This is a genomic window from Allorhizobium borbori (genome assembly GCF_014196535.1).
GTDB lineage: Bacteria > Pseudomonadota > Alphaproteobacteria > Rhizobiales > Rhizobiaceae > Ectorhizobium > Ectorhizobium borbori.
In genome coordinates this window covers 57,672-106,904 of sequence record NZ_JACIDU010000018.1, presented here as the reverse complement: position 1 = coordinate 106,904, position 49,233 = coordinate 57,672, and the positions used below count along the sequence as shown (strand labels likewise).

General features: G+C 60.5%; 38 protein-coding genes and 1 pseudogene (1 of these 39 cut by a window edge). 21 read left to right on the top strand and 18 right to left on the bottom strand.

Annotation, left to right across the window (positions count from 1 at the left end; translation table 11 throughout):
• Positions 1–221: pseudogene (locus GGQ66_RS19035) on the bottom strand (Re/Si-specific NAD(P)(+) transhydrogenase subunit alpha); the annotation flags it as partial.
• A 520-nt stretch (positions 222–741) separates the two neighbouring features.
• On the opposite strand from GGQ66_RS19035, the gene GGQ66_RS19030 reads away from it, so the two are divergent.
• From GGQ66_RS19030 to GGQ66_RS19020, 3 genes are read left to right on the top strand one after another with little or no spacing between them, the layout of a single operon-like run.
• Positions 742–2,082, top strand: a complete 1,341-nt coding sequence (locus tag GGQ66_RS19030) for an MFS transporter (protein ID WP_183794599.1) — start codon at positions 742–744, stop codon at positions 2,080–2,082.
• 13 nt (positions 2,083–2,095) lie between these two features.
• Entirely contained in the window at positions 2,096–3,817 is a 1,722-nt protein-coding gene (locus GGQ66_RS19025) for an FAD-dependent oxidoreductase (RefSeq protein WP_183794597.1), read from the top strand.
• Positions 3,818–3,827: 10 nt separating this feature from the next.
• A complete protein-coding gene (locus tag GGQ66_RS19020; RefSeq protein ID WP_183794595.1) occupies positions 3,828–4,166 on the top strand; it encodes an NIPSNAP family protein in 339 nt (112 codons plus the stop codon).
• On the opposite strand, the gene GGQ66_RS19015 is transcribed toward GGQ66_RS19020, so the two are convergent.
• A complete protein-coding gene (locus tag GGQ66_RS19015; protein WP_183794593.1) occupies positions 4,118–4,627 on the bottom strand; it encodes a MarR family winged helix-turn-helix transcriptional regulator in 510 nt (169 codons plus the stop codon). The genes GGQ66_RS19020 and GGQ66_RS19015 overlap by 49 nt on opposite strands.
• A gap of 140 nt (positions 4,628–4,767) precedes the next feature.
• A complete protein-coding gene (locus GGQ66_RS19010) occupies positions 4,768–5,613 on the bottom strand; it encodes a helix-turn-helix domain-containing protein (protein WP_183794591.1) in 846 nt (281 codons plus the stop codon).
• 95 nt (positions 5,614–5,708) lie between these two features.
• Here GGQ66_RS19010 and pobA point away from each other — a divergent pair, with 95 nt between their 5' ends.
• A complete protein-coding gene (gene pobA / locus GGQ66_RS19005; protein WP_183794589.1) occupies positions 5,709–6,878 on the top strand; it encodes a 4-hydroxybenzoate 3-monooxygenase in 1,170 nt (389 codons plus the stop codon).
• A 467-nt stretch (positions 6,879–7,345) separates the two neighbouring features.
• Positions 7,346–9,805 carry a membrane-bound PQQ-dependent dehydrogenase, glucose/quinate/shikimate family gene (locus GGQ66_RS19000; protein ID WP_183794587.1) on the top strand — a complete coding sequence of 820 codons (2,460 nt, stop codon included), beginning with the start codon at positions 7,346–7,348 and terminating at the stop codon, positions 9,803–9,805.
• 84 nt (positions 9,806–9,889) lie between these two features.
• Here GGQ66_RS19000 and GGQ66_RS18995 read toward each other — a convergent pair whose 3' ends face one another.
• The gene (locus GGQ66_RS18995; protein ID WP_183794585.1) at positions 9,890–11,092 is read right to left on the bottom strand and encodes an MFS transporter; all 1,203 of its coding nucleotides are present in this window, start codon (positions 11,090–11,092) and stop codon (positions 9,890–9,892) included.
• A 175-nt stretch (positions 11,093–11,267) separates the two neighbouring features.
• Between GGQ66_RS18995 and GGQ66_RS18990 the strand changes: the two genes are divergently transcribed.
• The 3 genes from GGQ66_RS18990 to GGQ66_RS18980 all read left to right on the top strand — a co-directional run bounded on the left by GGQ66_RS18990 (position 11,268) and on the right by GGQ66_RS18980 (position 16,564).
• Positions 11,268–11,906 (top strand): TetR/AcrR family transcriptional regulator, encoded by a 639-nt coding sequence (locus GGQ66_RS18990; RefSeq protein WP_183794583.1) that lies wholly within the window; start codon positions 11,268–11,270, stop codon positions 11,904–11,906.
• A 262-nt stretch (positions 11,907–12,168) separates the two neighbouring features.
• Positions 12,169–13,425: an efflux RND transporter periplasmic adaptor subunit gene (locus GGQ66_RS18985; protein WP_183794581.1), complete on the top strand. Its 1,257-nt coding sequence runs from the start codon at positions 12,169–12,171 to the stop codon at positions 13,423–13,425.
• A gap of 7 nt (positions 13,426–13,432) precedes the next feature.
• Complete coding sequence (locus tag GGQ66_RS18980) at positions 13,433–16,564, top strand: efflux RND transporter permease subunit (protein WP_183794579.1); 3,132 nt, start codon at positions 13,433–13,435, stop codon at positions 16,562–16,564.
• A 110-nt stretch (positions 16,565–16,674) separates the two neighbouring features.
• On the opposite strand, the gene GGQ66_RS18975 is transcribed toward GGQ66_RS18980, so the two are convergent.
• Positions 16,675–17,451: a siderophore-interacting protein gene (locus GGQ66_RS18975; RefSeq protein WP_183794577.1), complete on the bottom strand. Its 777-nt coding sequence runs from the start codon at positions 17,449–17,451 to the stop codon at positions 16,675–16,677.
• Entirely contained in the window at positions 17,448–17,954 is a 507-nt protein-coding gene (locus GGQ66_RS18970) for a PadR family transcriptional regulator (RefSeq protein WP_237358991.1), read from the bottom strand. Before GGQ66_RS18970 ends, GGQ66_RS18975 begins: the two co-directional genes overlap by 4 nt.
• Before the next feature lie 284 nt (positions 17,955–18,238).
• On the opposite strand from GGQ66_RS18970, the gene GGQ66_RS18965 reads away from it, so the two are divergent.
• From GGQ66_RS18965 to GGQ66_RS18945, 5 genes are all read left to right on the top strand, one after another.
• A complete protein-coding gene (locus tag GGQ66_RS18965) occupies positions 18,239–18,850 on the top strand; it encodes a LysE family translocator (protein ID WP_183794573.1) in 612 nt (203 codons plus the stop codon).
• A 212-nt stretch (positions 18,851–19,062) separates the two neighbouring features.
• Positions 19,063–20,037, top strand: a complete 975-nt coding sequence (locus tag GGQ66_RS18960) for a Bug family tripartite tricarboxylate transporter substrate binding protein (RefSeq protein ID WP_237358990.1) — start codon at positions 19,063–19,065, stop codon at positions 20,035–20,037.
• 169 nt (positions 20,038–20,206) lie between these two features.
• Entirely contained in the window at positions 20,207–20,680 is a 474-nt protein-coding gene (locus GGQ66_RS18955) for a tripartite tricarboxylate transporter TctB family protein (protein ID WP_183794569.1), read from the top strand.
• 28 nt (positions 20,681–20,708) lie between these two features.
• On the top strand, positions 20,709–22,232 hold the full coding sequence (locus GGQ66_RS18950) for a tripartite tricarboxylate transporter permease (protein ID WP_183794567.1): 1,524 nt from the start codon (positions 20,709–20,711) through the stop codon (positions 22,230–22,232).
• A gap of 300 nt (positions 22,233–22,532) precedes the next feature.
• Positions 22,533–25,319 (top strand): bifunctional aconitate hydratase 2/2-methylisocitrate dehydratase, encoded by a 2,787-nt coding sequence (locus GGQ66_RS18945; protein WP_183794565.1) that lies wholly within the window; start codon positions 22,533–22,535, stop codon positions 25,317–25,319.
• Between the two features lie 226 nt (positions 25,320–25,545).
• Here GGQ66_RS18945 and GGQ66_RS18940 read toward each other — a convergent pair whose 3' ends face one another.
• The 3 genes from GGQ66_RS18940 to GGQ66_RS18930 form a co-directional block, all read right to left on the bottom strand.
• Positions 25,546–27,231: an ABC transporter permease gene (locus tag GGQ66_RS18940; RefSeq protein WP_183794563.1), complete on the bottom strand. Its 1,686-nt coding sequence runs from the start codon at positions 27,229–27,231 to the stop codon at positions 25,546–25,548.
• 53 nt (positions 27,232–27,284) lie between these two features.
• The gene (locus GGQ66_RS18935; RefSeq protein ID WP_183794561.1) at positions 27,285–28,304 is read right to left on the bottom strand and encodes a Fe(3+) ABC transporter substrate-binding protein; all 1,020 of its coding nucleotides are present in this window, start codon (positions 28,302–28,304) and stop codon (positions 27,285–27,287) included.
• A gap of 94 nt (positions 28,305–28,398) precedes the next feature.
• Positions 28,399–29,475, bottom strand: a complete 1,077-nt coding sequence (locus GGQ66_RS18930; RefSeq protein ID WP_183794559.1) for an ABC transporter ATP-binding protein — start codon at positions 29,473–29,475, stop codon at positions 28,399–28,401.
• 206 nt (positions 29,476–29,681) lie between these two features.
• Between GGQ66_RS18930 and GGQ66_RS18925 the strand changes: the two genes are divergently transcribed.
• From GGQ66_RS18925 to GGQ66_RS18910, 4 genes are all read left to right on the top strand, one after another.
• Positions 29,682–30,413 (top strand): helix-turn-helix transcriptional regulator, encoded by a 732-nt coding sequence (locus GGQ66_RS18925; protein WP_183794557.1) that lies wholly within the window; start codon positions 29,682–29,684, stop codon positions 30,411–30,413.
• Between the two features lie 192 nt (positions 30,414–30,605).
• Complete coding sequence (locus tag GGQ66_RS18920) at positions 30,606–32,156, top strand: putative bifunctional diguanylate cyclase/phosphodiesterase (protein WP_183794556.1); 1,551 nt, start codon at positions 30,606–30,608, stop codon at positions 32,154–32,156.
• 243 nt (positions 32,157–32,399) lie between these two features.
• Entirely contained in the window at positions 32,400–32,579 is a 180-nt protein-coding gene (locus tag GGQ66_RS18915) for a hypothetical protein (RefSeq protein ID WP_183794554.1), read from the top strand.
• Positions 32,580–32,747: 168 nt separating this feature from the next.
• Positions 32,748–33,452: an SDR family oxidoreductase gene (locus tag GGQ66_RS18910; RefSeq protein ID WP_183794552.1), complete on the top strand. Its 705-nt coding sequence runs from the start codon at positions 32,748–32,750 to the stop codon at positions 33,450–33,452.
• Between the two features lie 3 nt (positions 33,453–33,455).
• Here the strand turns inward: GGQ66_RS18910 and GGQ66_RS18905 are convergent, their stop codons facing one another.
• On the bottom strand, positions 33,456–33,947 hold the full coding sequence (locus tag GGQ66_RS18905; protein ID WP_183794550.1) for a DUF4405 domain-containing protein: 492 nt from the start codon (positions 33,945–33,947) through the stop codon (positions 33,456–33,458).
• 384 nt (positions 33,948–34,331) lie between these two features.
• On the opposite strand from GGQ66_RS18905, the gene GGQ66_RS18900 reads away from it, so the two are divergent.
• The gene (locus GGQ66_RS18900) at positions 34,332–36,194 is read left to right on the top strand and encodes a methyl-accepting chemotaxis protein (RefSeq protein ID WP_183794548.1); all 1,863 of its coding nucleotides are present in this window, start codon (positions 34,332–34,334) and stop codon (positions 36,192–36,194) included.
• A 218-nt stretch (positions 36,195–36,412) separates the two neighbouring features.
• Positions 36,413–37,207 carry a restriction endonuclease gene (locus tag GGQ66_RS18895; RefSeq protein ID WP_183794546.1) on the top strand — a complete coding sequence of 265 codons (795 nt, stop codon included), beginning with the start codon at positions 36,413–36,415 and terminating at the stop codon, positions 37,205–37,207.
• Between the two features lie 24 nt (positions 37,208–37,231).
• Here GGQ66_RS18895 and GGQ66_RS18890 read toward each other — a convergent pair whose 3' ends face one another.
• The 5 genes from GGQ66_RS18890 to GGQ66_RS18870 all read right to left on the bottom strand — a co-directional run bounded on the left by GGQ66_RS18890 (position 37,232) and on the right by GGQ66_RS18870 (position 42,927).
• Complete coding sequence (locus tag GGQ66_RS18890; protein WP_183794544.1) at positions 37,232–38,227, bottom strand: magnesium transporter CorA family protein; 996 nt, start codon at positions 38,225–38,227, stop codon at positions 37,232–37,234.
• 268 nt (positions 38,228–38,495) lie between these two features.
• Positions 38,496–39,614: a TRAP transporter substrate-binding protein gene (locus GGQ66_RS18885; RefSeq protein ID WP_183794542.1), complete on the bottom strand. Its 1,119-nt coding sequence runs from the start codon at positions 39,612–39,614 to the stop codon at positions 38,496–38,498.
• 85 nt (positions 39,615–39,699) lie between these two features.
• Positions 39,700–41,286, bottom strand: a complete 1,587-nt coding sequence (locus tag GGQ66_RS18880) for a TRAP transporter large permease (RefSeq protein ID WP_183794540.1) — start codon at positions 41,284–41,286, stop codon at positions 39,700–39,702.
• Between the two features lie 13 nt (positions 41,287–41,299).
• Positions 41,300–41,848 carry a TRAP transporter small permease subunit gene (locus GGQ66_RS18875; RefSeq protein WP_183794538.1) on the bottom strand — a complete coding sequence of 183 codons (549 nt, stop codon included), beginning with the start codon at positions 41,846–41,848 and terminating at the stop codon, positions 41,300–41,302.
• Positions 41,849–42,039: 191 nt separating this feature from the next.
• Complete coding sequence (locus GGQ66_RS18870; RefSeq protein ID WP_183794536.1) at positions 42,040–42,927, bottom strand: LysR family transcriptional regulator; 888 nt, start codon at positions 42,925–42,927, stop codon at positions 42,040–42,042.
• A gap of 124 nt (positions 42,928–43,051) precedes the next feature.
• Between GGQ66_RS18870 and GGQ66_RS18865 the strand changes: the two genes are divergently transcribed.
• Together GGQ66_RS18865 and GGQ66_RS18860 are read left to right on the top strand one after the other, a co-directional pair.
• Positions 43,052–43,408 (top strand): antibiotic biosynthesis monooxygenase, encoded by a 357-nt coding sequence (locus GGQ66_RS18865; RefSeq protein WP_183794534.1) that lies wholly within the window; start codon positions 43,052–43,054, stop codon positions 43,406–43,408.
• A complete protein-coding gene (locus GGQ66_RS18860; protein ID WP_237358989.1) occupies positions 43,405–44,625 on the top strand; it encodes an MFS transporter in 1,221 nt (406 codons plus the stop codon). Before GGQ66_RS18865 ends, GGQ66_RS18860 begins: the two co-directional genes overlap by 4 nt.
• A 100-nt stretch (positions 44,626–44,725) precedes the next feature.
• On the opposite strand, the gene GGQ66_RS18855 is transcribed toward GGQ66_RS18860, so the two are convergent.
• From GGQ66_RS18855 to GGQ66_RS18845, 3 genes are all read right to left on the bottom strand, one after another.
• A complete protein-coding gene (locus GGQ66_RS18855; protein ID WP_237358988.1) occupies positions 44,726–47,659 on the bottom strand; it encodes an autotransporter family protein in 2,934 nt (977 codons plus the stop codon).
• A gap of 595 nt (positions 47,660–48,254) precedes the next feature.
• A complete protein-coding gene (locus GGQ66_RS18850; protein WP_183794530.1) occupies positions 48,255–49,028 on the bottom strand; it encodes a DeoR/GlpR family DNA-binding transcription regulator in 774 nt (257 codons plus the stop codon).
• Between the two features lie 139 nt (positions 49,029–49,167).
• Positions 49,168–49,233: the end of a TRAP transporter large permease gene (locus GGQ66_RS18845; RefSeq protein WP_183794528.1), read on the bottom strand. It continues 1,212 nt past the right edge of the window; only the last 66 of its 1,278 coding nucleotides appear in the window; the start codon falls outside the window, past its right edge; it ends in the stop codon at positions 49,168–49,170.

Here is a 49,233-nt window from a genome sequence, read left to right as displayed (position 1 = left end):
ACCTTGGCGATGACGTCTACCGACGCAAAGAGGGCCTCGGCGCTGTCGACCACCTCGACGCCCGCCTTGCGATAGGCCTCGTCGGTAAAGCCCGCCGCCAGGCCCGCACCGCTCTCCAAAACGCAACCATGCCCCAGCTTCTGGAGCTGAAACGCACTCTCTGGCGTCATCGCTACACGCGACTCACCCAAAAATACCTCTTTCGGTGTCCCGATTCTCAATTTCAACAGCCCTCTTCAACCAACGCGGAGATGCGCGAAAAATCAGTCATCTATCACTCACAACGAAATCCCGGGCCGACATTCATCACGCCGGATTCCGGACTGAAAGCACAAGGACGTAGCAAACACAGGCCGCCGACGTTGCAAGCACGGAACGCGGGGCGCAGCGCAGAACGGTCGAGAATTTCTGCTGGCCGATCACGGCAGCATCAACGGATCGGGCATCGTCCCCCGCCGATGACAAAGGTTGCAGCCTTCATCGGCGGATCGTGTCAACGCACAGGATCACCCATATCCCTCTCTCCAAAGCCGCCTCACCACAGCCTTCCAATTCTTGATAAATGTTTTGTGTTGCGATCACAACAAAACATTTGACGCGCTGCCGCGTCGTGAATACAGAATAATGAAAGGCTGCGGCAGGAGGTCGCAGGCGGAGGTTTTATCGACACAGATCAATGGACCCGTTGCGGCGCGCAAGTTCCGCGACCGCTTTTGATCGTCCATTTTTTGGGAGGGACTTATGGCACATGGAGCGGGGCTTGTTACAGGCCATCACACTGGTGAAAGCGGCGGCTGGACGCCTCTGCGCATTGCAGTCGTCTTCATCTGTTTCCTGCTGAATGCCATCGACGGGATGGACATCGTGATCATGTCCTATGTCGCGCCGGTCCTGAAGAGCGCCTGGCAACTCAGCCCGGAAATGCTGGGAACGGTCTTCTCGGCCTCGTTGGCGGGCATGGCTGTCGGCGGACTGTTCATTGCACCGATCGCCGACAAATTCGGGCGCCGGCCACTGATCATCACGCTGCTGACGGTGATCACAATCGCCATGCTGGCGTCGAGCCAGGCACGGAATGTCTACGAACTGATCGCGCTTCGCACGATCATCGGCATGTCGGTTGGTGCCTTTCTTGCCAGTGTAACGACAATGGCAGCAGATTTCGCCCCGAAAGGCCAGCAGGGCATGGTCGTGGCAATCGCCATCGCCGGATACCCGCTGGGTGCAGTCGTGACCGGGGTGACCATTGCCCATTTCCTGCCTGTCTGGGGCTGGCACGGCGCATTGATGGCTGCCGGGCTCGTTTCGCTCGTCGTTCTGCCATTCGTTGTGCTGATTCTGCCGGAATCGATCGACTACCTCAAGCGGGTACAGCCCGCGAGAGCGCTTGAAAAACTCAACAAGGTCCTGCGCCGCCTCGGCGAAGCGCCTGTCGCCGTATTGCCACCCCGCATCGCGGCAACCAAGACCTCGGTCGGCGCGATCTTCGCGGAGGGACGCTTTGTCGCCACACTGGCATTGTGGCTGGCGATCATCATGGGCTTCATGACCTTCTATTTCCTCGTGTCCTGGATCACCCAGCTTTCGGTGCAATCGGGTCTGCCCGTCGACAAGGCGATCTACGCGGGCGCGCTTTTCAACCTCGGCGGCTTCATTGGAACACTGGTGATCGGTGCCTGCGGAACCCGCTTTGGCCTGCAACGCGTCACATGCATTGCGCTCGTCGCCGGTGCGGCTGTTGTCGCGATCTTCGGCTATGTCACGGCCTCCCTTGCGGTCACGCTGGCACTGGCCTTCTGCGCCGGTTTCACCACCAATGGCGGCTTCAATTCGTTCTACGCACTCGGAGCCGTGCTCTATCCCACCGAGATTCGTTCGACGGGTATTGGCTGGGCCATGGGTATCGGACGTCTGGGCGCCGTAATCGGGCCCATGCTCGGCGGCATCCTGATCGGTCAGGGACTGGGCCTTGCCGCACTGCTCGCCATTTTTGCCATTCCCCTTGTAATCGCCGGCAGCGCAGCACTGCTCGTTCGGGCCCAGCAACACGCTCCCGAACCGCAACCTCTCGCAGCCGAATGAAAGGAAGCTGAACATGTCTCTTCAACAAACCTATGACGTTGTTGTCGTCGGTTCCGGCGCGGCCGGTCTTACCGCAGCGATTACCGCAAAGAAATCGGGCCTTTCCGTTGTTGTGCTGGAGAAGGCGCCTGTTTTCGGCGGCACGACGGCCTTTTCCGGTGGCGTGATCTGGATTCCCGGAAACCCGCATTACCAGGCGGAAGGCATTCGGGAAGACCGAGCCGCCGTGCACACTTACATGAGGGGCGAGGCTGGCAACAAATACGATGCCGACTTCATCGATGCCTATCTGGACTACGGCCCGGAAATGCTGCGCTTCATGGAAAAGGAGACCGAAGCCAAATTCGTTCGCACGCTCTATCCGGACTATCATCCGGAACAACCGGGCGGCGTGCAGATCGGGCGGTCGGTCACCGCTGCGGCCTATGACGGGCGACGGCTCGGAAAGGAGTTCCGGCGTCTGCGGCAACCGCTGAAGACCATCACCTTCATGGGGATGATGTTCAACTCCTCGAACAACGACCTGAAGCATTTCTTCAATTTCACCAAGTCGCCGATCTCCGCCGCCTATGTGGCGAAGCGCCTGACCGTTCATATGTGGCATCTTCTGCGCTACGGTCGAGGCGTTCAACTCACCTCAGGCAATGCACTTGCGGCGGCACTCTCCAAGTCGGCGCTGGATCTCGGCATCGAGATTGTCACCGATGCGCCGGTTACCGAACTGATCAGGAAAGACGGTCGCGTCATCGGCGTCGTCGCAACAATCGGCGGGCAGCGCCTTGCCGTTCCGGCGAAAAAAGGCGTGGTTCTCGCTGCCGGCGGTTTTGCCCGCGACAGCAAACGGATCGCGGAGCATTACTCCCATGTCAAGGAAGGTGGCGAGCATTTCACGCCGGTTCCGGAAGGCAATACCGGCGACGGCATTGCTCTGGGCGAAACCGTCGGCGGGCATCTGTCGGAGGGCCTGCCCAATGCCGCCGCCTGGATGCCTGTGTCCAAGGTTCCCTTCCCCGGAGGCGAGGTCGCGTTCCCGCATCTCGTCGACCGTTACAAGCCGGGCTTCATCATGGTCACCGCCTCCGGACGGCGTTTTGTGAACGAGAGCCTGTCCTATCACGATGTCGGCGCCGCAATGATCGAAGCCTGCCGCGGCAAGGGTAAAACCGAGGCCTGGCTGATTGCCGATCACCGGACAATCCGGAAATACGGCATCGGCTATGTCAAGCCCTACCCAATGCCGCTCGGTCCGCATCTGCGCTCGGGCTATCTGAAAAGCGGCAAGACGCTTGAGGAGCTTGCCAGCCGGATCGGGGTCGATGCCAGGGCGTTCGCTGAGGAAGTGAAAACCTATAATGAAGGCGCGCGCCTGGGCGAAGATCGACAGTTCGGACGCGGCACCTCCGGCTTCAACCGCTATCTGGGTGATGCCAACAACCAGCCCAATCCGAACGTCGCCCCTGTGGAGCAGGGACCGTTCTATGCGCTGCGCATCATCATGGGCGACCTTGGCACCTTCCCCGGATTGGTGACCGACACCCAGTCACGCGTGCTTGACGACCATGGCAAGCCAATCCCGGGCCTCTGGGCGGCCGGCAACGACGCTGCTTCCATTATGGGCGGAGCCTATCCCGGTGCGGGCATCACCATTGGACCGGCCATGACCTTTGGCTATGTCGCCGCGCTGTCCATCGCCGGCAAGATCAATGACAGTGACCGCAAGCTCGCGGCGGAATGAGGAATACCCAATGTTTACTGCCCCGACCGACCGTCCGCTGGTCAACCTGCGCTATTACACGATCGCTCCTCGCAAGATGGGCGAGTTTCTCGAAGTTTTCGACCGGCTCGCCATGCCGGTGCTGATAGAAACCCTCGGCGCTCCGATCGGCTTCTACACGAGCACCGTCGGACCGCTCAATCAGGTCGTTCACCTCTGGGCCTACCGCGATCTCGCCGACATGGAGGCTCGCTGGAACGCGCGCGATACCCATCCCGATTTTCCGGCCTACCTGAAGGCTTCAGGTCACCTTATCGTGGCTCAGGAAGATCGGTTGCTCAAAGCCGCGCCACTTCCTTCGCTGTCTTGAGCCGACCGGATCTGGGCATCCTCCTCGACATGCGGGAGGTTGCCAATCAACCGGTGAAAATAGTTGAGAAGCGTCTCAAACTCCTCCGCCGTGAAGCCCTGCAGCACGGCGGCTTCGCGGGCGCGGGCAATGGGCAGTACCCTGCGGTGCAGATCCAGTCCCGCATCCGTGAGCGCCACTTCGCGCTTACGTCTGGCACCGTCGCGAACGGTAACAAGACCATCGGCCTCCATGCCGGAAAGCGCTCTGCTGACCGAACTCTTGTCCAGTCCGATTGAGTTCGCCATGGCGATGATGTTGGACCAGGGTTCGACAGCGAGATGGCAAAGAACCCGCCATTCGACAACCCCGATACCGAACCGGCGATGATATTCCTGCGAAGCTCCTGCACCCAGACGGCTCGAAAAGCTGGTGCTCAACGCACCAACACAGCGCTGAAGATCGAAATGGTCCTTGTTCATGAGCCCTCCTGAGGCCTGACTATTCAATCCGGAGGCAAGTCTAAAGTCGAGAGAAAATTACCGGAGAGCCAATCGTTTCATCAGCAACGCCTCCGCATAGTGGACGAAGCGCCGCAAGGCCAATCAAATTAATCAGACCGCTACCCGGAATACCTGGATCGATATTGTGAAGGGGTCTCGCCCGTTGCTTCGCGGAACCGACGGGAGAAATAGGGCGGATCGGCATATCCCAGGCGATAGCCGATCTCGGCCACGGAAAGGCGGGTAAATGCCAGCAATCGTCCGGCTTCCGTCATCCTCGCTGCCTCGATATGCCGTGATGCGCTCTGTCCCGTCGCACCACGACAGATCCTGCTCAGATGGCCAGGGGTGATGGACATGGCCAACGCAAATTCCGCAGCCCCCCAGCCGGCAGCCAGATGTTCGACGAGCAGTCTGTCGAACTCCAACATGCGGCGTTCCTGAAGAGGCTCCATGGCCTCGGCGCTACGAGCAGCAATCTCGGCTGAAGCCGCCAGCGCGGTTTGGGCCAATCCGACCAGAAGCGAATCGCGATAGGTGTCCGTTCCTGCAAACGTCGTGGCGATCTGGCGAAGCACCAGCCTCACACGCGCATCTGCCTGAGCGACGAAAGACCGGGCGAGACGGCGCTCAAGCCCCGTATTATGCAGCGCGGCAACCAGCGCCACCGGGAAGGACAGCACCAGACCTTCGCTGCCGCGCACGATTTCCAGATCGTGAACAGATTGTGCCGGGATGAATTGAAAGTCACCGTCTTCAAGCCGCGAAGAAACACCGTCGACGCGGATGCGCGCGGCACCCTGCTCCACGAAGAAAATCTGCATCATCTGTCGATGGCGGTGTGGCGCAATCTTCCAATCGTGAAGGCGCGCCCGGTCCCATATCCGTTCACAGTGCACCACATCCGGAAAGGACGCCGTCTCTCCAAACAGATTGAAAACAGGTATTTGCGATTGCAACTTCATGCATGATTAGTACCATTTTATGCCCGCTTCGTCCATTCGCTTGCCTGCGCCCAGCCGATAGAAATCGTTCAGAGGGAACAATTGGGAGCGTTTTCATGGATACTCAGGTCGTCATCATTGGCGGTGGGCCTTCGGGCCTTTTGCTGTCTCAACTTCTGAACCGTGCGGGCATTGCGACGGTCGTACTGGAACGCAGCACGCGTGAACACGTTCTTTCACGCATCAGGGCCGGTATTCTGGAGTGGGGTTCCGTTGAAATGCTGCGGGAAGCCGGAGTGGGCACGCGGATGGATGCGGAAGGCTTCCCGCATGATGGCACCTACATCACCGATGCCGACCTGATGGTCCATATCGACTTCAAGGAACTGACCGGCAAGCGGGTCATGGTCTATGGTCAGACCGAAGTGACGCAGGATTTGTATCAGGCGCAGGATAGGATGGGCACCTCCATCATCCACGGCGTGGAAGATGTGCAGATCCTTGACCTCGACGGCCCGGTCGCGAAAGTCGAATACACGCTGAACGGCGAACGCAAGTCCCTGACCTGCGCCTATGTTGCGGGATGCGACGGCTTCCACGGCGTCAGCCGAAAGACCATACCGGAAGAAAAGCGTCGCGAATTCGAAAGGGTTTATCCTTTCGGCTGGCTGGGCATTCTTTCGCGCACCCCGCCCGTCAACGACGAGTTGATCTATGCGAATTCCCCCCATGGCTTCGCGCTCGCATCGATGCGCAACGCCAATCTGGTGCGCTATTACGTTCAGGTGCCACTCGCCGACAAAGTGGAAGACTGGTCCGACGACCGCTTTTGGAGCGAGTTCAAGCGTCGTATCCCGTCGCAGGCGGCCGAACGCCTGATCACTGGCCCTTCGATCGAGAAGTCCATCGCACCGCTTCGCAGCTTCGTATCGGAACCGCTGCGGTGGGGGCGGTTGTTCCTTGTGGGGGATGCCGCCCATATCGTACCGCCGACAGGGGCGAAGGGGCTGAACCTCGCTGTTTCGGATGTTTTCTACCTGCATCAGGCCCTGATCGAAGCGCTGAAACATGGCAGCGAAAACGGCGTGGACAGCTATTCTGAGCGCGCCTTGCGTCGCATCTGGAAGGCAATGCGGTTCTCCTGGCAGATGACGACGATGCTGCACCGTTTCGAAGGGGAAGACAGCTTCGCGGAGCAGATGCGCCGTGCAACGCTCGCCCACCTCGCCGAATCGGAAACCGCTCGGAAAGATCTTGCCGAGAATTATGTCGGCTTGCCCTACTGAGGTTGCCCTTCGCGGGATGTGGTGCCGTTACGCGCCACATCCCGCTTCATTCTGCGGCTGAATGCCCGAAAGCCGGCAACCGTAAAATCAACGAACCCGATTGCCGCACAGGCCTTTTCCGGCGCTCCATATCAGCAATCGCGACCACAATATTTCGATTATTTCAATAATATAAGCGTTTAACGCGCGACAGTTGAATGGCCCGCGTTCAACGGCACTTTACGCCAGCGTGACCCGTCACCCTGTCCATCGTGCGGCTCACCTTGCCCGAGCGCTTCATCCAATTCCGTGCGCGTGGGTCCGGTGATTTTCACCAAAAAGCAGATGACGGGAGCAACAAGCGACGTTTCCGCTCGCGCCGCACTTGACAAAAATGAACTCATAGTCATTTTTGAAACTTATTCGGCAGGCAAGCCCGTCGCCATGCGACAAATCGGCACGCCGGCTGTCAATCGAGGCAATCCATCATGTCAACATCAAAACTTACGCCGGGCGGAACCGTGGTGCGCATCTATGCCGTCATCCTGTTCCTGATCGGCGCCGCTTATGCGTTCGGTGGCGCTCAACTTGCCACCCTCGGCGGCTCTCCGTACTTCGTCATCACCGGTCTTCTCGCGATCGCATCGGCAATCCTCGTCTGGCGTGGCAGCGCATGGGGCGGATGGCTCTACGCGGCCATGCTGGCCTACACCTGGATTTGGGCGGTCAATGAAACCGGCGTCGATTTCTGGACGCTCACCCCGCGCCTGTTCGGGCCATTCCTTTTCGCGCTCTTCTTCCTGACGCCGGCCTACAAGCGCAGCGTCATCTCCGGCCCGCGCTCTGCCGGGTTAGGAAAGGCCGTTGCAGGTGTGTTCGCCCTGTCAATCGCCGGCCTTCTGGGCTGGGGCTATATCCATGGCGACATCCACGAAACGGTGGCCGCCAACGCACTCCCCGCTCCGGTGGAACCATACACGCCCACCTCGCCTGAAGGCGAATGGCACTATTACGGCAACGACCAGCATGGTACGCGCTTTTCACCACTGACCCAACTGAACCCGGAAAATGTCAGCGGACTTCAAGTTGCCTGGACCTACCGCACCGGTGATTTTCCGCCTCAGGAGGGCCCCAACCGGCGCTTCGAGGTTACCCCTCTGAAGGTGGCCGACAGCCTGTTCTTCTGCACTCCGCGCAACGACATCGTCGCCCTTGACGCGGAAACCGGCAAGGAGCGCTGGCGGTTCAATGCTCATGTCAACCTGCAGGGCGTGACGGGTTCGGCCGCATGCCGCGGCGTGGCCTATTATGAAGTCGATGGAAGCGGCAATCCGGCGACGGATCAGCCGAAGAACAGCGCCGGCCACGCCCTTTGCACCCGCCGCATCATCGGCCCGACTGTTGATGCCCGCCTGCTTGCCGTCGATGCTGAAACCGGCGAACCCTGCACAGGTTTCGGTGACAACGGCCAGATCGACCTCAAGAAAGGTCTTGGCCATGTCATTCCGGGCTATTCCTACGTCTCTTCCGCACCGCAGATTGTACGCGGCAAGGTCGTGATCGGAGGCTGGATCTCCGATGGCCAGTCGGTCGACGAGCCATCCGGCGTCATCCGCGCATTCGATGCGCGGACGGGAGCTTTCGCATGGGCCTTCGACATGGGGCGTGACACCTACCACGGTGAACCGGCGCCGGGCGAAGAGTATACGCGCGGCACACCGAATTCGTGGGCGCCGATTTCCGCCGACGACGAACTCGGCCTCGTCTACATGCCCACCGGCAACGCAACCCCGGATTACTGGGGTGGGCATCGCCGCGATTTCGACAACAAGTACTCGGGTTCTGTCGTGGCGCTCGATGCCGAGACCGGCGCGGTGCGCTGGACATTCCAGACCACGCATTACGATGTCTGGGACATGGATGTCGGTTCGCAACCCAGCCTGATTGATCTCAAGATCAACGGCGAGACCGTGCCGGCTCTCGTCCAGCTTACCAAGCGGGGCCAGAACTTCGTCCTCGACCGCCGCACCGGCAAGCCCGTTTACGAGGTCAAGGAACTCCCGGTTCCGCAGGGCGGCGCGGAAGCCGAGCGTCTTTCGAAGACACAGCCCTTCTCCGTCGAAATGCCCGAATTCTCTGGCGTGGACCCGCTGAAGGTGACCGGCATCGACGAAACGGACATGTGGGGCGCAACGCCGTTCGACATGATGTGGTGCCGAATTCAGTACCGCAAGGCTCGCTGGGAAGGCCCGCTGACACCGCCCGGCGAAGATCCGATCGTCTTTTTCCCCGGCTCGCTGGGCGGCAACAACTGGGGTTCGGGTTCGTTTGACCCCGAGCGCAAACTCCTCGTCGCCAACTGGAACCGGGTGCCGATGTATCTGCGCCTTATCCCGCGTCCCGAAGCCAATGCAATGGGCCTGAAGGCAGCGGACGGTTCACCGGGCACGAGCGTCGGCGGCAATGTTCCGCAGATGGGTGTTCCCTATGCCGCCGAACTGAAGCCGTTCATGTCGCCCCTCGGCGCCCCCTGCCTTGCCCCGCCCTATGGCATGGTGACCGCCGTCGACCTGACGACGAAAAAGGTCATCTGGTCAAAACGTTCGGGCACGGCCGAAGACAGCGGCGTCACGATCGGCGGCACCAAATTGAAGGCAAGCCTGCCGATCAAGATGGGGATTCCGGGCCTCGGTGGCGCCATCACCACCAAGTCGGGTCTCGTCTTCATCGCGGCTTCGGGTGAACAATCCTTGCGCGCGATGAGCCTGGCAACCGGCGACATCCTCTGGAAGGGACGTTTGCCGGCCGGGGGCAATGCCACGCCCATGACCTATCTCTCCAACGAGAGCGGTCGTCAGTTCGTGGTGATTGCCGCTGGCGGTCATAATCTGATGCAGACCCAGCCGGGCGACTATCTCGTCGCCTACGCCCTGCCGAAGAAGCCCTGATCTTCTTCTGCCCCAACAGGAAAAAGCCCTCGCCTTCGTGATGAAGGCGGGGGCTTTTTAGATGGGAAAGTCAGGCAGACGAACTCAAACCTGCGGAAGCCGCTGCGGCTCCAGCGTCGTTTTGGCCAGCGGAAAGAGCAGCAGGCAAACGACCGCAAAGAAAAGACAGAAGGTAACAACGGCGGGCACAAGCCCTATCCAGTCGGCCAGATAGCCGACCGCAATCACGGGCAGGATGCTGCCGAGATAGGCAATGCTCAGGAATGTCGAGAGAATGCCGGAGCGCTGATCCTCGGGAGCGATCCGGTTCAAGAGCCGCAGTGCTGACATGAAGGCCAGCCCATGGCCAAGACCGATGGAAATATCCGCCGTCACGAACATGGTGCCCGACGCGGTGCGCAAAGCGACCGCCAGCAACACGATCCCGATGCCCATGAATGCCAAAGCGATCAAAAGACCGCCCCTGACGGACAGGCACCGTGCCGGAAGCTGCACCAGCGCGGAACAGAACAGGACAGCCGCGACGGACGTACCGCTGACTGCCGGGCCACGCAAGGGTATTAAACTGTCGAGGAATGACGGCGCCAGCGATGCCAGCAGGCTGAACAGGGCATAGGCCGTGAAGACCGCGAGCGATGCAACAAAAAATCCCGGACGGACTTCCGGTGCCGGCAATCCGAGATGCGGCTTAAAGGAGACGGATGCGCTGACCGGCGCAGGCCGGATCATGCGCAGGGTGCACAATCCGGCCAAAACGGCGCCAACCGGAACAATGATCGCCAGATACGGTGCAACCAAGGGAACCGGCGCGAACTGAGCGACAAAGCCACACAGGAACGGCCCAAGACCAAAGCCGGCCATGGTGGTGACGGACGCAACAAGTGCGGCGTGCCGGCTCCTGACGGGTTCAAGAAGAATGAGGCCAAGGGTTGCAGCCGATGTGATCAAGCCGGACGCAATACCGATCACCACACGCCCCACACCCAGAACAAGTGGCCCCGGCGCTATTGAGGAAAGCAGGAGACCCAAGAGAAGGAGAAGCCCGGCGGCCTTGAGAACGGGCACCGGGCCTATCCGGTCCGAAAGTCGACCGAGAAACAGAAACGCGGCTAACACACCGACCATGTAAACGACGTAGATCACCGTGACAGTGGAATGGCGAAGGGCCCAGGCCCGTTCGTAAAGCGGATAAAGCGGGCTGGCCATGGTTGCCCCCATGGTGCCGATAGCGAGAGCAAGCGCTACGAGCACAAAGGGTGCCCATGACGTCTGACGATTGTCTGTCACTGGATGCCTCTTGTATAATGAAAAGTGGTTCGCCTCTATGGAGGGAACGGAAATGACTGGTGGACCGAGAAGCCCGAACGAACGGCGCGGAGCTATACACAACACTTTAAAATGACCGATTGGTCATTTTAAAGTCAAATCACTTTGCATTACGACAAGCCGGAGGGAGGGCGCATTGGAACACACAGACGGGACGGAGAAGGAAGCGACCGCAAGGACCCGCGGCCCGAGCCCTGAGAAAACGGCGCGCACGCGGGCGCAGATTATCCAGGCGGCCATGGAGGAGTTTTTCGAAAAGGGATATGCGGACGCGACGATGGCGGGGATCGCCACCCGGGCAGGGCTCGCCAAGGGCACGACATACCGTTACTTCGATACCAAGGAAGCATTGTTTGCCGGCGTTGTCCGCGACATCGTGACCACGCCGCTTGATGCAGCCCATGACAATCCGATCGGCCCCGAAGAAACCGTATCGGCTTACTGTCGGCGCACACTTCTGCCCGCCATGCTCATCATCGAGGAGAAGGGACGTGCCGGTATTGCGCGGCTTGTTCTCACCGAGGCGCGAGCGTTCCCCTATCTCGCGGAGGTCTATAAAAACGAGGTCTATGAACCGTTTGTCGGACGCCTGCTGGAACTGGCGAAGCTTGCGGCCAGGCGCGGCGAACTCAAATGCGATTTCATGCTTCAATGCCCTCACCTGCTGGCGGCGCCACTCTGGATGGGCATCGTCCATAACGGCCTTCTCTGTCCAGAAGATCAGATCGAAACAGCAGCCATGTTCGAGGCGCAAGTGGATCTGATTTTCACCTGAAAGCCTGAGCGCTTGAGCGGGGCATCGAGGGCAGACCAATCCACACGCCTCATCGTCAATAAACAGCCCGTCAGGCTCCAATCCCGCACAATCAATGTTATCGTGCACGCTCCAGCGGGTTTTGAATCACGCGCCATGTGACCTGAAAATCCACTCAGTCACGGGATCTAACGAGAATTTAACTTGCCATATTTGTGCATCGCGGTAGCGATATTCTGGAGTGCACGCATATGATAGCGATCAATTTTCAGAGGAATTTGTAATGAGAACGACACACCTGCGTCTGGCTTTTGCGGCCTTGTCGCTTACGCTCGTGGCCTGCAGCGAAAACAAGGGCGCGACTCAATCGCCAGCCGCTCAGACCGCCGCGGCGAAGCCGAAGGTCAGTGTCGTCACACTCAGCCCTCAGTCGGTGACAATTACCGCCGAACTGCCGGGCCGAACCGTCGCCTCGTTGGCGGCAGAGGTTCGCCCACAGGTCAATGGCATCATTCGCGAGCGACTTTTCCGGGAAGGCACCGAGGTCAAGCAGGGCGATGCCCTCTACCAGATCGATCCCGCCAGCTACAAAGCCGCCTATGACAGCGCCATCGCAGACCTGCGCAAGGCCGAGGCGGCCGTACCCAGCGCACAAGCGAAGGTCGACCGTTATGAAAGCCTGACGAAACAGGATGCCGTCAGCCAGCAAAATCTCGATGATGCAGCAGCGACACTGGCGCAAGCGAAGGCTACGGTCGAAGCCGCCAAGGCTGCCGTTGAAACGGCCCGCATCAATCTCGACTACACGACGATCCGTGCACCGATCTCCGGCAGGCTCGACAAATCGTCCCTCACGGCAGGCGCGCTGGTCACGGCAAACCAGACAACCACACTGACCACAATCCGCACGCTGGACCCGATCAACATCGACGTGACCCAGTCGAGCACAAACCTCATCAATCTCCGCCAGGCAATCGATTCCGGACGCATAAAGCTGTCCGGCGATAATGTCAGCGTGCGGCTGAAGCTGGAAAACGGGACGATCTACCCGCTGACCGGCAAGCTGGAATTTGCTGAATCGTCAGTCAGCGAGACTACTGGCACCTACGCGCTGCGGGCCGAGTTCCCCAACCCGGATCGCCTGCTTTTGCCGGGCATGTATGTCCGTGCTCTGGTTGAGGAAGGCGTGGCGGAGAACAGCTTCCTGGTGCCGCAGCGCGCCGTCTCCCGCAACACAAAGGGCGAGCCTGTGGCCCTGCTGGTCGACAAGGAGGGCAAGGTGGAGCAGCGCGTTCTGACCATCGGCCAGAGCGTCGGCAACAACTGGCTGGTAAGTTCCGGCATCGCGGATGGCGATCGGGTTATCGTTGAAGGTTCGCAGTTGACCCGCCCCGGCCAGTCCGTCGACCCCGTGGAAGTGATCATCGACGACACGACCGGAGAGGTTCGCGAGCGCAAACAGGCGGCCCTGACGCCGCAAACCGGCAATGACGTTGCGGCGATAAATGCCGCTCCATCTGCCGACACCTCGAAGAACTGAGGTTTCCATGTCGAATTTCTTCATCAACCGGCCTAATTTCGCCTGGGTGATCGCAATCGTGATCATGCTGGGCGGTCTTCTGGCGCTGAATTCGCTCTCAATCTCGCAATACCCGCAGATTGCCCCGACGACGGTGCGCATCACCACCACCTATCCCGGCGCCGATGCCGAGACGGTGGAGAATTCGGTGACGAAGATCATCGAACAGGGCATGACGGGGATCGACAACCTCGACTACATGACCGCGACGTCCACATCGACCGGACAGGCTTCGATCACGCTGACCTTCACCAGCGCGGCCAATCCTGATACGGCGCAGATGCAGGTCCAGAACAAGCTGCAGCTTGTTACCTCGCAATTGCCGGAGGCCGTGCAGAGCCGGGGCCTGACGGTCAACAAGGCGTCCGACAGCTTCCTGATGGTCGCCGCATTTGTCTCGACCGATGGCAAGATGAGCGCCAACGACCTGGCCGACTATGTCGACAGTACGCTGAACGATACGCTGAAGCGCGTCGAAGGTGTCGGCGGCACCCAGCTTTTCGGTTCGCGATACGCCATGCGTATCTGGCTCGATCCGGACAAGCTCGCCAAATACGCACTAATGCCCAGCGATGTGGCGTCCGCCGTATCGGCCCAGAACACGCAGGTTTCGGCAGGCCAGCTCGGTGCGCAACCGGCACGGCAGGGTCAGCAGCTCAACTTCACCGTTACCGCGCAAGGTCGGCTTCAGACCCCCGAACAGTTCCGCAACATCATCCTGAAAAGTTCGACGAACGGTTCCCTTGTCCGCCTGAACGACGTGGCGCGCGTGGAACTGGGTGCGGAAAGCTACAACAACCTTTCGACCTATAACGGCATGCCCGCTGCGGGCCTCGCCATCAACCTCGCCACCGGCGCAAACGCCATCAGCACGGCGCAAGCCGTGCAGGAAACGATTGCGCGTCTCTCGGGGACATTTCCTCAGGGTGTCGAGGTGGTCTACCCCTATGACACCACGCCGTTCGTTCAGCTCTCGATCGAGGAAGTGGTCAAGACGCTTATCGAAGCCATCGTGCTGGTCTTCATCGTCATGCTGGTGTTCCTCCAGAACATCCGCGCCACGCTGATCCCGACGCTGGCCGTGCCGGTCGTTCTCCTCGGCACCTTCGGCGTTCTTGCCGTGTTCGGCTACTCCATCAATACCCTCACCATGTTCGCCATGGTGCTGGCAATCGGCCTGCTTGTCGATGACGCGATCGTCGTCGTCGAGAATGTCGAACGCGTGATGCAGGAGGAAGGTCTGCCGCCGAAAGAGGCGACGCGCAAATCCATGAAAGAAATCACCGGCGCACTGATCGGGATCGCCGTCGTGCTGTCGGCCGTCTTCGTGCCAATGGCATTCTTCGGAGGCTCCGTTGGCGTCATCTACCGCCAGTTCTCCGTGACCATCGTATCGGCCATGGTACTGTCGGTCATCGTCGCACTCATCCTGACACCAGCGCTCTGCGCGACGCTCCTCAAGCCGGTTCACACGGAAAAAAGCGGCCTTGCCGGCCTCTTCAACAGGGGCTTCGATCGGACCGCCGTTGCCTATCGCAATGGTACGGGCGGTATTCTCAACCGAAGCAAACGCTTCCTCATCCTGTTCCTTGCCATCGTGGTGGGCATGGGCTGGATGTTTATCCGCCTTCCCAGCTCGTTTTTGCCGCAGGAAGACCAGGGCATCCTGCTCACCAGCATCCAGCTTCCGGTCGGCGCAACGCAGGACCGCACGCAACGTGTCATGAAGCAGGTCGTCGATCATTACCTGAACAACGAGAAGGATGCCGTCGAAGGCGTCATGGGCGTCGTTGGCTTCGGGTTCGGCGGGCAGGGCCAAAACGTGGCGCTCGCATTCGTGCGGTTGAAACCCTTCGACAAGCGCACGAACCCCGATCTTTCTGCTTCCGCTGTGGCGAAACGCGCCATGGGGGCCTTTTCGAAGATCCGTGACGGTCGCGTCTTCGCGCTCGCGCCGCCCGCAATCCAGGGCATGGGCAACTCGAACGGTTTCGACTTCTATCTTCAGGACGTCAACGGCACCGGCCATGCCAAGCTGATCGAGGCCCGCGACCAACTGCTGGGCCTGGCCGCCCAGAGCAAGACGCTCGCCAACACCCGCCCGAACGGGCAGGAAGATACACCGCAATTCAAGATCAATATCGATCAGGAGAAGGCGAGCGCGCTGGGCATCAGCCTCGGCAACATCAATAACACCCTGTCCACGGCCTGGGGCAGCAGCTACATCAACGACTTTATCGATCGAGGCCGTATCAAGCCGGTTTATCAGCAGGCCGATACCGACTTCCGCATGCAGCCGGAAGACCTCGCCAAATGGCAGGTCCGCAATTCAGATGGCGATATGGTGCCGTTCTCCGCCTTCTCGTCCACAAGCTGGATCTACGGTTCGCCGCGGCTCGAGCGTTATAATGGTTCGTCTGCCGTGCAGATTCAGGGACAGGCCGCGACAGGCGTCAGCTCCGGTGCCGCCATGGATGAGATCGACCAGTTGATGTCGAAATTGCCGAGCGGGTATGCACATGAATGGACCGGCCTGTCTTATCAGGAACGGCTATCGGGCAATCAGGCGGCGGCGTTGTACGCCATATCCGTCCTCGTCGTCTTCCTGTGTCTCGTGGCGCTCTACGAAAGCTGGTCGATCCCGTTCGCCGTCATGTTGTCAGTCCCGATCGGTGTCGCCGGGGCGCTGGGTGCGGCCCTGCTGTTCGGGCAGTCAAACGATGTCTATTTCAAGGTGGGTCTGCTCACGACCATCGGACTGGCGGCCAAGAATGCGATCCTCATCGTCGAATTTGCCATTGAACGGCAGGCGGCGGGCATGGCGCTTGTCGAGGCAACTCTGGAAGCGGCCAAGCAACGCCTGCGCCCGATCCTGATGACGTCCTTCGCCTTCATTCTCGGCGTCACGCCGCTTGCCATAGCCCGAGGCGCAGGCTCCGGCGCCCAGAACGCCATCGGCATCGGCGTGATGGGGGGCATGATCGCCGCAACCGTCATTGGTGTGTTCATGGTGCCGCTGCTGTTTGTCACCGTGCGCCGGATTTTCAAGGGCAAGGTCGAGGACCACGACAAGGCGGAAGCCCCCGCAACCCATCCCTGACGGGATGAGGGATACGGGACACCGGTGCGTTTTCGCTCAAACATGCGGCGCAGACAAAAACACCCGGGAAGGATTTCCTTCCCGGGTGTCTGCAACTATCACGAACCGCATCAGTCCTCGAACTTTGCCTTCGTGTCGGCTTTGCCCTTGACCCAGTAGCCGGAGGCTCTGAGCCAAGTCAGGGGATGCTTGCGCTCTTCGATGAGGTAGGCGCGAATGGCCTTGGTCACGGCTCCCTCAGCCGCCACCCAGACGAACGTACCGACTTCGATGGGAAGTTCGCGCAACCGGGCGATGATCGCCACGGAATCCGTCACATCAGTGCGATGAATCCAGTGACTCGTCAGTTTGGCCTGTGTCTTGAAGGTCTGCTCGTCATCGACGCCCGGCACCGCAACAACGGTGGTAACGGCGATATCAGCAGCCGTTTCTTCGACGCGACGGCCTATGGAAGGCAGCGCCGTCTCATCGCCAATCAACAGCCATGACCGGATCGGACCGGAAATGACCTGCGAGCCGCGAGGACCGCCGATAAGGGCAGGATCTCCCGGACGCGCCTCGAGCGCCCATTGCGTTGCAGGCCCCGCCTCGTGAACGGCGAAGTCAATCACCAGCCTTCCCTTGACGGGATCATAGTGGCGCGGCGTGTAATCACGCATGGTCGTGCCACCGGCGCCATCCGGAACGAAGACCTTTATATGATCGCCCGCAGACAGGGACGTGAAGCCTTCAAGTTCATCGCCGCCCAGCGTGATGCGGATCATGCAGGGCGTCAGTCTTTCCACCGCGACAACGGTCAATTGCCGCCGCCGCAATTCATGGCGAACAAGCTGAACGCGCGGTTGTTCGCCCATACTTTCGAGCCCTTGGATCGATTGATCGTTCATTGTCCTGCCTTCTCTGTCTGGTCAGGCCCGGCCTGCCCGGACACCGGTTGTTCGATATTCTCGATACGATGTGCAGCTTCGCGAACGATCGCGGCAATCCGCTCTATGTCGCTCTCGCTGACGGCTCGTCCCTTCAACCGACCGCGCAGCGCCGTCTTGAGTTGGTCCATGGCTCTGGCCACCACCTCCGGCGCACCGGAACGCATGCCCTCGCCATTCGATCCGCAGCGGGCGAGAAGTCGCTCGATCGCAAGGTGGTTCGCCGCGAGATAGGCCTCGCCTTCCTGTGTGATCCGGTAGCTCTTGCGATTACCCTCGCCTGTCTCCGCAACGGCGTATCCGATGTCATCGAGCCAGGCCAGCGTGGGGTAAAGCACGCCGGGGCTTGGCGCGTAGCTGCCGCCAAAATGCTCCTCAACCGCCTTGATCAGTTCGTAACCATGGCTGGGGCGCCTTGAAATGATTGCAAGAATGAGCAGCCTCAACTCACCGTAGTCAAGCATTCGGCCGCCCCGGCGGCGTCCCTGATGCGATCGGTCCTCATCATGATGACAATGATGTCGCCATCCGTCTGTAAACGGGGTTTTACGGCCCCTGCCGTTTTCATATTCGTCGCTCATGTCTCCAAGATAGGTTTCGATATATCTAAAATCAAGATATATCGAAATTTGACCGTGGCCTGGAAAGATCGCGAGCCGACAGGCCATCGACTGCCGGCGGGACCGTGATAAGAAGATAGACGGGACCGATAACATCTCTTAAACTCTGCACGCGGAAGAGCACTGCCATGAGCTGGGAATTCTTTCTGACATCGCTGGTCATCGTGGCTTCGCCCGGAACCGGCGTCCTCATCACGCTGACTGCAGGCCTGACGCGCGGTCGACGGGCGGCCATTGTTGCGGCTTTCGGCGGCACGCTGGGCATCATTCCCCACATGATCGCCGCCATCACCGGCATTGCCGCAATCCTTCATGCCAGCGCGCTCGCCTTCGAGGTGATCCGCTACGCCGGCGTTGCCTACCTGCTCTACATGGCCTGGCAAACGCTTCGCGAAAACGGCGCTCTGGCTATCGACGACACACCGAGTTCCCGCACAGATTTCGAGGTGATCCGCTCAGCCATTCTGGTGAACATCCTCAACCCGAAACTGTCGATCTTCTTTTTCGCCTTCCTGCCGCAATTCGTCGGCACGCAGGCCGGAACACCAGTTCTCGAAATGCTTGAACTATCGCTGGTCTTCATGGCGATGACCTTCGTCGTCTTCGTGATCTACGGCATCTTTGCGGCCGCCGTGCGCAGTCACGTCGTCTCACGCCCCTCGGTGCTGACCGTCATGCGGCGCACCTTCGCCGCCGCCTTCGTCGGCCTCGGCATCAAGCTTGCCCTCACCGAACGATAACGTAAAGCCAGTCCTGTGTTGACAGGATGGTGACAGGAAGCGGGTCTAGAACTGTAACACCGGATCGGGGGAGAGTTCGATCTGGTGCGGGGAGGAAACCGCTTGCAGTGTCAAAGGCCCAGGGTTCGGATATCGGTATCCGGCCAACCCTTTATCGCACGCTGATACCGCATTTCCTCCCGCTTCAAGCATCATTCAAAGGGAGAGAAATGATGACCCGCATGTTCACCAAGACGCTGACCGGCGCGGCGCTGATGGTACTGGCGATGACGGCTTTTGCCGCCGCCGAACCGGCAAAGCCCGAATGCCTGGCAGGCGCCAAGCCCGGCGGCGGCTTCGACCTGACCTGCCGTCTCGCAGCCAATGCGCTGCTGGAGACCAAGCAGATCTCCAGACCCATGGCAGTCACCTACATGGAAGGCGGCGTTGGCGCCGTGGCCTATAACCACGTCATCGGCAAGCGTGGCAAGGATGGCAACCTCATTACCGCGGCATCCTCGGGCTCGGCGCTGCTGATCGCGCAGGGCAAGTTCGGCCAGTATGACGAGACTGCCGTTCGGTGGCTTGGGGCCGTCGGTGCGGACTACGGCGTTCTGGTCGTCGCCGCCAACTCGCCCTACAAGACACTCGGCGAACTGGTCGAGGCCTACAAGGCCAGCCCGACTGAATTTCCCGTTGCCGGCGGCGGCGCTGTCGGCTCGCAGGACTGGATGAAGGGCACGCTGCTGGCCAAGGCCGCCGGTCAGGATGCCAAGAAGATGCGCTACGTGGCCCTCGAAGGCGGCGGTGCGGTTCTCACCGCCCTTGAAGGCGGCCATGTAAAGGTCGGTTCGGGCGATGCGGCTGAAATGGTCAAGCATCATGTGGCGGGCAAGGTCCGCATTCTCGCCGTCATGGCGCCGGAACGCCTGCCGGGCGAACTGGCTGGCGTTCCGACCGCCAAGGAACAGGGCTATGACATCGACTGGCCGGTCTGGCGCGGTTACTACGTCGGCAAGGACGTGTCCGACGAAGACTACAACTGGTGGGTGGAAGCGTTGAAGAAAACGACCGCCACACCTGAATTCGCCAAGGAACGCGAGGCCCGAGGCCTGTTCGACTTCACTCTGCTTGGCAAGGAATTTGAGGAACGCGTCCATACCGACGTTGCCCGCTTCAAGATCCTCGCCAAGGAAGCCGGCATGTAAGTTCCTGCGCCGACCGGGCTGTGCTGATCCTCGCCCGGCCGGACTTCTCTCCCGGCGCCGCCAGCTATTGAGCCGCGCCGGGAGAGACAGACCACTTCTCGTCCAGTCCTGAAATTGTCCCGGAAGGCGGAGAACCGCCTCGCCGACGATACCCCATTGTGAGGCGACCATGTCAGAAGCCCATTCCATTTCGCCGCGAACGGCCAGGCTGATCGGCCGCGTTTCGGCGATCATTCTCCTCCTGCTGGCACTGGCCTACGGCCTTGGTGGCAGCGTCATAGAATATGCCTTCGCATCCGATCCGCTCGGCCCCCGTGTTTTCCCCATCGCGCTCGCCGTCGTTCTCGGTGGTCTCGGCATTCTCTACTTCCTTTCGCCGGGTACCGCGGAAGGCTTCCCGCACGGCGCTTTACTGGCACGGGTGCTGGCCATTCCCGCTCTGCTCGCCATATCGGTGCTGCTGTTCGAACCGCTGGGCTTTGCCGTCTCGATCTTCACCCTCACGCTTGGCACGGCGCTCATCTTCGGCGCACCACCCGTCAAGGCCCTGATCGGCGCGGTCGGCCACGCCGTCCTCTGGTGGTTCGTCTTCGGCTACGTCCTGGAAGTCTATCTGCCCGCCGGCACGGTTTTCGGCGGCTGAGCGCGGCATCAAGAAAAGGTCATATCCCATGAGTTTCGATTATCTCTGGCAAGGCTTCGCGGTCGCGCTCACCTGGCAGAACCTGCTGATCGGCTTCATCGGCTGCTTCATCGGCACGCTGGTCGGCGCGCTGCCGGCCATCGGCCCTATCAACGGCATAGCGCTGCTCATGCCCATTGCCTATTCCATGGGCCTGCCGGCGGAAAGCACCATGATCCTGCTCGCCGCCGTCTATTGCGGTGCTGAATATGGCGGGCGCATCTCCTCCATCCTGCTCAACGTGCCGGGCGACGCGGGCGCGGTGATGACCGCCATGGACGGCTACCCCATGGCCAAACAGGGCCGCGCAGGCGAGGCGCTGGCGTTGTCCGGCATCTCCTCCTTCGTTGGCGGCCTGATCGGCACGATCGGGCTGGCGCTCTTCGCCCCCGTGCTCTCCGGCCTTGCCATCGGCTTCGGCCCGGCTGAATATTTCGTGCTGATGATCTTCGCCTTCGCAACGCTCGGCTCCATGGTCGGCTCCCAGCCGGTGAAGACGCTGATCGGCTGCGTGCTTGGCCTGATGCTCGCCACCGTTGGCCTTGACGCCACGTCGGGCGCGTACCGCTTCACCTTCGCCGAACCGGAACTTGGCGACGGCATCGAGTTCGTGGTGCTCGTCATCGGTCTGTTCTCGATTTCCGAAGCGATGATCATTCTCGAGCATCAGGGCAAGGGCGTCACCGTCATCCGCGAACTCGGCCGCATGACGGCGCGCTGGGCCGACCTCGTGAGGTCCACGGGCGCCACCATCCGCGGCTCGCTGATCGGCTTCGTCATCGGCGTACTGCCGGGAACCGGGGCGTCCGTGTCCTCCGCCGTATCCTACACCACCGAAAAGCGCATTTCCGACAGCGAAGGCACCTTCGGCAAGGGCGACGTGCGCGGCCTTGCCTCGCCGGAAGCCGCCAACAATGCCACCGCCTGCGGCTGCTTCGTGCCCATGCTGACACTCGGCGTGCCCGGTTCCGGCACCACCGCCGTCATGCTCGGCGCGTTGATGCTCTACAACATCCAGCCCGGCCCGATGCTGCTTACCGAACGCCCGGAAGTGGTCGGCGGCCTCGTCGCCTCGCTGTTCGTCGGCAACTTCATCCTGCTGGCGCTCAACCTGCCGCTGGTTAACATCTTCGCCCGCGTGCTGACGGTGCCGAACTGGCTGCTGGTGCCCGGCATCCTCGTTCTCTCGGTCATCGGGGTTTATTCCACCAACGCCTCGGTATTCTCCATCTTCCTCATGCTCGGCATCGGCTTCGTCGGCTGGCTGTTGCGTAAGGCTGGCTTCGACATGGCGCCGATCATTCTCGGCTTCGTGCTGGGCCGGGTGATGGAAGTGAACCTGCGTAACGCGCTGGCGATTTCCGGCGGCGATATCTCCATCCTGTTCGGCAGCACCATTTCCATCGTGCTGTGGATCATGGCCGCCGGCGTGGCTTTTCTGCCGCTCTTCCTCTCGCGCCGCGCCAAGCGCCGCATGCGGGCAATGACCGTCGCCGATCCGGCGCTCGACTGAAGAGCATGGCTTCTGCGACATGAAATGGCCGGGAGCGATCCCGGCCATTTCATTCAGGCTTTCCACCTGGAAAGCACCATGCCAAATCGCCTGAAAATTCCTGAACTCACCAACCGAATGCACGCGCCAAGTGCGATCGGTAAACACTAATTTCACATTACGACTTTTTACTGAAACGCGGTATCTTGTGTGTTGACCTAAGTTGGCGTACTCGAAACCGAGAGACCTATGGTCGATTAACGAGCCCCCTTGATGGCGCTGCGTTCCAGTGCCACACACCTCATGATTGTTGGGATTGCGATGAACCTTTACTCTGATTATCTGGCTGAGATCACAAGCAGAAAAGATCAAGGGCTCGCCCCGAAGCCTATCGATGATGGCGCCCTCGTTGGCGAACTTATCGAGATCATTCAGGATGCAGGCAGCGAACACCGCGCCGATGCGCTGAACTTCTTCATCTACAACACGCTGCCCGGCACCACGAGCGCCGCCGGCGTGAAGGCCGCCTTCCTCAAGAAGATCGTTCTGGGCGAAGTGACCGTTGCCGAAATTACCCCGGACTTCGCTCTGGAACTCCTGTCCCACATGAAGGGCGGCCCTTCGGTTGAAGTGCTTCTCGACCTGGCCCTCGGCGCCAACGCCGAAATCGCAGCAAAGGCCGGTGACGTGCTGAAGACGCAGGTCTTCCTTTACGACGCTGACATGTTCCGCCTGCGCGACGCCTACAAGGCCGGCAATGCCGTGGCCAAGGACATTCTCGAAAGCTATGCCAAGGCCGAGTTCTTCACCAAGCTTCCGGACGTGGAAGACGAAATCAAGGTCGTGACCTTCATCGCCGCCGAAGGCGATATCTCGACCGACCTTCTTTCGCCGGGCAACCAGGCGCATTCGCGCTCTGACCGCGAACTGCACGGCCAGTGCATGATCTCGCCGGCAGCACAGCAGGAAATCGTGGCGCTGAAGGCCAAGCATCCCGACAAGCGGGTGATGATGATCGCCGAAAAGGGCACGATGGGCGTTGGCTCCTCGCGTATGTCCGGCGTGAACAACGTGGCGCTGTGGACCGGCAAGCAGTCCAGCCCCTATGTGCCCTTCGTCAACTACGCTCCGGTCGTCGCCGGCACGAACGGCATTTCGCCGATCTTCGCGACCACCGTCGACGTGACCGGCGGCATCGGCATCAACCTGAAGAACTGGACCAAGAAGACCGGCGAGGACGGCAAGCCGATCCTCAACAACGACGGCAACCCGGTCCTTGAGCAGAAATTCTCGGTCGAAACCGGTACGGTTCTCAAGATCGATGTGAAGAACAAGAAGCTTTGCGACGAGACCGGCAAGGAACTGGTCGATGTGGCCGCCGCCTTCACGCCCCAGAAGATGGAGTTCATGAAGGCCGGCAGCTCCTATGCCATCGTGTTCGGCAAGAAGCTCCAGACGTTCGCAGCCGAAACGCTTGGCGTCGAAGCCACGCCGGTCTTCGCACCGAACAAGGAAATCTCCATCGAAGGTCAGGGCCTCACCGCCGTTGAAAAGATCTTCAACCGCAACGCCGTCGGCGTCACTCCGGGCAAGGTTCTCCATGCCGGCTCCGACGTTCGCGTCAAGGTGAACATCGTCGGCTCGCAGGACACCACCGGCCTGATGACCGCACAGGAACTGGAAGCCATGGCGGCTACCGTGATTTCGCCGCTCGTTGACGGCGCTTATCAGTCGGGCTGTCACACGGCTTCCGTCTGGGACAAGAAGGCCCAGGCGAACATTCCGAAGCTCATGTCCTTCATGAACAACTTCGGCCTCATCACCGCCCGCGACCCGAAGGGCGTCTACCACTCGATGACGGACGTGATCCACAAGGTGCTGAACGACATCACCGTGGATGACTGGGCCATCATCATCGGCGGCGACAGCCACACCCGCATGTCCAAGGGCGTTGCGTTCGGCGCCGACTCCGGCACCGTTGCTCTGGCGCTTGCCACCGGCGAAGCCACCATGCCCGTCCCGCAGTCGGTCAAGGTTACCTTCAAGGGCGCCATGAAGCCCTACATGGACTTCCGCGATGTGGTTCACGCCACGCAGGCCCAGATGCTGAAGCAGCACGGCGACAACGTGTTCCAGGGTCGTGTCATCGAGGTTCACATCGGTACGCTGCTGGCCGACCAGGCCTTCACCTTCACCGACTGGACCGCAGAAATGAAGGCCAAGGCCTCCATCTGCATCTCGCAGGACGAGACGCTGATCGAATCGCTGGAAATCGCCAAGTCGCGTATCCAGATCATGATCGACAAGGGCATGGACAATGCCGCGCAGACGCTCAAGGGCCTCATCGCCAAGGCTGACAAGCGCATTGCCGAAATCCGCTCCGGTGAAAAGCCGGCTCTGGCCCCTGACGACAACGCGAAGTACTTCGCCGAAGTCGTCGTGGATCTCGACCTGATCGACGAGCCGATGATCGCCGACCCGGACGTCAACAATGCCGACGTTTCCAAGCGCTACACGCACGACACGATCCGCCCGGTTTCCTACTATGGCGCCGCCAAGAAGGTTGACCTCGGCTTCGTCGGTTCGTGCATGGTGCACAAGGGCGACATCAAGATCGTTGCGCAGATGCTGAAGAACATCGAAGCCAACGAAGGCAAGGTCCAGTTCAAGGCCCCTCTCGTCGTCGCGGCTCCGACCTACAACATCATCGACGAACTGAAGGCCGAAGGCGACTGGGAAATCCTCCAGAAGTATTCCGGCTTCGAATTCGATGACGTGAAGCCGAAGACGACCAACCGTACCGAGTACGAGAACATTCTCTATCTCGAGCGTCCGGGCTGCAATCTCTGCATGGGCAACCAGGAAAAGGCCGAAAAGGGCGACACGGTTCTCGCAACCTCGACCCGTCTCTTCCAGGGCCGCGTCGTGGAAGACTCCGGTGAGAAGAAGGGCGAATCCCTGCTGGCATCGACCCCGGTCGTGGTTCTGTCGGCCATCCTTGGCCGCACCCCCAGCATGGACGAGTATCTGTCTGCCGTCGACGGGATCGACCTGACGAAGTTCGCTCCGCCGAAGACCCCGGCGACTTCCATGTCCGCCCATTACTGAGGTTCCGTCCTCGAAGGATCATGATCCGGAAAATCGCTTTTCCGGATCATGGCCAAAAAAGACACCATTGAGAAAGCCCGGTATCCTGCCCCGCCTCAGGGGATGGATGCCGGGCTTTTCTGTTGCCAGATGGCAACCGCCGGTACGCTGATCAGGTAAAGGCTGGGGTACCGTCAGGCTTGCGAAACGCGAATGCCGTTCAGCGATCGGACATCATGCGGCGGCCTTAATCTTCGCCGCTTTCGCGCCGTCCGATGCGGGCAAGAAGCATGACCGGCAAGGTGCCGACCAGAACGATGGCAAGGGCGGCCACAGCCGCTTCCTCATAGGTGCCGCGCGCCGCCTCGCCATAGAGATGGGTGGCGAGGGTCTCGAAGTTCAGCGGACGCAGCAGAAGCGTTGCGGGCAGTTCCTTCATGCAATCCACGAAAACGAGAAGGCCGGCGGCAGCCAGCGCGGTCTTGGACAGCGGCAAATGCACGGCGCGGAAAGTGCCGCCCACCGTGCGCCCCAGGCTGCGCGCAGCCTGATCGAAGGAGCGCGGAATGCGGCTGTAGCCGGACTCGATCGACCCCGCAGCAATCGCCAGAAAGCGCGCGACATACGCATAGCCAAGCGCAGCCCCCGAACCAATCAGCAGCAGTCCGGTCGGCACGCCGAAGAGCATTTGCGACACGCGATCGATCAACCCGTCAAGGGCTGCGACCGGAATGAGAATGCCGATCGCCAGCACCGTGCCGGGCATGGCGTAACCCAGCGTCGAAAGCCGCTGGAAAAGCGCGGTGGCGCGGCCCGGTAGAGCCCGGGCGGCGTAGGCGACCACTGTGCCGAATACGAGCACGGCAAGCGTGGCTGCACCTGCAAACAGGATGGTATTCAGCGTTTCGCCGTAAAGGCGCGGCGAAATGCCGTTCACTTTCATGCGCTTTGCCGCTTCCACCGTCAGATAGGTGGCGGGTGCGACGAAGCCGATGAGAACGGGAATGATCCCGACCGCAAAAGCGGCGACACCCGCTATGGGACCGAGATGCTGCGGCGTGAAACGGCGCGCGCGCTGGGCAGTCGCAAAATAGCGCTGGCGACGGCGGGCGTACCGTTCCATGGCCAGGAGCACGATCACGACGGCAAGCATGGCGAGCGCAATCTGCGCCGCGCCGGCCAGATCGCCACGCGTAACCCACGTCGTGTAGACGGAAATGGTCAGTGTTCTGACGCCGAGGAATTCGGACGCACCGATGTCATTCAGCGTCTCCATCAGCGCCAGACTGACGCCGACGGCGATTGCGGGCCGCGCGAGCGGCAGCGCCACGCGCCAGAACACTGCGCTGCGGCGAACCCCGAGCGTGCGCGACACTTCCACCAGATTAGCGGCCTGCGTCAGAAACATCGCCCGTGTGGTAATGTAGACATAGGGGTAGAGCACAAAGCCGAGCAAAAGGATGCAGCCGGCCATGGAACGAACATCCGGCAGGCGGAATTCACGCGGGCTGGAATAGCCGAGCAACGCGCGGATGGTCCCCTGCACCGGGCCGACCGGATGCAGGATGTCGAGATAGGCATAGGCGATGATGTAGGTTGGCACCGCCAGAGGCAGAAGCAGCGCCCATTCGAGAATTCGCCGGCCGGGGAAGGCATAGGCCGTGACCAGCCAGGCGGCGGATGTGCCGAGCGCCATGACGAGAAGCCCGACGCCCGCCAGCAGGATCGCCGTATCCACCACCGCCTGCGTCAGCACATTGGCGAGAAGATGAGCCCAGAGCCCCTGCGAAGGACCGAACGCCTCCCAACCGAGCGCCAGTGCCGGCGCAAGCACCGCGATGGCGACAAACGCTGCTGAAAAACGCCAGAACCGCCCGGAGAGGCTGCGGGCGGTCAGAGAAACAGGCTTCTGCGTTTCAGCGGTCGCTGTCATTCGTTTTCCGGAAGATGCCACCGGTTGACGGCACCTCGATACCGGTCCGGTGCTTAGTTGTCGAAGCCGACCTTTTCGGCCAGCTCGCTGGCCTGCTTGCGGAACTTGACGATTTCAGCAAGCGGCACGCGGTCGATCTTCAGTTCGCCGAAGGAGGCGATGATCGGATCGATGGGTGCGCCGGCCTTGACCGGGTATTCATAGTTGGCTTCGGCGTAAAGCTTCTGGGCCTCTGCGGAAACAAGGTATTCGAGCAGCTTGACGGCTTCGGCCTTGTTCGGCGCGTTTTTGGCGAGAGCCGCACCGGAAATGTTCACCTGCGTGCCGCCATCCTTGAACGTGGGCAGGATCACCTTGATGGCCTCACCCCACTTCACCTGCTCTTCGCCGCCCTTGCCCGAGCGCATCAGGCCGACATAGTAGGAGTTGGCGATGCCGATATCGCAAATGCCGCCGAGAATGTCCTTGGCAACATCACGGTCACCACCGCCGGCCTTGCGGGCGAGGTTGGCCTTGACGCCAGCCAGCCAGGCTTCGGCCTGTTCAGCGCCGTGATGGGCTATGTAATCGGCAAACAGCGCGGTGTTGTAGGGATGCTGGCCCGAACGGATGCAAACCTTGCCCTTCCACTTGGGATCGGCCAGATCCTCGTAGTTGAAAGCGGTCAGATCGACGTCCTTGGCAGCGTAGAGAACGCGGGCGCGGGAAGACAGGGCGACCCAGTTGCCTGCGGGATCACGCAATTCCGCCGGAACCGAGGCGGTCAGTGCTTCAGAAGCGATGGGCTGGGTGACGCCTTTGTCAACGAGATCGACCAGATTACCGGCATCGACGGTCATCAGGATATCGGCGGGCGAGCTGGCGCCCTCGGAAGCGACGCGCTCTGCCAGACCATCCTTGAGAAACACGGTGTTGATCTTGGTGCCGGTCTTGGCCGTATAGGCGTCAAGGAGCGGCTGGACGAGGCCCGGCTCACGCGTCGTGTAGATGTTGATCTCGGCGGCCGAGGCCTCGAGGGCCAGAGAGAAAACGCCGGCTGCAGCGGCGAGGCCGAGGGTCAGATGCTTCGTCATGGGTGTTCTCCCTGAATATCGTTGTGCCGGCGGTCGCGCCCATGCGAACCGTTACGGTCCGCCGCATTCAACATACATGACTAATATAGTCAACTTACGAATCGCATTTGGTATCCGCATGCGGGAAGATTAGCGTTGCGCCTGGGTTCACAATGATGTGAACCCAATCTCCAATTGCCCCGTGGGGACGATCCGACGCGTAAAGCTTCAGGGTTTCGGCAACGCCATTGACCGCGAGCGTGAACTGTTCGCGCTCACCCATAAAGGCGCGGTTGACGATGCGCGCCTCGACGCCCTCCCCTTGCGGAGCGAAGGACAGCGCCTGGGGACGGATGAAGAGAACGACACGATCTCCCTCACGACTGCCGGCCGGCGCCGGATAGGTGCCGAGCGGCGTTTCGATGCGGCCCTGCCGGCAGAGGCCTTCCACACGGCTGCCGGGCGACAGGAACTCGGCGGCATAGAGCGAAACCGGACGGTCATAGATATCGTAACCCGTGCCGGCCTGCACGATGCGCCCCTTGCGCATCAGCGCGACGCGGTCGCCCGCAGATAGCGCTTCCTCCGGATCGTGCGTCACCATGATGGCCGTGGTGCCAAGCGCACGCAGATGCGCCAGCGTTTCCACCCGCAAGGCTTCACGCAAGCCCCTGTCAAGATTGGAGAAAGGCTCATCCATCAGCAGCACCACCGGGCGCGGCGCAAGCGCGCGGGCGAGCGCCACCCGTTGCTGCTCGCCACCGGAAAGCGTATGCGGAAACCGACCGGCCAACGCGCCAATGCCGACGCGCTCGATGACCTCGGCAACGCGGGCGCGGGCGTCGGCACGCGGCAAGGCTTTGAGGCCAAAGCCGATATTGGCCTCTACCGTCAGGTGCGGAAACAGCGCGTAATCTTGAAACATGAAGCCGACATTACGCTCTTCCGGTTCAACAAAGCGGCCAGGGCCCGCCACTTCCGCACCGTTGAGCAGGATGCGCCCTTCATCCGGTTGATCGACGCCGGCAATCAGCCGCAGAAGCGAAGACTTGCCGCAGCCGGAGCGACCGACGAGGCACACGACTTCGCCGGCATCCAGCGCCAGCGAGACACCGGACAGGGCAGCGGTGTCTCCAAACCGCCGGCCGATGTTCTCAAGCGCCAATGCGGGCGGGTCGTCGGGTCCTGCCATGGCGTGTTTTCTCCGTCCGGTCATTCTTTTGCCATCGCTCCTACACAAACATAGGCTCCCTAACAATGGCTCTTTGTCCTGCGGAACCCGACAGTGGTTTCTCACCCCTATGCGTTTGGGTGTCAGAAACCGGGACAACCGCTTAACCCGAGCTTAACCCGCACCCTTAAATCTTGCGGGACGTCAAATTTTGAAAGTTTCGCCCCGTGCATTCCACACCCGCCGTTGCCTGGAACCTCTCGCTGGAAGAGGCCGTCGATCTGGCCTCGTTACCCAGGCGCAGACATTTCACCAGCCACCCGTTCGTCGATCGGCTGCGCGCGGCGGTGCCGTTCGATCATATAGCAATCAGCGGACTTGACTTCGACAACTACCGGCATGGGTCCGGCGCCTCCATCGATACCGACGTGCCACCTGCGTTTCTCGACGCTTATTATGGCGACGGCATGTTGCGTCATGATCCTTTTGTCGTCGCCTCACAAAAGGCACGCGCGCCGCTGTCGGAGGAGGAAGTCTACCTCCATACACCGCCGCCACAGCGGCTCCGCTATCTGAAGGATACATTCGGGGTCCATAACCGCACGCTGTTTCCGCTTCTTCGCGGCGACGTGCTTTATAGCGCCATCACCTTTTCCCGCTCCAAGCCTTTTGCCGCCGAGGAAATCGAGTTCCTGCGGGAAGCGGCCACCGCCGTCTATTCCGCCGTAACCCGTCCGATCCTCGACAAGTTTCAGGCGCAATCGCTCAGGCTCTCGGAAGGGGAAATCATCTGCCTCAGGCTGTCCAGCCGCGGCCGCACCAGCGAGGCGATCGCAGCCGAAAGCGGTTATGCGGTCGATACCGTCAACACCTACATCAAGACCGCCATCAAGAAGCTCGGCGCTTCAAACCGGGTTCATGGCGTCGCCGAGGCCATTCGACGCCGCCTTATAGACTAACGTCCCACACAAATACGCTGCCAAACCACACAATGGCGCAAATTGTAACTAATCGCTTCACGTCACCTAAAGATGTGAACGCCAGAATTGGGAGTGTAGGGACATGACGACCCGTTTTCAGCACCCCCAATAGCGACAGGCCTCAATTTCGGCGTATGACGCCGGTGGGGCCTGTCGCACCAGAGAACCGGCATGAAACGAAGCGTCAGAAACAGGGCCTATCGCGAAGCGGCCGTCTTCATCATCATCTTCGTGGGCCTGTTCATGGCGTCCATCGCATATGATGCGCATGAGAGGCTGGACGCCATCTTCCGCTCCTACGAGAACATACATATCGATGAAATGCTGACCGGACTGTGCGTGGCCGGCCTCTTGGGCGTGATCTATGCCGCCTTGCGTATCCGCGACCTTTCCACGGAAATCGAACAGCGCATGCAGGCGGAAAAGCGGGTGGAGTGGATTGCCTGCCACGATCCGCTGACAGAACTTGCCAACCGGCGCATGCTGGAATCGCGCCTGACCGAACGGAACAAAACCGCGGGAGAGAACGGACAGTACGCCATCTACTCGCTGGACCTGCGCGGCTTCAAACGCGTCAACGATCTGTTTGGACAGGATGGCGGCAACCAGGTTCTCAAGACCGTTGCCAAACGGCTGAACGATGTCTTTCCCGATGACGAAATCTATCGCCTGGGCGATGACGAGTTCGTTGTCATCGCCGCGCGTCGCGGTGCCAGCGATCCGCTGGGAACCGGAGCACGCCTTCTGCGATACCTATGTCGGCCGATGCATCTCAGCGGCATGACGGCCGACATTGGCGCCTGTGTCGGCATCGCCCTTATGCCTGAAGACGCCACGGACATGCGAACGGCCATGAACCAGGCCGATTGCGCAATGTATGCGGCCAAGAAGGCGCGGCGCAACACCCTCGCCCGTTTCGACGCCGCCATGGAGATGGAAGCCGTCCGGCGCGCCACGATGGAAACGGAGCTGCGCAGGGCCATCCGGGCCCGGTCGATCGTCCCCCACTATCAACCGCTGATCGATCTCAGAAGCAACGAAATCGTCGCCTTCGAGGCGCTCGCCCGCTGGCAGACATCGCCCGGCCAGTATGTTTCACCGGCCGAATTCATTCCGCTGGCCGAGGAGGCGGGACTGATCGTGGAACTGACCGACCAGCTTCTGCGGCAAGCCTGCGCCGATGCCGTTCGCTGGCCGGAAAGCATTTCGCTATCCTTCAATATTTCACCTACACAGCTTTCCGATCCGCTACTTGGCCTGCGGATTATCCGCGCCCTCAACGAAAGCGGCCTTTCGCCCCGACGGCTTGAGGTGGAGGTCACCGAAAGTGCACTCATCAACGACACCAAGACCGCTCGCCGCATCCTCGACGACCTGACCGCCGCCGGCATTCGCATTGCACTGGACGACTTCGGCACCGGCTATTCCAGCCTTTCACAGCTCACCCACTTCCATTTCGACAAGATCAAGATCGACCGCAGCTTCATTCGCTCCGGCGATGACAGCGAGCGGCAGGACAAGGTCGTGCGCGCCATCATCGCCCTGGGCCTGGGTCTCGGCATCAAGATCACCGCCGAAGGTATCGAAAGCGAAAGCCAGTTGCGCTGGCTGGCGGATCTGGGCTGCGATATCGGCCAGGGCTACTTCCTCGGCTATCCCGCCGATGCACGGCAGGCGGCGGCACTATGCCTGCATGAAGCCCGTCGCGGCTTGCTCAACTGAGCGTCAAAAGACAGGGGCATCGCCCGGCCTTTGCGCAGTGTGGTGAATTTTTATTCCATCTGCGCCTTCACATTGAGCAATGTATAAAACCTCGTTCCGATCCACCCAAGAAACACCCCTTCAAAATAAGGAAAAGCCGCGCAAAATCAGCGAAAAGTTGGAATAATTTTGCGCTGCGCCGACTTGACGGACGCCGCGAACATCGCAACACTTCAGAGCGTGAACAACGACTGGAGCACTGCCATGACCAGCTTGCTTTCGTTCGACAATATCGCTGCCTTCTTTCGGGAAATGATCGAGGCGCAATTGAAACCGCTTCCGGGTGCGGCCGACAGACAGTTCCTTGAGGGCGAGTCAGACGAGGATCGCATTTCTGAACGCGAAGCCGAGTATTTTTATTGGGGTCTTTTCCCGGTCTACTGACCACGAAACCAGTTGACCACATCCTGGCGGGACAGGTTGTCTGCCAGGCAACGTCTGGACATTTCGCGCACTCCCGCCGCTTCGGGGAGCCAAAACTGCTTCGCACTTTTGTCGAAAATGCACTAGCATCGCGCTCCGGCCAAAAGGCATGAACAGGGAGATGCGATCATGACGGACCAGAAAGTAGCGATTGTTACGGCAGGCGGCAGCGGCATGGGGGCGGCAGCGGCGCGCCGTCTGGCTGCCGACGGTTTCAAGGTCGCCATCCTCTCCTCTTCCGGCAAGGGCGAAGCGCTTGCCGCTTCTCTCGGTGGCATTGGCGTGACCGGCTCCAACCAGTCGAACGAGGATCTGGCGCGTCTCGTCGACGAAACGCTTGCGGCCTTCGGGCGGATCGACGTTCTGGTCAATTCGGCCGGTCACGGCCCGCGGGCGCCGATCCTCGACATTACCGACGAGGAGTGGATGAAGGGCATGGAAACCTATTTCCTCAACGTCGTTCGCCCGACCCGTCTGGTGACACCGCACATGCAGAAGCAGAAATCCGGAGCGATCATCAACATTTCCACGGCCTGGGTGTTCGAGCCTTCGCCGATGTTCCCGACGTCGGCCGTTTTCCGGGCCGGACTGGCGAGCTTCACCAAGCTGTTTGCCGATACCTACGGGCCGGAGAACATCCGCATGAACAATGTTCTGCCAGGCTGGATCGACAGCCTGCCGGCCACGGAAGAGCGCCGCCATTCCGTGCCGATGGGCCGTTATGGCAAGGCGGAGGAAATCGCGGCAACGATTTCCTTCCTGGCATCGGAGGGCGCGGCCTATATCACCGGACAGAACATCCGGGTCGATGGTGGGCTGATGCGCTCCGTCTGAGGCTCACGGCTTTGGCATGAGGACGCCGATGAGCTCAACATCGCTCTTGCCGGCCCTGGCCTGAACGTCCGAAAGCACCGCATCAGGCGCGGCGGTATAACCCGCCGCGTTCAGCCTCGCCGTCAGCGCTTCCGGCGTTTCACCGACAAGCGGCGCAATGTCCGAGACCTTGTTGTCGAGAATCCGGTGCAGGAAGACAAGTTGCGGCGGACCGCCGGCACCGCTGCCGGCGGGCAGGAAGAAAGCCCCGGCGGCGACCAGCGAAAGAACCAGCGCGATCGCCATCGGCAGATGCCTGAAATAGGACACAAGCGGTCGCCAGTTGCGCCAAAGATGCAGGATGAAGGGCAGGATCAGTACCATGCTGAGCCATTCATGCATGCCCTTGAATGCACCACCTCCGAGATGAAAGAAGATCAGCACTCCGGACACGAGCGAGACCATGAAAAGCCCGGTGGTGAAGGGTGTGGCGTAACGAAGGAGAAGCGCTTTCATGGATGGATCCTGCATGAACGGAATGATCCCTTCATGCACGCCCACACGGCATCGCTCCAGTTAATTTCCCGTAATAATTGCAGATCGGCAAATTCCCCCGCCACGTCTCTTTCCCACACGCCTCCAATCCTGTCTTGGGACCGGGAGAGGCCTCGTCTGACGCCGGCGATTTAACTCTGATGAAGTAGATTTCATTAACAGGTAATCAAGGGTTCATTGCTATAAATCGGTCGACCTGAAATGATTTCAGTTACTTACTCCACAATGTCCAGAGCCCGTTGCATCGCCCTCTCGCCCGGGGACGTTTTGCCGTGGCGTTCGCACGTTACCCCAACCGGCCGCAGATTTCGGTTGGCATGCCGATGGCCGCCTCAGGAGAATTCCATGAAACTTACGATCGCGCGGACGCTTTTTATATTTGCGGTTCTCGTGACTGCCGGGTTGATCGGATCGCTCGTGGTTTCCACCACGACGCTGAACCGCGTAAAGGTGAATGGGCCCATCTTTGCAGAAATCATCGATGGCAAGGATCTGGTGGCCGACATTCTGCCGCCGCCGCTTTATCTGGTGGAAGCCTATATGCTGGCCGGCGAGGCCGCGCTGCATCCCGATCTCGTGAAGGAAAATTCCGAGCGCATCAGCAAGCTCAGGAGTGACTACGAGGCCCGCCGTGATTACTGGAAGACAGGCGATCTGCCGGCGCATCTGAACACCAAGCTTCAGGATGATGTTCTGGCCAAGGGCGATCTCTTCTGGGCCGAAATGACGAACCACTTCCTGCCGGCGCTGCTTGCGAACGACCGCCGCAATATCCATGAAATGCTCGATGCGTTGCAGGACAGATTCCACACCCATGAGAAGGCCGTGGTCGAACTTGTCGCCATGACCGATCAGTATACGCAAGGCCTGCAGGCACGCACCGCGACGACGCTCTTCTGGTCCGAAGCCATCGCCATTGGTGTTTGCGTGGCATCCATCCTTCTGTTCATCGCCGGCATCCTCTACATACGCTTCCGCGCCATTGATGCCGTGACACGCATCACCCAGCACATGAGCACCATGGCCGCCGGCGACCTGGATACAGGCGTGCCCATGACCGGTCGCCGGGACGAAATCGGTGAAATGGCCGCGGCTTTGCAGGTGTTCCGCGATGCCGGGCGGCAGAAGATCCGTCTGGAACAGGTTGCTGAAGCCGAGCGCGCCCTGAGCGAAGCCGAACGTTCGGCCCGTGAAAGCGCAACGCTGCTTCAGGCAGAAAATCTGCAATTCGTGCTTGAAAAGCTCGGGGCCGGCCTGCACCGTCTGGCAGACTGCAACATCCGCATGACCATCGACGAACCCTTCGAAGGTGATTTCGAGCGCCTGCGCCAGGACTTCAATGTGTCGATCGCCACCTTCCAGGCGACGCTGGTACAGGTTCTCGATCAGACCCACCTGCTGCACAATAACGGCCAGGAAATGCGCTCGGCCGCCGATAATCTCGCACGGCGCACCGAACAACAGGCCGCCGCGCTGGAGCAGACCTCGGCCGCACTGGAACAGGTCACCGCCACCGTTCGCAACTCCGCCGACCGCACCATCGAGACGCGCAAGCTGGTGAAGGAGGCGCGCGATTGCGCCGCGCAATCCGGCGATGTGGTGCGCAACGCCATCCAGGCCATGCACCGCATCGAAAAGGCCTCCAGCGAGATCAACCAGATCATCGGCGTGATCGACGAGATTGCCTTCCAGACCAACCTGCTGGCGCTCAATGCCGGCGTGGAGGCCGCCCGCGCGGGAGAGGCCGGCAAGGGATTTGCCGTGGTGGCCACGGAAGTGCGTGAACTGGCCCAGCGTTCAGCCAAGGCCGCCAAGGAAATCAAGGGCCTTATCAACCATTCGACGCATGAGGTCGAACAGGGCGTCGTTCTCGTCGGCGAAACCGGCAAGGCGCTCGGCCAGATCGAAGGCTATGTGGCCTCCATCACCGAAAACGTCGACGCCATCGCCACCGCGGCCTCCGAACAGTCGTCGGGCCTGCATGAAATCAGCGCCGCAGTGAACGAAATCGACCAGATGACGCAGCAGAACGCAGCAATGGTGGAAGAAACGACCGCCATCAGCCATACGCTTGCCGATGGTTCGGCGCTGCTGACAACACTGGTCAGTTCATTCAAGCTCAACCGCCGTTCGGCCATCCGCGAACCGGGACAATCCGCTGCTCACCGTCGCGATAATGGCGGCAGCAAACAGCGACGCGTGGCCTGAGAGGCGCCTCGATAGAAACCGGAAAGAGCGGCGCGAGGCCGCTCTTTTTTGTGCAGGCTCCATATCGGTCAGGCCGCACACAAAGCTGCGGAAAACACCGCCAACATCTTTCGGCCCCTTGCCAGCACAGCCTTCAATATGAGAACATACAAGGAACACACATTCGGCAGGTGACAGTCATCTGTCGTGGAAGACGGATCGGGAAGAGGCATTATTTCATGTACCTGTTGGCTTTCGGTGTCGCCGTTGCCGGGGCGTTGTCCTGGCTTTATGGTTGGCATTATTGGCCCTTCTTCTTCGGTATGGGCCTGCTGGTGCCGGTCATCATCGCGTTTGTCTGGTGGTTTTTCGCCCGCCTTTCCGATAAGGCGCGCGACGCGAATGAGATGCGGCGTTGGCATGCCGCTGGTCTGGAACATCGGGAAGCGCTGTCGCTACGCTATCGGCAGCTTGTCAGCCGCAATCCTTATGGCGGACTGGAGATGAAATCCTGGACCAAGGAACTGGACCGTTTTCGCGCCAGTACCGGCATTGCCGGTGCGCCGGATCGCATTGCGCTCTTTGATGCGGAACTGACGGAACGCGTCAGGGGGTGGGCCGAGGACGCGGACGCAACATCGGCCGGCGGACGTTTTTCCTCCGCCGACCCATACGAATATGAGCGCTGGTGCGCCAGCCAGCTTGCCCGTTGTGGCTGGAAAGCCGAGGCCACCCGGTCGTCCGGCGATCAGGGCGTCGATGTCGTTGCGGTCAAAAACGGCATCAAGGTGGCGCTGCAATGCAAGCTGCACTCCAGCGCCGTCGGCAACAAGGCCATTCAGGAGGTGCATGCCGCCGCCGCCTTCATCGACGCCACCCATGCCGCCGTCGTCGCACCGACGGATTACACCCGCGCCGCCCGCCAGCTTGCCGGCAAGCTCAACGTACTGCTTCTCCATCACGCCCAGCTTGCCGGGTTGGAGAGGATGCTGGCCGGCGCCGACCACGCCGAACAGCCTTCCAGCAACGCATGAGTGCCGCGAACAAGCGCCGCGCTTTCAGAGCCAGCCGCGGCGCTTGAAAAAGTAGAACGGCAGGGCGGCCGAGGCGATCATCAGCAGGACAGCCCAGGGATAACCAAGATGCCATTGCAGTTCCGGCATGGCCTCGAAGTTCATGCCGTAGACCGATGCAACCAGCGTCGGCGGCAAGAAAACGACTGAGGCGACGGTGAAGATCTTGATGATCTGGTTCTGTTCCAGGTTGATCAGTCCGAGCGTCGCATCGAGCAGGAAGTTGACCTTGCCGGACAGGAACGTGGCGTGATCGCCAAGCGAAACCGCATCGCGCTGCAGAAGCTTCACCATCTGGCGCGATTCCTTCGTCGGCTTGCGGCCCGGCCCTTCCAGCGCGCCGTGATAGGTCACAAGGCGTGAGATGGAGACCATGCTTTCGCGAACGCCGCCAAGGAAATCACCCTTCTGTCCAAGTTGCTCGATCAGCGACTGGAGGTCATTGGTCTTCTTCTGGGCGCTGCTGCTCTGCCCGCGAAACACGCTGCGCGAAATCACGTCGATCTCGTTGCCCACGCGCTCCAGAATATCGGCCAGCCGATCGGTCAGCGCTTCGATGAGACCAAGCATGATCGGCTCACCGCTGCTGTAGATCTGGCCGTTACCGGCATGGCGGGCGCGTGCCACGAAAAGATCGAAGGGCCGCGCCACCGCATAGCGCACGGTTACGAGAACCTTGTCCTTGAGGATGAAGGTGATCGGCGTTTTGCCGGGCTCGCCGCCGTCAGTGACGATGAGGGCAGTCAGCGTCATGAAGTTCGCGCCGTTTTCCTGATAGAGGCGGGCCGAAAGCTCGATCTCCTCCATCTCGTCGCGGGTGGGAACGGAAAGGCCAAGTGCGACCTCGACCTGCCGGGCTTCGTCCGGCGTCGGGTTCAGCAGGTCGTACCAGATCACCGGGTTTACGGCTTCGGCCAGCGTTTCCGGCAGGTTTTCACGCAGGACAAGACGATCCGTCTCGCGAACGAACATGCGCAGCATGGGTATGCTCCTTTTGGGCTTATGGCCCGCCCGGAGCAGGATGGATCATCCCTTAACCGGACAGGGCGGCAGACAGCGGTCGAAAACTTCGACTGTCGGGGTCCATCTTTACGGTTCCTTTGAAATTCACGCAGAAGCGCGCGCGACGCACATGCGCCTGTCTCCGTTTCAGGTCAAGCAGATTCTGCATCCATTCGATCCTGTCAAAATGAAACCCCCGAATGGCTGCATTCGGGGGCTATCACTCGTATTTCCGGCGACGGTCTGCTTACTTGCCGGCGGCCTGCATGGCATAGCCGTAGCTATCGAAGGTGTATTCAGCGACACGGAACCATTCGTAGCTCTCGTCGCGGAACTTCTTCCAGCCGGGATAGATCTTTGCCCAGGCAGGATACTTCTGGCTGTACTCGTCGTAGAGCTCGAAGGTCGCCTTGTAGGCTGCATCCAGCACATCGCGCGGCATCGGGCGAAGCTGAGTGCCCTTGGACACGAGCGAACGGATCGCATCCTTGTTCTTCACGTCGTACAGTGCCTGCATGTTGATGTTGGCTGCCTTGCAGGCGGTATCGAGCGCGGCCTTGTACTCGTCCGGAAGGGCGGCGTACTGGTCCTTGTTGATGAAGAAGTGGATGGTGAGGCCACCTTCCCAGAAGGCCGGATAGTAATAATAGGGCGCAATCTGGTAGAAGCCGAGCTTTTCGTCGTCATAGGGGCCGACCCATTCGGCGGCATCGATGGTGCCGCGTTCGAGCGCCGGATAGATGTCGCCGCCCGGAAGCTGCTGCGGCACGGCGCCGAGCTTGGCCATGACCTGACCGGCAACGCCGGCGATACGCATTTTCAGGCCCTTGAGGTCTTCGACGCTCTTGATTTCCTTGCGATACCAGCCACCCATCTGCGTGCCCGTGGCGCCGCCCGGCTTGCCGATCACGCCGTAATCCGAAAGGAAGGCGTCATAGGCTTCGTTACCGCCGCCGTGATAGAGCCAGGCGTTCTGCTGGCGGGCATTGAGGCCGAAGGGAATGGTGGAGCCGATGGCGAAGGTCGGATCCTTGCCCGTGAAATAGTAGCCGCACGTGTGGGCGATTTCGACGGTGTTGTTCTTCACCGCGTCAATGGCCTGACCGCCGGGCACGAGTTCACCGGCCTGAAATACCTGGATTTCGAACTTGCCGCCGGTGATGGCCTTCACCGCGTTCGCCATGACCACGGCACCGCCATAGATGGTGTCGAGGTTGTTCGGGAAGCCTGACGTCAGACGCCAGCGGATATTCGGCGACGACTGCGCAAGCGCCGGGGTGGCCAGTGTTGCGGCCGATGCCGCAGCCGCCGCGCCGGCCATTGCGCCGCCGGACAGGAAGCGTCTGCGGTCCATGCTGTTGCTCATAGGTTTCCTCCTCCTTTGAGAAATACCGGACATGACATCCGGAGATGGCCGGCCCCTCCCCTCGAAGGAGAGGCCGGAATTCGGATCAGGGTTGCTTCGCCGGCGCCCCGAAGGACGGTGCGGGCGCGCCGAACGAGGGCGCGGCAGGCGTTTCGGGGGCAGCCCCCGGGGCCGGTGGCGCGCCGAAGGCGGGGGCACCGCCGCCAGGTGTTGCAAAGGGATTGGCAAACGGGTCGGCGCCGCCGCCAGCACCCGGCATCGGCACGTTGATGTGCAGATTCGCAGGGTCAGCAACCTTGTGGCCGGACTTGTAGTGCATGACGAGGCCGGGGAAGGTGATCACGACGACGACCATGGCAAGCTGGATGAGCAGGTAGGGAATGGCGCCCAGATAGATCTGCGTCGATGTGACCGGCTGGATGGTCTGGCCTGTGACCCGGTCCTTGTAGGCACGGGTCGGCGCCACCGAGCGCAGGAAGAACAGCGAGAAACCGAAGGGCGGATGCATGAACGAGGTCTGCATGTTGATCGCCAGCATCACGCCGAACCAGATGAGGTCGATGCCGAGCGCATCGGCCACCGGGGCGAGCAGCGGGATGATGATGAAGGCCAGCTCGAAATAATCGAGGAAGAAGGCCAGGAAGAAAACCAGCAGGTTGGCGACGATCAGGAAGCCGATTTCACCACCGGGAATGGAGGTCATCAGGTGCTCGACCCAGACATGGCCGTTCACGCCATAGAAGGTGAGCGAGAAGATGCGCGCGCCGAGCAGGATGAACAGCACGAAGGCGGAAAGCTTGGCCGTGGAGTAAAGCGACTGCTTAACAAGGCCGAGCTTCAGCTTGCCGTTGGCGGCGGCCAGCAGCATGGCGCCGACAGCCCCCATCGCGCCGCCTTCCGTGGGCGTGGCAAGGCCGATGAAGATCGTGCCGAGCACGAGGAAGATCAGCACAAGCGGCGGCACCAGCGAGGTGACGACCTTGAGCAGCAGCTTGCTGCCGCGCAGCGTGCGCGCTTCCGGCGGCAGGGCCGGCACCTTGTGGGGGCTGAGGATCGACGTGCCGATGATGAAGAGCGAATAGACGGTCACGAGCATCAGGCCGGGCACTAGCGCGCCCTTGTACATATCGCCCACCGAGCGACCGAGCTGGTCGGCAAGAACGATGAGAACGAGGCTTGGCGGAATGATCTGGGCGAGCGTGCCAGACGCCGCGATGGTGCCGGCCGCGATCTTGCGGTCATAGCCATAGCGCAGCATGATCGGCAGCGAGATGAGGCCCATCGAGATGACCGAGGCCGCAACGACGCCGGTGGTGGCTGCGAGAATGGCGCCGACGAAGATCACCGCAAAGGCAATGCCGCCGCGCACCGGGCCGAAAAGCTGGCCGATCGTGTCGAGCAGATCTTCCGCCATGCCACTCTTTTCGAGAATGAGCCCCATGAATGTGAAGAAGGGAATGGCCAGCAGCGTCTCGTTCGACATCTGCCCGAAAATGCGGTCGGGAATGGCCTGGAACAGCGTAGCCGGCAGAAGGCCGAGTTCGATGCCGATGAAGCCGAAGACGAAACCGACGAAAGACAATGCAAAGGCAACGGGATAGCCGATCAGAAGAATGATGATCAGCGCCGCGAACATGATCGGCGCGAGGTTTTCAGCGAAAAATGCGGTCATGGTGTCATCCCCCTCACAGCGCCGCGGCTTCGGCGTCGGCTTCCGCCACCGGATCGGGAATATCCCCGCGCAGAATCGCGATGCGCTTGATGAGTTCGGACACGCCCTGCAAGGCCAGAAGACCGAAGCCGATCGGGATCAAGAGCCAGGCCGGCCATTGCAGCAGGCCGCCGGTGTTGTTCGAGACTTCACCGGAAGCGAACTTCTGCAGGAACACCGGCCAGGACAGGTAGACGGTGACGAGGCAGAAGGGCATGAGAAAGAAGATCGTGCCGAAGATATCGACGATGATCTGACCCTTGCGCGGCAGCTTGCCGTAGATCAGATCGACCTTCACGTGCTCGTTGGCGAGCAGCGTATAGCCCGCCGCAATCAGGAAGACTGCGGAAAACAGGTACCATTGCGATTCCAGCCAGGCATTGGAGCTGACGGAAAAAACCTTGCGGGAAATGGCGTTGAGCGCGCTGATCACGATCGCGGCAAGCAGAAGCCAGGAAATCGCCTTGCCGACGATTGCACTGAGAGCATCAATGGCGCGTGAAAGCGCCAGCAAAAATGGCATGGTGTCCCTCCATTCGAGCCCTTCGCTGCGGCACTCCTCAATGCGCGGATGCAGCGTGCGGTTCATTGATGGCGGGAGGATAGCGCCCGAGCGCCATTGCTCAAGGCCGCAGCCCAGGCGATTTGCGTGAACCTACCCGGAAGTGGGTAGACCGCCCCCAAGCCTTGTGTGCTGGAGGTGCGGGTGCTGTCTCACGACTTGAAAAGATGGGCCGCCATGTAATCCACGAAATGTCTCACTTTCGGGGAGAGGTATCGGCTCGTCGGCCATAGAGCCCGGAACGTGCCGGTACCGGCGATATATTTGTCGAGGAGAGAAACGAGTTTGCCTTCGGCAACTTCCTGAACCGCGGCAAAGGGGGGAAGGCAGGTGATGCCGAAGGCGCGTTCGGCGAGGTAGACGAGCGGCTCAAGCGTGCTCGTCACTGTCGTCACCGGAAGATCGAGCCGGATTTCACGCCCTTCCCGCACCAGCGGCCAGGGCTCCAACTTGCCGGAATTGGCGAAACGATGATGCATGCAACGGTGCTGGAGAAGATCCTCCGGTACGACCGGATACCCATGCTCGGCCAGATAGGCGGGCGAGGCGACGATGACATGCCGGAACGTTCCAAGCTTTCGGCTCATCAGGCGTGTGTCTTTGACATCGCCGGTTCGAATGACCGCATCGAACCCTTCCTCGATCACGTCGACGAGACGATCGGTGAAATCGAGGTCCACGTTGATCTCGGGATAAGCGCGCATAAAGGCAGAAATCGTCGGCATCAGCAACATGCCGGCGAGCGGCAGGCTGACGCGCAACTGCCCGCGTGGAACGGCCTGCGATCGCGATAGTCTCGCCTGCGCCTCCTCGAACTCTGTCTGAATTCTGCGGCAGGTGTCGAGAAAAAAGCTGCCGTCCTCTGTCAACGCCATGCTTCGGGTCGAGCGATTGAACAACCGTACGCCGAGGTCCTCCTCCAGCCGGGCGATGGCCTTTCCCACGGCCGATCCCGAAATGCCCAGGCGATGTCCCGCCGCAACGAAACTGCCGGCCTCCGCGACCTGGATGAAAATTCCGAGGGTTCCCAGCTTGTCCATGTACACCTTATTCCGGAATTTTTATCCGATATGTTGAGCTTTACCGCTCATTTATCCGCTATTTGCGGCCGGTTATCCAGAGCCTGCATGCCGATTGTCGCCATGCAGATCAAAGGAGACCGAAATGACATCCCTTCCTCTCGCCGCCTTCGCCAGCGCCCCCGCAGCAACCACCTTCATCGTCAATGTCATCCACGCCCATCCGGGCAAGCAGCAGGAAGCCTTTGAGAACATTCAGGATGTGGTGCACTACGTGGCCGAACGGAAAGAGGGATTTCTATGGAGCAATCTCGCCAAGAGCACCGATGGTCTCACCGTCGTGAATATCGAGGCGATCCAGGGTGCCGGCAATGTCGACGAGTTTTTCTCCGATCCCGTTTTCGTCGAAAAGTTCAAGCGACTGGATACGGTCTCCAGAAGCGAATTCCACACCTATTCGGTCGACGATCTCGTTCTTCCCAAGCTGAAGAAAGCTGAATGATCGCAATGACCGGGCTTCATTCGCGACACGATCTGTCGGGCCCGCATCGAGCCGGCGGTGGAGGATTTCCTCTGCCGGCGTTGATTGCGCTCGCCCTTTGCGGCTTCGTCACAATCCTGACCGAAGCGCTTCCCGCCGGACTGCTGACGCAGATCGGCGCCGATCTCACCGTGTCCACGGCCGCAGCCGGCCAAATGGTCACCATCTACGCGATCGGCTCGTTCCTGGCGGCCATTCCCCTTGTCCAGGCAACGCAGGGCATGCGCCGGCGCCCCCTGCTCGCGTCAGCCCTTGCCGGCTTCGCCATCGCAAACCTCATTACCGCCTTGTCGCCGTTTTACGCGCTGACGATGGTGGCACGGCTGGCCGCCGGCGTTTCGGCCGGACTTCTATGGGCGTTACTGGCGGGCTATGCCGCCCGCATGGTGCCCGATAAACAGAAAGGCCGGGCAATCGCGGTCGCCATGGCGGGCACACCACTGGCGCTTTCGATCGGGGTTCCCGCCGCAACCTTCCTTGGAACAACAATCGGATGGAGGGCCTGCTTTGCAATCATGAGCGTCATGGCCCTGCTGCTCACGGTCTGGATATGGGCAAGATTACCGGATTTCCCCGGACAGGTTCCGTCGCAAAAGACGTCGTTCCTCGCCATCGCCAAGCGCCCCACGATCAGATCGATCCTCTTTGTCACGCTGACATTCGTTCTCGCCCACAACATTCTTTACACGTATATCCGCCCTCTTCTTCACCCGGCGGAGATGAGTACAGTCACCGATGTCGTCTTGCTCGTGTTCGGTTGCAGCGCCCTGGCCGGCATCTGTATTGCCGGGATCTTGATTGACCGGCACATCTGGGCGCTGGCATTTACCAACTGCGTCACCTTCATCGGTGCAGTCCTCGTGTGGGGGCTGTGGCCGGGAGACCCTGCTGCGATTTATCTGGCTGTTCTGTTGTGGGGGCTATCTTTCGGCGGCGCGGCAACCATTTTCCAGACTGCGGCGGCCCGCGCAGCGCCACGTCAAACGGATGTGGCCCAGTCGCTGCTGGTGACGGTATGGAATCTGGCGATCGCGGGTGGCGGCATCATCGGCGGCGTATTGCTTGAACACAGTGGCGTCGCAAGTTTTTCACCTGCCGCCCTTGCGCTCCTTATGCCCTGCGCGCTTGTGGTCTTCGCCAACCGCCAAAGTGCATTCCGCTCCCATGAAGCAGGATAGGTGCAAGCCTGCCAGATTTCATGAAACGCCACGGCCAGAGGAACCGGGCAGCCTTCAAGGGTGCGCTCAGGAGATATCGTCTCCTGAGCCATTCTCGCCCCTAGAATTTGACATTGAGACCGACTTTCCCATTCAGGGTATAGCTTTCTCCGAACCGGGCTAGACTTGTATCGAGCATAGCCTCGCCATAAACGGCATACTTGTCATTTCCCCAATTGTAGGTTCCCCCGAGACCGAGCCCACCCCAGAGCGCATCCTGCTCGTTCCTGAGCGTAACGCCGGCAAGCCTGACATTCGAATGGGCGCGGAAATCGTAGTAGAGATTGGCGATACCGTAGGCATGGATGCTGCTTGTCTGGCCGCTGGCGTCCGTCCATCCTTCCTCATAGTCGGAGGAAATGCCGAGGCGCCCTTTGAGCTGACGGGCGTCGGCCAGCGAAACCGCACTGCCGAAAACATCGGTAAAGTCGTCATAGTCGATAGACGAATAGGTCAGTTGCGCCTGCGGTGTCACGGACCAGTTGGGAACAAGAGCAATCCGCTGTCCTGCTTCCAGTCCGAGTGAATAGCCGAAACCATCATTGCCGGAAACGAGCCTTGTGCCAGAGGTGGAGGAGGAAAGGTTACTGTCATACCAGGTGGTATTCGCCTGGGCATCGACATAAAAGCCGGTCTTGCCGTACCAGGTCATCGATCCACCCAGGCCGTAGCCCGTGCTCCTGATCGAACCATCGCCGAAAACCGAGGATACATCGGCCGAAACGGTGCCGTAGCGCGCCGAGATGCCACCGATCAGATCGCCGGCATCGCCGGAATAGAATCGTCCGTCAACCCCCGCCTGCAATTGCCAGAGGTCTGCATCATAGCTCGCCGCGGTTGTCGAAGACTTGGAATCGATGCTGGCATGGCTGCCAACGATCCGCCCCCACAGACCGCTTCCGGCATCGTCCCCACTGGGCGTGGTCGCGGCAACCGCACTGTCAGACCACGCGCGGTTGCCCAGGCGCTGTTGCAGCGTGTCGAGCGCATTGAAGCTCTGCAATACTTCTGCATAGACTTCGTAGACGGGGGCACCCGGCTGGTAGAGAGGCGTCGTGGGCGGATCGGAATCCAGCAGAAACGAACGCAGATACCAGTCGCCGTCGGTGGGTGTGCTGACCCCGCCCTGATAGAGGCGATAAGCATAAGCCCCTGCGACGACCGCCGGATCGCCCTCGAACGTGTAGTCGCCCGCAAGCGTGAAGCTTCCATCCGATGCGCCGGCGACATCGATGATCTTGATACCCTCGATCGTCTGCGCCCCGACACCGCCGACATTGATGACCTGGACATTGGTATTGCCCGACGTGTCTCCGGTGACGACCAGCTTGTCCGTGGCGGAACTGTCGTCCCCCAGTTCCGTCTCGATTTCCAGGGTTCCACCATTGCCAATGTAATTTCCGGAAACGGTCAGCGTGCCAATCGAATTGCCGGGTGCGATGACGCCGCCGGCAAAGTTGGCCGTGTCCCCCACCTGTCCGGTTCCCTGAAGCCGCCCGCCCCTGACGTCCATCGAACCGCCGAGAATGCCATTGACCGAGAGGATGCCGTTCTGGACCTGCGAGATGCCAGTGAGAGAGGAATTGTCGGTTGAGAGAATGGTCTTGCCGGTACCAATCTGGGAGACGCCCCCCGTTCCCGCAATGGTGCCGTCGAATGTCACGACATCCGAGCGGTTGAAGGCCAGGATGCCGTTGTCGGTCACGTCGCCAAGGATCGAACCCGTCGTTCCACCATCGCCGAGCTGCAATGTGCCTTCGGTGATGGTGGTGCCGCCGGTATAGGTGTTTTCGCCCGTCAGGGTCAGCGTGCCCGCCCCGTCCTTGGTCAAGCCACCAGCCCCGGCGATGACAGGAGCGATACCGATATCGTGGCCATTCGTATCGAATGTGCCACCACCGGCGCCCAACGCCACTTGCTGAGTGCCGTAGCTGGAAAAGAACCAGGCATTGTCAGCAATGGCACGAACAATGCCTCCATCGAGGGTCACATCCGCTGTTCCCAGACCACCACGGAACCCTCTGGTCTCCAGAACCCCGCGCGCGCCAGGCGTACCGTCGATGTTCAGAGTTCCTGTTGCATCCGTAGTCGAAATGCCAAGCCAAACGCCCGTGTTTGCAAAAACCCGCGCTCCATCTTCGATCGTCATCTCACCGAGCCCGTAATTGCCCAGAGTGAGGTTAAAATCCGTCACCTGCCAAGAGGAGCCGCTTCCCGTTACGGTGACACTTCCACTGATGCCGGCACTCGCACCGACATAGCCTTGATTGCTGGTAACGGTAGCGCCATTCTCGACACGCATGGTGCCCGCAGCATAGCTCCCGACCGTCAATTGTCCCGCGTTGCTCCATGTCGAGCCAAGGCCAGTCACGATAACATCGCCGGTATCCGAACTGCCGACAAGACCTAATGAGTTCGATACACTGCCACCGCCTTCAATGCGCAGACGCCCGTTGTTGATGGTCAGCCGCCCGGTATTTTCCCAGGAGGACCCTACCCCCGAGACCAACGCATCGGCATGGAACGATTGGCCCAGAAACGCATCGGTGTTGACGACAACCTTGCCGCCATCAAGGATGTTCAGGGTACCCGCGCCGCCATCTCCGACCGCAAAATAATCGTTGTTGATCCACGTCGATGCGTTGCCGCCAGCATCGGCGCCTGAGACGGTGGCGACACCACCGACAACACCGCTGCTGTTGGTGACAAGGCCGCCATCCTCGATCGTGAGCGTTCCGTCAGTGGTGCGTGTTTCCGTAGTCGTGAATGTGGACCCTGTCCCGGTTACGGTCAGCGTACCGCCGGGTTGTATGTTGATATAGTCGCCCTCGGCGGCGTTGCCGGAAATCACAGCATTGCCGGTCGTGACGTCGACAGAGGTGGAAGCATCCGGCACGGTCGAGGTGTCCCAGTTGCCCGCATCAAACCAGTCGTCATTCCCCGATGCGCCGGTCCAGACTGTCTGCGCAAGGGCAGGATATGTGGCACCAGCCATAAGGCAACCCAGCAAGACCACGCGCGGCAGGTGCAGATGGTACCATCTGACGAGAGGTTCGCCTTCGGGGCGAACTCGCATGGATGCGCTTGACGACAGGAGCCGCGTGTACGCGGCCGGGATCGGCAACGTGTGGGGAAAACCCCCGTGGTTAGGATCAACAGGCGTGACTTCCGGATCATGCACAGAATCCTGGAATTTGCGCATCGTTCTTCTCCTCGAACACAGACTTGAACGGACGCAAAACCAAACCTGATTGAAGAAGAACATCCCTTGGTTAATCGATTATGAATTAGCAACGCAATTTCTAGTAACGTCTTCTGGACGTCTTCGCGTGTTGCGATGCACAATGAAAGAAAATAGCAAGGTCCACGACTGTTGCGGACTGCACAACGACCTTCCCGATCAAGGCAAAGCCCCCCGCGACCCGAACCGACCAGGCTTCGCGCGCCTGGCCATTGTCATCGGTCTTTGATAACGCAGCCGCAGGGAGCGACTTCAATCTTCTGACCTGGGAGCAGATACGCCGAAGGTTTCCCATCGATGCGATGGAGCTCGCGCGGGCGTGTCTGAAGACGGGCGCGGGCTCAGGATTTCACTTTGCTATGATCAGCGAAGCGCCAGCAGCCTCAATGGCGCTGCTGATTTCTCTGGTGGGCACGCTGTCCGTGACGATACGCGAAATCCGGGAAAGCGGAGCGACCTCAAAGACGGCACGCCGGCCAAACTTCGTATGATCTGCAACCACCGTGACCGTCTCCACGCGGTCTATGATGGCCCGGGCAACCTCCGCCTCCTGCAGATCAAAGTTCATGACCCCCGCCGCATCGATGGCGCCTACGGTGAGGATAGCGTGCTGGGCACGAAACTTGGCTATCTGTTCGAGTGCCAGCGGTCCGAGGCTTTCTGCCGGTTCCACGCCATAAGCGCCGCCAATCAGGAACACCTTGCTGCTGCCGTTTCCGGCGATGATAGCGGCAATTTTCGGCGAGTTGGTAATGACCAGAAGAGAGGGAATGTGCGAAAGACTTTCGGCAACGGCCAGCGTTGTACTGCCCGTATCGATAAAGATGGTATCTCCGCGCTGAAAAAGCTGGCTCGCCGCATCCGCGATCGCCCGCTTACCGTCCATATTGTGGGTCATGCGCTGATCGAACGGGCTTTCAACGTCATCCGGAACGGATCTGTTGTCCAATGCCCGAGCGCCGCCGTGATATTTGCGGATGGTCCCCGCAGCCTCGAGCGCCGTCAGGTCGCGACGGACAGTTTCCCTGGATACATCCAGTTTCTCGGACAGATCCTCGACAGTTGCCAGACCAAGGCGATTGACCAGCGCAAGAATTTCCAGACGGCGTTCGTTCGGGCGCATTCGCTCGCTTTCAGGTTTATCAAGAGATAGCTAACGATATGACCGAATTCAGTCAACCTGCGTTCCGAGCAACAAGAGTTCCATCGAAAGACAGTCCGCCCCGGCTTTTTCCATAACCGGGGCGGACCGTCACATGCGTTTATCGCATCAACGAAAGCGGCACGGTCACAATTTCCGGGAACGCGACGAGCAGCAGCAGAACGAT

Bases quoted from the DNA above. Each gene is read 5' to 3' on its own strand.
- GGQ66_RS19025 (WP_183794597.1), top strand. From the start codon at position 2,096: ATGTCTCTTCAACAAACCTATGACGTTGTTGTCGTCGGTTCCGGCGCG.
- GGQ66_RS18900 (WP_183794548.1), top strand. From the start codon at position 34,332: ATGAAACTTACGATCGCGCGGACGCTTTTTATATTTGCGGTTCTCGTG.
- GGQ66_RS18945 (WP_183794565.1), top strand. From the start codon at position 22,533: ATGAACCTTTACTCTGATTATCTGGCTGAGATCACAAGCAGAAAAGAT.
- GGQ66_RS19015 (WP_183794593.1), bottom strand. From the start codon at position 4,627: ATGAACAAGGACCATTTCGATCTTCAGCGCTGTGTTGGTGCGTTGAGC.
- GGQ66_RS18935 (WP_183794561.1), bottom strand. From the start codon at position 28,304: ATGACGAAGCATCTGACCCTCGGCCTCGCCGCTGCAGCCGGCGTTTTC.
- GGQ66_RS18965 (WP_183794573.1), top strand. From the start codon at position 18,239: ATGAGCTGGGAATTCTTTCTGACATCGCTGGTCATCGTGGCTTCGCCC.
- GGQ66_RS18920 (WP_183794556.1), top strand. From the start codon at position 30,606: ATGAAACGAAGCGTCAGAAACAGGGCCTATCGCGAAGCGGCCGTCTTC.
- GGQ66_RS19010 (WP_183794591.1), bottom strand. From the start codon at position 5,613: ATGAAGTTGCAATCGCAAATACCTGTTTTCAATCTGTTTGGAGAGACG.
- GGQ66_RS18975 (WP_183794577.1), bottom strand. From the start codon at position 17,451: ATGAACGATCAATCGATCCAAGGGCTCGAAAGTATGGGCGAACAACCG.
- GGQ66_RS18950 (WP_183794567.1), top strand. From the start codon at position 20,709: ATGAGTTTCGATTATCTCTGGCAAGGCTTCGCGGTCGCGCTCACCTGG.
- GGQ66_RS18855 (WP_237358988.1), bottom strand. From the start codon at position 47,659: ATGGCTGGTGCCACATATCCTGCCCTTGCGCAGACAGTCTGGACCGGC.
- GGQ66_RS18910 (WP_183794552.1), top strand. From the start codon at position 32,748: ATGACGGACCAGAAAGTAGCGATTGTTACGGCAGGCGGCAGCGGCATG.
- GGQ66_RS18970 (WP_237358991.1), bottom strand. From the start codon at position 17,954: ATGCTTGACTACGGTGAGTTGAGGCTGCTCATTCTTGCAATCATTTCA.
- GGQ66_RS19020 (WP_183794595.1), top strand. From the start codon at position 3,828: ATGTTTACTGCCCCGACCGACCGTCCGCTGGTCAACCTGCGCTATTAC.
- GGQ66_RS18895 (WP_183794546.1), top strand. From the start codon at position 36,413: ATGTACCTGTTGGCTTTCGGTGTCGCCGTTGCCGGGGCGTTGTCCTGG.
- GGQ66_RS18980 (WP_183794579.1), top strand. From the start codon at position 13,433: ATGTCGAATTTCTTCATCAACCGGCCTAATTTCGCCTGGGTGATCGCA.
- GGQ66_RS18930 (WP_183794559.1), bottom strand. From the start codon at position 29,475: ATGGCAGGACCCGACGACCCGCCCGCATTGGCGCTTGAGAACATCGGC.
- GGQ66_RS18915 (WP_183794554.1), top strand. From the start codon at position 32,400: ATGACCAGCTTGCTTTCGTTCGACAATATCGCTGCCTTCTTTCGGGAA.
- GGQ66_RS18940 (WP_183794563.1), bottom strand. From the start codon at position 27,231: ATGACAGCGACCGCTGAAACGCAGAAGCCTGTTTCTCTGACCGCCCGC.
- GGQ66_RS18905 (WP_183794550.1), bottom strand. From the start codon at position 33,947: ATGAAAGCGCTTCTCCTTCGTTACGCCACACCCTTCACCACCGGGCTT.
- GGQ66_RS18875 (WP_183794538.1), bottom strand. From the start codon at position 41,848: ATGCCATTTTTGCTGGCGCTTTCACGCGCCATTGATGCTCTCAGTGCA.
- GGQ66_RS18850 (WP_183794530.1), bottom strand. From the start codon at position 49,028: ATGCGCCCGAACGAACGCCGTCTGGAAATTCTTGCGCTGGTCAATCGC.
- pobA (WP_183794589.1), top strand. From the start codon at position 5,709: ATGGATACTCAGGTCGTCATCATTGGCGGTGGGCCTTCGGGCCTTTTG.
- GGQ66_RS18985 (WP_183794581.1), top strand. From the start codon at position 12,169: ATGAGAACGACACACCTGCGTCTGGCTTTTGCGGCCTTGTCGCTTACG.
- GGQ66_RS19030 (WP_183794599.1), top strand. From the start codon at position 742: ATGGCACATGGAGCGGGGCTTGTTACAGGCCATCACACTGGTGAAAGC.
- GGQ66_RS18960 (WP_237358990.1), top strand. From the start codon at position 19,063: ATGACCCGCATGTTCACCAAGACGCTGACCGGCGCGGCGCTGATGGTA.
- GGQ66_RS18955 (WP_183794569.1), top strand. From the start codon at position 20,207: ATGTCAGAAGCCCATTCCATTTCGCCGCGAACGGCCAGGCTGATCGGC.
- GGQ66_RS18860 (WP_237358989.1), top strand. From the start codon at position 43,405: ATGATCGCAATGACCGGGCTTCATTCGCGACACGATCTGTCGGGCCCG.
- GGQ66_RS18870 (WP_183794536.1), bottom strand. From the start codon at position 42,927: ATGGACAAGCTGGGAACCCTCGGAATTTTCATCCAGGTCGCGGAGGCC.
- GGQ66_RS18885 (WP_183794542.1), bottom strand. From the start codon at position 39,614: ATGAGCAACAGCATGGACCGCAGACGCTTCCTGTCCGGCGGCGCAATG.
- GGQ66_RS19000 (WP_183794587.1), top strand. From the start codon at position 7,346: ATGTCAACATCAAAACTTACGCCGGGCGGAACCGTGGTGCGCATCTAT.
- GGQ66_RS18890 (WP_183794544.1), bottom strand. From the start codon at position 38,227: ATGCTGCGCATGTTCGTTCGCGAGACGGATCGTCTTGTCCTGCGTGAA.
- GGQ66_RS18880 (WP_183794540.1), bottom strand. From the start codon at position 41,286: ATGACCGCATTTTTCGCTGAAAACCTCGCGCCGATCATGTTCGCGGCG.
- GGQ66_RS18865 (WP_183794534.1), top strand. From the start codon at position 43,052: ATGACATCCCTTCCTCTCGCCGCCTTCGCCAGCGCCCCCGCAGCAACC.